The sequence below is a fragment of the Stenotrophomonas sp. TEPEL genome (assembly GCF_004348785.1).
Classification (GTDB): domain Bacteria; phylum Pseudomonadota; class Gammaproteobacteria; order Xanthomonadales; family Xanthomonadaceae; genus Stenotrophomonas; species Stenotrophomonas indicatrix.
The window spans coordinates 3,796,044-3,836,451 of sequence record NZ_QQXJ01000001.1; the positions used below are offsets into that span (position 1 = coordinate 3,796,044).

The 40,408-nt window shown below is 60.6% G+C and carries 31 protein-coding genes and 1 pseudogene; 12 read left to right on the forward strand and 20 right to left on the reverse strand.

All coding sequences use genetic code 11. The annotated features are described in order from the left end of the window. Positions 1–281 precede the first annotated feature (281 nt). From TEP_RS17395 to TEP_RS17405, 3 genes are read right to left on the reverse strand one after another with little or no spacing between them, the layout of a single operon-like run. Positions 282–1,292, reverse strand: coding sequence for an XVIPCD domain-containing protein (locus TEP_RS17395; protein ID WP_132826106.1), 1,011 nt, complete (start codon positions 1,290–1,292; stop codon positions 282–284). Between the two features lie 2 nt (positions 1,293–1,294). After that, entirely contained in the window at positions 1,295–1,930 is a 636-nt protein-coding gene (locus tag TEP_RS17400) for a hypothetical protein (protein WP_132826107.1), read from the reverse strand. Next, positions 1,927–2,853 (reverse strand): XVIPCD domain-containing protein, encoded by a 927-nt coding sequence (locus TEP_RS17405; RefSeq protein ID WP_132826108.1) that lies wholly within the window; start codon positions 2,851–2,853, stop codon positions 1,927–1,929. The genes TEP_RS17400 and TEP_RS17405 overlap by 4 nt, the downstream gene beginning before the upstream one ends. Before the next feature lie 512 nt (positions 2,854–3,365). Here TEP_RS17405 and TEP_RS17410 point away from each other — a divergent pair. From TEP_RS17410 to TEP_RS17420, 3 genes are all read left to right on the forward strand, one after another. Next, complete coding sequence (locus TEP_RS17410; protein ID WP_088101275.1) at positions 3,366–3,866, forward strand: hypothetical protein; 501 nt, start codon at positions 3,366–3,368, stop codon at positions 3,864–3,866. Positions 3,867–4,020: 154 nt separating this feature from the next. Further along, on the forward strand, positions 4,021–4,521 hold the full coding sequence (locus TEP_RS17415) for a hypothetical protein (protein ID WP_132826109.1): 501 nt from the start codon (positions 4,021–4,023) through the stop codon (positions 4,519–4,521). Positions 4,522–4,532: 11 nt separating this feature from the next. After that, positions 4,533–8,354: an XVIPCD domain-containing protein gene (locus TEP_RS17420; protein WP_132826110.1), complete on the forward strand. Its 3,822-nt coding sequence runs from the start codon at positions 4,533–4,535 to the stop codon at positions 8,352–8,354. A 244-nt stretch (positions 8,355–8,598) separates the two neighbouring features. Here TEP_RS17420 and TEP_RS17425 read toward each other — a convergent pair whose 3' ends face one another. From TEP_RS17425 to TEP_RS17470, 10 genes are all read right to left on the reverse strand, one after another. Beyond that, positions 8,599–11,229, reverse strand: a complete 2,631-nt coding sequence (locus tag TEP_RS17425) for a helicase-related protein (protein ID WP_165933937.1) — start codon at positions 11,227–11,229, stop codon at positions 8,599–8,601. Next, positions 11,226–13,265, reverse strand: coding sequence for a hypothetical protein (locus TEP_RS17430; protein ID WP_132826112.1), 2,040 nt, complete (start codon positions 13,263–13,265; stop codon positions 11,226–11,228). The genes TEP_RS17425 and TEP_RS17430 overlap by 4 nt, the downstream gene beginning before the upstream one ends. After that, the gene (locus tag TEP_RS17435; protein ID WP_132826113.1) at positions 13,262–14,578 is read right to left on the reverse strand and encodes a hypothetical protein; all 1,317 of its coding nucleotides are present in this window, start codon (positions 14,576–14,578) and stop codon (positions 13,262–13,264) included. Before TEP_RS17435 ends, TEP_RS17430 begins: the two co-directional genes overlap by 4 nt. Before the next feature lie 36 nt (positions 14,579–14,614). Then, positions 14,615–15,682 carry a WYL domain-containing protein gene (locus TEP_RS17440; RefSeq protein WP_132826114.1) on the reverse strand — a complete coding sequence of 356 codons (1,068 nt, stop codon included), beginning with the start codon at positions 15,680–15,682 and terminating at the stop codon, positions 14,615–14,617. A gap of 137 nt (positions 15,683–15,819) precedes the next feature. Beyond that, a complete protein-coding gene (locus TEP_RS17445; RefSeq protein WP_132826115.1) occupies positions 15,820–16,680 on the reverse strand; it encodes an IS3 family transposase in 861 nt (286 codons plus the stop codon). After that, entirely contained in the window at positions 16,677–16,970 is a 294-nt protein-coding gene (locus tag TEP_RS17450; protein ID WP_093818797.1) for a transposase, read from the reverse strand. The genes TEP_RS17445 and TEP_RS17450 overlap by 4 nt, the downstream gene beginning before the upstream one ends. Before the next feature lie 575 nt (positions 16,971–17,545). Then, positions 17,546–18,193, reverse strand: a complete 648-nt coding sequence (locus TEP_RS17455) for an OmpA family protein (RefSeq protein WP_132826116.1) — start codon at positions 18,191–18,193, stop codon at positions 17,546–17,548. Beyond that, positions 18,190–19,899 (reverse strand): hypothetical protein, encoded by a 1,710-nt coding sequence (locus TEP_RS17460; RefSeq protein WP_132826117.1) that lies wholly within the window; start codon positions 19,897–19,899, stop codon positions 18,190–18,192. The genes TEP_RS17455 and TEP_RS17460 overlap by 4 nt, the downstream gene beginning before the upstream one ends. Next, positions 19,899–21,176 carry a hypothetical protein gene (locus TEP_RS17465; protein WP_132826118.1) on the reverse strand — a complete coding sequence of 426 codons (1,278 nt, stop codon included), beginning with the start codon at positions 21,174–21,176 and terminating at the stop codon, positions 19,899–19,901. Before TEP_RS17465 ends, TEP_RS17460 begins: the two co-directional genes overlap by 1 nt. Before the next feature lie 35 nt (positions 21,177–21,211). Then, positions 21,212–22,129, reverse strand: coding sequence for an ATP-binding protein (locus tag TEP_RS17470; RefSeq protein WP_132826119.1), 918 nt, complete (start codon positions 22,127–22,129; stop codon positions 21,212–21,214). A gap of 387 nt (positions 22,130–22,516) precedes the next feature. On the opposite strand from TEP_RS17470, the gene TEP_RS17475 reads away from it, so the two are divergent. The 3 genes from TEP_RS17475 (at position 22,517) to TEP_RS17485 (ending at position 24,065) form a co-directional block, all read left to right on the forward strand. Then, the gene (locus TEP_RS17475; protein ID WP_206140246.1) at positions 22,517–22,726 is read left to right on the forward strand and encodes a hypothetical protein; all 210 of its coding nucleotides are present in this window, start codon (positions 22,517–22,519) and stop codon (positions 22,724–22,726) included. A 91-nt stretch (positions 22,727–22,817) separates the two neighbouring features. Next, on the forward strand, positions 22,818–23,243 hold the full coding sequence (locus TEP_RS17480) for an energy transducer TonB (RefSeq protein ID WP_132826121.1): 426 nt from the start codon (positions 22,818–22,820) through the stop codon (positions 23,241–23,243). Positions 23,244–23,696: 453 nt separating this feature from the next. Beyond that, on the forward strand, positions 23,697–24,065 hold the full coding sequence (locus TEP_RS17485; RefSeq protein ID WP_132826122.1) for a hypothetical protein: 369 nt from the start codon (positions 23,697–23,699) through the stop codon (positions 24,063–24,065). A gap of 111 nt (positions 24,066–24,176) precedes the next feature. Here TEP_RS17485 and TEP_RS17490 read toward each other — a convergent pair. Beyond that, positions 24,177–24,272, reverse strand: a pseudogene (locus TEP_RS17490) (transposase); the annotation flags it as partial. Between the two features lie 136 nt (positions 24,273–24,408). On the opposite strand from TEP_RS17490, the gene TEP_RS17495 reads away from it, so the two are divergent. The 4 genes from TEP_RS17495 (at position 24,409) to TEP_RS17510 (ending at position 28,745) form a co-directional block, all read left to right on the forward strand. Beyond that, positions 24,409–25,503 (forward strand): hypothetical protein, encoded by a 1,095-nt coding sequence (locus TEP_RS17495; protein WP_132826123.1) that lies wholly within the window; start codon positions 24,409–24,411, stop codon positions 25,501–25,503. Positions 25,504–25,704: 201 nt separating this feature from the next. Next, positions 25,705–26,955, forward strand: coding sequence for a DNA (cytosine-5-)-methyltransferase (dcm, locus tag TEP_RS17500; protein ID WP_132826124.1), 1,251 nt, complete (start codon positions 25,705–25,707; stop codon positions 26,953–26,955). Between the two features lie 2 nt (positions 26,956–26,957). Then, positions 26,958–27,389, forward strand: a complete 432-nt coding sequence (locus TEP_RS17505) for a very short patch repair endonuclease (RefSeq protein ID WP_132826125.1) — start codon at positions 26,958–26,960, stop codon at positions 27,387–27,389. Between the two features lie 12 nt (positions 27,390–27,401). Further along, on the forward strand, positions 27,402–28,745 hold the full coding sequence (locus TEP_RS17510; protein WP_132826126.1) for a type II restriction endonuclease: 1,344 nt from the start codon (positions 27,402–27,404) through the stop codon (positions 28,743–28,745). 207 nt (positions 28,746–28,952) lie between these two features. On the opposite strand, the gene TEP_RS17515 is transcribed toward TEP_RS17510, so the two are convergent. From TEP_RS17515 to aceE, 6 genes are all read right to left on the reverse strand, one after another. Next, complete coding sequence (locus TEP_RS17515; RefSeq protein WP_132826127.1) at positions 28,953–29,687, reverse strand: DUF6339 family protein; 735 nt, start codon at positions 29,685–29,687, stop codon at positions 28,953–28,955. Further along, positions 29,684–30,529, reverse strand: a complete 846-nt coding sequence (locus TEP_RS17520) for a hypothetical protein (RefSeq protein ID WP_132826128.1) — start codon at positions 30,527–30,529, stop codon at positions 29,684–29,686. The genes TEP_RS17515 and TEP_RS17520 overlap by 4 nt, the downstream gene beginning before the upstream one ends. Next, complete coding sequence (locus TEP_RS17525; protein WP_132826129.1) at positions 30,526–32,400, reverse strand: hypothetical protein; 1,875 nt, start codon at positions 32,398–32,400, stop codon at positions 30,526–30,528. Before TEP_RS17525 ends, TEP_RS17520 begins: the two co-directional genes overlap by 4 nt. Positions 32,401–32,451: 51 nt before the next feature. After that, entirely contained in the window at positions 32,452–34,683 is a 2,232-nt protein-coding gene (locus tag TEP_RS17530; RefSeq protein ID WP_132826130.1) for a DEAD/DEAH box helicase, read from the reverse strand. 40 nt (positions 34,684–34,723) lie between these two features. Beyond that, positions 34,724–35,293, reverse strand: a complete 570-nt coding sequence (locus TEP_RS17535; RefSeq protein ID WP_132826131.1) for a hypothetical protein — start codon at positions 35,291–35,293, stop codon at positions 34,724–34,726. Between the two features lie 289 nt (positions 35,294–35,582). Then, the gene (gene aceE / locus TEP_RS17540; protein WP_132826132.1) at positions 35,583–38,270 is read right to left on the reverse strand and encodes a pyruvate dehydrogenase (acetyl-transferring), homodimeric type; all 2,688 of its coding nucleotides are present in this window, start codon (positions 38,268–38,270) and stop codon (positions 35,583–35,585) included. Between the two features lie 648 nt (positions 38,271–38,918). On the opposite strand from aceE, the gene TEP_RS17545 reads away from it, so the two are divergent. Then, entirely contained in the window at positions 38,919–39,479 is a 561-nt protein-coding gene (locus TEP_RS17545) for a PadR family transcriptional regulator (protein WP_132826133.1), read from the forward strand. Between the two features lie 59 nt (positions 39,480–39,538). Further along, complete coding sequence (locus TEP_RS17550; RefSeq protein ID WP_025878209.1) at positions 39,539–40,336, forward strand: siderophore-interacting protein; 798 nt, start codon at positions 39,539–39,541, stop codon at positions 40,334–40,336. The last annotated feature ends 72 nt before the right edge of the window (positions 40,337–40,408 follow it).

The window sequence follows — 40,408 nt, forward strand, 5'->3', positions numbered from 1 at the left end:
GCCTCCTCCGGCGGCTTCAGCGGCGAAGGCGGTCGGAGCACCGAGGCTCAGCGACACGGCGACGGCCAGCGCGGCCGAACGGAAGAGGGAATTGCGAATCATGCGAGCGTCCTTGAATGGGCACGGAGGGTGTCCTGGCTCGCGGGGCCGTTCTTCGACGGCCCGGCCCTGCATCTGTCTGCGCGGGGTAGGCTGGCTGGGTAGCGCGGGAATGGTAGCAGGTAGGGGCCGTGGCGTCCGCCTGCGGATGCAGGGCGGACGCGCTGTTCGGCGCTGGACGCCTAGACCATGCGCGGGGCGTGCACCTGGGCCAGCTGCTGCTCTTCCTGTTGACGCTGGGCATCACGCTGCGGCTGTGCCTGCGCCAGTTGCTCGATGCGCTCGAACGAGGCTGCCACCGGCGTCTGCGCTGCGACATCTGCCGGCAGACTGGCGCGCTGATGCGCCGGGTCGCTGCGGTCGCCCTGCACGATGAAGAGGTTCGGGGCGGCATCGCCACGGCGCTCGCCGAGCAGCACATCGTCTACGCGCGTGAACTGCTGCTCTTTGGAGAGCACCAGGAGGCTGGCGCTGACGTTGCCGTTCTGGGCGCCGAAGTCTCCGAGGTCGGCCACCTGCTGGTGAAGCTGATTGAGGCGAGTGTGATCGGCGTGGGATGGATCGGCGGGGGTTCCGGCCGCGGCGATGGAGCTATTGCGAAGATGCTCGCCATTCTCAGTGAACATCCACTCCCGGAACGTCTGTTTCGGCATCGGGTTCCACTGCACCTTGTCCAGCTCGCTGCCCTTTACCTGCTGAGGAATGGCGTTGACGGCGCGGATGTTGTCCAGAACCTTGGTGGCACCCTCGTAGTTGTTGATCTCCCCCGCAAGCCCCACTGGCCGCAAGCCTGCGTGGTTCAGCGCACCCCACGCGAAATCGGTACAGGCGTTGGAGAAGAAGTCGTAGTTCATATCGAAGCCGTGCTTCTTCGGATCAGCCGAGAACTCGAGGATGCGGTCGTACTGCTCCTTGCTGATCTCGATCGTTCGCTCAAAGCGAGAGTTGTCGTAGACCCATACATCCATGTCATCGACCTTGCCCCTGTTCGGGTTCTCCTTCGTCCCCGCCGAGGTGAAACCAACGCTCTCCGGCAAAGGCTCGCCCGAGCGACGCAGCGACAAGAACATGTGCCCCGCGAACGATGGCTCCAGCAGCAACCTGTTCCCTTCAGCGTCACGTCCGTAACGGGGTGTACCGGGAGCCGCCAGATGGATGGTCACGCTGTAGCGCTCGGCGCCGTCCTTGTGCATATCTACTTTACTAGTGATTGGTAGCCAACGATCAATTCTGCTTTCAAGCCTTCCAGCTCGGGTCGATCCTCAACAAGATCTACCACCAGAACGTAGCGCCCCGGTGCAATTCCCCCGACCTGCGCCAACTGCAGCGTGCGATAGAGCACCTCTTCAGAGTACAACCCCGCCTCGGCAAGACTGTTGATATCAACGCTCCCGGTCGTCAAGTCCGTCACCACGCCATCATCGGGGATCTTCTGCGAGTCATGCCCATCGCGGGTGCGCTGCCAGAGCTGTACAGGGCCAGGCGTGCTGGCATCGATCCGTTCCAAGCGCAGCCGCGTTGGCAGCCTTCCCAGCGTGATCTTCTCCGACGCATCCAGCAGGCGGCGCGCGTCGGTTTCCTGCAGCCGCAGCCCGACGTTCAGGATCGGAATGGCCGGCTTTTGAGGCGCGGGCAGGTCGAAAGTAACCTCAGCAATTCGCCCGGCCTTCTGCAACTGCACTGCGCGCGTGAACGGGACCACGGTCCGGGCCGCAGCCTGCGCTGGTGTCAGAAGCGTGGGCGCTACCTCAGGTGCTGATGATGCACGGCACGCCACCAGCACGCCCAGCACAACCAAGGTCACCAGCACCCGCTGCAGTTGCACGATCACTGCTCCTTCAACCGCAGCGAATCCGCCACATCCGTCTGTGCCGCTACTTCAGTAGCGATGCTCGCGCGGCGATGCCCGGGGTCATCGCGGTCGCCCTGCACGATGAAGATGCTCTCGGCCTCGTGGCTGCGCTTGGTAGGCCGGCTGAGCAGCACGTGGTCCACGCGCGACAGGTTGTTCTGCTTGGCCAGCACCAGCAGGCTGGCGCTGATGCGCTGGCTGGTGTCGTCGAAGGTGCGCCCGTGTGCGGCGTCCAGCTCGGCCACCTTCTGGATCAGCTGCGCGAACAGCCGGTGATCCGGGTGCGAGGGGTCCAGCAGCGTGCCGGCCACTTCCATCGGGCTGGGCGGCGGCTCGTCGCTCGGGCGACCGCCTTCGCGGTGCAGCTCGGCCTCGCGTTCGGGCATCGGGTGGTGCTGTTCGCGATTCAGCTCACTGGCCGGGAATGGCGCCGCAATACACTGGATTTCCGGCAGGTTGAACAGCACCGCAAACTCGCCCAGGTTGCTACCGCCGTCCAGCGGTGCCGGCTGCGAATGCAGGCCAGCATAGTGCAGCGCGGCCCAGACGAAATCGCTGCAGCGGTTGATGGTGGCCGGGCGATCGACATCGAAGCCGAACTCGGCCGGCTCCTCGGCGAAATCGCGCAGGCAGCCGTAGTGCTCCTCGCTGATTTCCAGGGTGCGGCTGTAATACGGGTCGCGGTGCTCGTCGGCGTCGTCGTGTACGACCTCGGCGTACTGCACACCGGCAGCGGCCTCATCGGGTGGCAGGCGCGGCGGTGCGAAGCCGTAGCTCTGTGCTTCTTCGCCTGTCGCGGTCTGGAAATACATGTGCCCGCGCGGTGAGCTGCCGCCGCTGTTCAGCGGGGTGCCGGGCGCGGCCAGAAAGAGGGTTACCGTGTAGCGTGTTGCTTGCTCCATGCCTGCTCAGCCTTGTTGGGTACTGCGGTCCTGGCCGGATGATCGCATAGGTGGGTTCACGGGCAGGTGGACAGCCCGGGCCGGGGTGGCGGTGGCTTGCTGAATGTGTGAACCAGGGACCAGTACTTGGCTTTTAGGACACATGTAGGACACATGCGTCTGGAGAGGCGAAGGACGAAACCGTATAGTCGAAGCCCAATGAGCAATGGAATTGCCGATGAATACCAAGCTGGCTTGGATCCTCCGCGCTCACTTTGCGGTCCCATCCGCTTTGAGCCGCCACATGGCCCACGCTTACTGGCGCGTTCTGCTCACGCCTTGCCAAGCGGTGAAGCAGGGTGACTCCCATGTCGTATTGCGCTCCCCCTGTCCGCCCGCCGTGCGGCAATTCGACGTAACGGGCGAATGGCCATGCAGTTGGAGATGCTTGCTCCATACTCCTGACGCTCCTCCATGCAATGCCGCCGGCTGATCTGCCGTCAAAGAGCTCACCGAATGTCCTAGGATCAACCATGCGTCTCTGCTTCGAACCCAGGCCGTACTCCTCCTTTGATCCCGTCAGCGGAATCACGATTCCCAGACCACGTGTTCTCCCGGGCGAATTGGCGGATGGAACAGTCGTAACGGAGTACCAGTACGCGTTCTATCATTGTGACAAGCGAGTTGGCGGCCTGGGTTTCCACGGAACGGACCAGCTCGCAGAGGTCAACGGCCATACAGAGCGAGTCTTCACCTTTGACCTCGGCCACGATTGGTTGATCACCTACATGCTCGAATTCAAGACGATGGTTGGCAACGCCGACAATGACTTCTCGTTCTTGCGAGACCTTGCTCAAGGGCTGGCAATGGCATATGCCGGCCAGACCGACAACGTCGAGAACCTCCGATACGTCGTGATCACCACCGTAAGTGCACTGGCGATTGCCGGCGTGCTGACCCCGGACCGGGGTCTAGTCGCTTCCGATGGCCATGTTGTGCTTGCCGAAGCCTATGTACCCGTCAATGCTCACTGAGGGGTGACATCCTGAGGGATGGCGGGTTGGTCGAGCACCGCCAGGCCAGACGAATGGCGGGCAATACAAGGCTCACTCCCTCATACAGAAGATGCTACGCCATCATTCACTGACAGGCCCCAACGACTTCATCATCGGAAAGCAGGACAAGATCGTGCCCATTGAGTTCAATCCCCAAGCAAGAACCGCTATCGACGCGTTCAGCGGACTAGTCATCTCGTTCCCAAGAATCGTCGCCTCAGACATGCCAGATGGAGACGAAGTCACGGAATATCAGTACACCTTCCGACGAGGGGGGCGGATCCTTGCAGCCATGTCTGTACTTGGAACCGAGGAACGAACTGAGAAGGGTGATCACTGGGGTTGGAAGTACACCCTGGACCTGAGCTCCACCCACGCCTTGGAGCTGATAGCGAGGCTCAAAGCCGACCTCGGCAATACCGATGACCCAATGGATTTTCTACGGGCTGTTGCGAAGGGTCTGCTGGCTGTTTTCGCCAATCAGACCGACAACTCGCGGGATGTCCGTTACTTCGTTCTCACGCGAGCAGGCGCACTGAGACAAGTTGGTATCGAAGTCCCTGAAGGTATTCCGTTGGCAGCTGATGGCCGAATCATCCTGGCCGAGCTCTCTGTCCCCGCTCACGTGTTCTGAGGTCAGATGACATGGGGCAGTTCGCATTCAAAGAATTTGCACTAGCCACATTGAAACCAGCAACCAACGTGGCTGATGGTAGTCGGCTTTCCGACCAGCAGAAGGCTCTCGTTGTTGAGTATCTGACTTCTCCCGGCTCGGGCCCAGATGGATCAACGAGCTACGAGGACTTCGTCAGGGAAAAGATGCGCGTCCATCCGCCTCTCCTTCCGAAAGACGTCGAGTACATTGCGTTCTCGGGGATCGACGGAGGAAAGATCCCAAATTTCGATAACGCAACCGAGTATCAAAGGAACCTTGAGGGTAGAGCGGCGATCATCGGTGATACGCCTTGGGGACATTACATTGATTCGCTGAATGAATATCCTGAAATTCATCAGGACTTCCATGCCGTCAAGGACAAGTTCCGAGACTTCATGAGTGCTCGTGGATTCGTTCCCAAAGGGGAGCCCATCAGCGCGCTCCAAGACATGATGTGGAACGCAGGCAGTCCCAAGTTCTTCGAGAACGCCATCGCCACAGGCAAGCCCTTGCTGGCATTTGTCGAGAATGCCCAGCCCGGACGTGGCTTCGACAAATTTGAACTAGCCACCGCCCTCGATCACCCCACTGTCCGTATCAACGGCTACCCGATAAGCGCATTCGGCCCCGAGCCACTGGCCTTCGCAAGCCAGTCTGCCGCCGAGTACCAGGCACTTGAGCGCAATCTCGCGCAGCATGCCACCACCAACAGCACACAACCCGTCGACGTCGCACAGGTGCGCCTGCATCTCAAACCCATCGAGGGCTATGACGCTGTCGGCAAGACGCTCTTCGAACGACCGCTGCACGATTACAGCGCGTTGAACCTGAGCGAGATGTCGACCACGCGCGCGAACTGGGTCGCCGCGCATGCCAATCTGGGCACAGGACCGCACCTGTTCGCAGACCTGCCCGAACCACCATCGCACGCACCCTTCCAGCCAGGTGCACCGCGCGGCCCTCCCCATGCGGCAGCCGCTGCCGAAGCAGTCGCCGACGTTGCACCGCATGGCGTACATGCCGGAATGAACCCCGCCATCAAGGTTGCCGGCGTTGCGGGTGTCGCCCTGCTTGCGCACGACTTCGCCACCTCCGGGCACAAGTGGATTGAGCTGAACTCGCAGGGTAATGCAGCAGGTGCAGATTCCACCGCTGCGCATTTCGTGGGCCGCAATGTCGGTGGTGCAATAGGCGGCTTTCTCGGCGGCGCCGGTGTCGGCCTTGCGTCGGGCTCGTGGACAGGCCCTGGCGCCATTGCAACCGGCATCGGCGGCGGCGTCCTGGGGGCGTACCTCGGCGAACGCTGGGCCGAGCAGAAAGACATCGAACGCGTCTACTCCCAGATTGACCCGATGGGGCGCACCTGGACACGCAATCCGGCCGACCCCAATGCGCGATGGCTGCGAGCCGGCGAACAACAGCAGGTTCAGAGCAGCGACCTCGGTACCGGCGTGGAAGTCCGCCCGCTGCAGACGGCACAGGGTGACGACGTCACCTTCCGCACCAGCTACGTAGCCACCGGCACATTGGAGCGCCAGTTGAACTGGCAGGCGGCTCGAGCCTCCTATGAGCTGGGCCTGTCGAACCCGCCACCACCACAGAATCCCTACCGGCTGAACGCCAATGGCTTGGCCGAGCCCGCGCGAGGTGCCTTCGAAACCGATCGCGCCTTTGTACGCGACACCGGCTCGGGACAATGGGAGCTGGAGATCAAGGAAATGGTGGATGGGCGAGTGCCCAGCAGCCGCCATCTGCCAGTCTCGGCGGAGCAGGCACAGGCGCTGGATGAACAATCACGCACGGTCATCGCCCAGAACGCGTCAAACACCAAAGCCGCGATGGCTGCGCGCTATATGGTTGCTCACGAGCAAGGGCGTTGGAACGACTTCGGCGACGCGAACAATCCATCCATTCCCCGTGCCGTTCAAGACGCGCAAGCCAGCGCCGACACGTTGAAGGCAAGTGATGGCAATGCCTACACACGGCAAGCGGACGGCCAATGGGTCAGCAAGGGCGTGATCTTCGACAGCACCGCCAACCGAAACCTAAGCGACGAGCTGGAGATCACCTGGAAAAGCCTGAATGACGGCATCGCCGGGCTGCACGACATCGCCCGGCATCTCAAAGACAGCGCCCAGGTTGCACCCGAGGGTATTCGCGGCCAGGTGGATGCGCTGTACGCGCGCCATGGAATCGAGCGCACCGAGCAGCAGCTTGCGGCTACAGCCGTCGCTGTGGAGCAGACGCTGGATCTGCAGGGCAGGACGGGCGATGTGGTTCTGGAACTGATGCCAGACCCACGCACCCACGCGCCCAGCGCAAATAGTGCCATCGCCACGTTTGGTGACGCGGGCGGCAACCGGATGGTGCTCACCGGCACTACCACTATTGAGGACATTGCGCGGGCTAAATTGCAGCTTCGGCCTGAAGCTTCGCTGGCTGCCCAAGGCGCTGCGTCTGCAGATCAGGCGACGACGCCCGACGTGCCCGAGCTACGCATTGCTGCGTTGACTGCAAAGGAGCAGGACGCACACCGGCAAGCCCTGCAGGAGGCCAATCGCCTAGGCAGCGCGGTGGTGGATGCGCAGCAGGCAGCGTCTGCGGCAGTGCTGGAGGCGCGAGGGGTGCAGGTTGACCTGGTTGAGGTACTGAGGGTCGACAGTGACCTCCAACGAGGTGCGGCACCCAGCGCTGCCATTGAACCCTCTCGCAAGCCAGCTCCGGCGCCTGCTCCTGTCATCGCGGTGCTCTCGACGGCGGTTGTTGAGCCAGAGCACACACCTCCGTCGCGTGAGAGTGAGCAGAGAGTAGATAGTCGCTCTGAACGGCAAGCCGACTCGGCGCAGCGTGCAGAGGATGCCGCCCGGCAGAGCGCTCGGAAGGAGGAACCGGTACCCGCTGCACTAGTAGTGGGCGCTCAAAGTGCCTCGCAGCATGAACCGAATGTAGAGCAGGCGCGACAGACTCAGAGTACCCAGGGGGTAATTGCTGCGGCCATTGCAGGATCAACCCAGCCAGTTCAGATGCAAGAGCCCAAGGCTGAGCCTCCTGCGCATCAGGCCGGTGTTGAGCCGCAGATGCTTACGGACGCACTGCCGGTACAGGGTGCCGCCGCTGCAGCTCAAGACGAAGCAGAGAAGCCACTGCCGCGACCTTTTGAGAACGAGCAGGCGCCAAGGACCGCGCAGGACGTCCCGCTGGAACACCCAGTCTCGCCGCCACCGGCCCGGGACAATCCGGAGCTGGAGGCTGCAGGACCCAGAACCGCTGAGGTTGGCGGAGACGCTACCCATCAGGCGGCGCTCCCCTCCTCGCCCTCAGGTGAGAAACGCAACCTCGCAGAACATGCACACCCGCAGCCCACCGCTCTGGCGGAGAGCAACCCAATGCAGCCCGGCCATCCCGATCACGCGCTCTATCTGCAGATCCGCGAGGGCGTGGAGGAGCTGGACGCCAAACATGGCCGAAGCTTCGATGCGACGAGCGAGAGAATGACCGCCAGCCTGCTGGTTCTGGCCAAGGACAATGATCTGTCCCACGTCGATCATGTGCTCGTAAGCAACGCCACGGCAGCGCATCCCGCCGGCCATACCCTCTTCGTGGTGCAGGGCGAGGCGGACGATCCCGCCCATTTGCGGGCATCTATGCCCACCGCAGAGGCCGCGCAGACACCTGTGGAGCAATCACTGCTGCAGTTCGATTCGGTCAGCAGGGAGGCGCAGCAGCGCGAACTGGCCAATCAGCAGGAGCAGCAACTGCAGGACGAGCGAGCACAGCAGGACATCCAGGTGCGCGCGGCCAGCATGGGCTGAGCGCCGGGTTCAGATGGAGGTCACGATCAGCTGGCGCTGAGAACCTCAGCAGCGGTTCTTCATTCCAATCCATCACTCAGGTGCCAATCCGCCACCGGGTCGGCCAGCGGGTTGCCGGTATAGATGCTCTTGTTGGCCGCATCCAGCACCACGTTGAACACCTTGCGCTCCAATGAGATGCAGATTTCCGATGCTGGCAGAATGGAGAGGAGGGACGCGCCGCCAGCGCGCGCCCCTCCACAAGCTACCTCCGTGACTGTGCTGGTGAGAAGCATGGCGCGGCCTCGGCAACGCGATTGCGCAGCTGCGCGCCGATCACATCCGCGGCATCGCACTCCGGCAGAATCTCGCCATGCAACTGCGATCGCAGTGTCTGCCAGCGATACTGGAGCACTCGCCACTGCCGCTCGTCATAGGTGCCTTCAAATACCACCGGACGCACTTGGATGCGCGGCATCGGCACGGTATCGTCGGGACATTCAATCGCTCTCTCCAGCAACTGCTGCCACAGGCTGCCCATCCGGTCCACCCGTCCAATCTGCTGCTCCACTACGGCCGGGTTCCATTCCAGGTGCAGCAACACCACGGTACGGCACGCCAGATGCAGGTTAAGCCCCTCACGTCCCACCTGCGACTGGGCGATCAGAACCCTGGGATTCGCATTGGCCCGGTTGAATGCCAGCTGCAGCAAGCGGCGGGTGCCCGGCGCAGTGTCGCCATTCAGTTGGCGCGCGAACCCGCCTTGCTGATGCGAGTAGTCCTGCCTAAGCCGCTCAAGTGTTGCAGTCCACGTATTCTCGCCGCAGGACCCATCGTCAACCTCCCCGCCAGCATCATCGGTCAACGGATCCAGGTTGGCAGCCGCCTGCATAAGCTCAACGAATGCAGTGGCCAACTGCACTGGCGTCGGGTCTTCGGCTTCACCCTCCAGATGATCGGCCAAAGCACGCGCCACCACTGCCAGTGCGCCGACTACGGATGAGGCACCACTGCGGGGTTGGCGCTCATCCTCGAGCATCTGCAACGGCACGGCAAAACGCGCCCCAAGCAGCGGATCCAAGGAGGTGAAGCCGACCTTCAATTTGCGCAGCAAGCCGGTACGGAAACGTTGCCGACTGTTCTCGAGTTCACGGTAGCCGGACTGCAGCTTCTGTTCGATCGCCTCCAGGTCGACTTCGCGGTGGAAAAGCTGCCGATGCGCCACCTGCAGTGCCACACGGTCATCATCACTATGGAGGCCACTCTGCGGCCACACCTTTCCTTCGTCCAGAGCGCGGAGCATCGCCCGTGCGTTGAGAAGGTGTTGAAGAGCGTTCATCGGCGCACGGTAGTGGCCGAACACAAGCACCTTTTCATTCGCGGCAACGCTCTCGATGGCGTCCACCGCTGCCAGCAACGCGGGGTGGGTGTAGGCCGCTCCATTTCCCGGCGCGGCTTCGCGCACGGCACGTTGCATTGCCCTGTGCCACCACTCGGCACGTGCCTTGCGCTTGCTGAAGGCCGCCGCATCATCCAGCACCGAGGAGCTGAGCTCCGGCTGCAACGAGGTTTCCTCCGTTACCGCGTCGATCAACCCACTGATGCCGTGGCCGTTGCCTACAGTCAGCCGGTGCCGCTTGGCGCGATTGTCCAGCACGCGCGTTGAGGTGAACGACAGCGCCTCAGCCGCACACACCGCACGCATCCAGGGCTCGGACATCGTGGACGGATCCATCCTCACCTTGATTGGACGGACTTCACGATAATCCTGCCCAGCTGGCGTTGCATGCCTTGAGAACTGCTGCACCGTAGGATCCTCACGCTTGTCCCGACGCAGCAGATAGGGATCCAGCGCATTGCGGTAAGCCGCCGCTGCTGCCAGGTAGGCCTGCTCGTGCCCCTCATTCATGGGCGCACGGCGCAAGTCATCCACACTGGCAACATACTTTTTGATTACATCCACCGGCGGCTTGGCGACACCTATACGCCGCAGGCTCTGCTCCCACTGCGATGCGTCCAGCTCAACCGGCGTTGCACTCATTGCAAGGCAGCGTGCAGAACTGCTGCGCAGTAGAACATCATCCAGCAGAGTGGAAAGCAGGCTCTCCTCGTTCCGGCTCTTGTGCGCCTCATCGATGATCACAAGATCGAAGGCTCCAAGCCCCAACCCCGTCACCTGATCCACGGCACGACGCAGCGCGCTTCGAGCGGCATGGTTTTCGCCGTTCGCAGTTTCGCTCCATGCTGGAAGCTCTTCATGGATGTCCTGCAACAGCAACCCCGAAGGCGAGGCAGAGCCGACTATCGACAGATTTTCGATGAGCGCCCCTGCGGCGCGCGACACGCAACCCATCAGACCCTGCTCGAATTCCCCGTAGCCGTTCGGCCACCGCTTGCCAAGTATTTCCTTGCGGTAGCGTGCGAGCGTGGCCGGCAGCAGACTCCAGCGATAGTCAGCCAGCTTCCCCGGTGCCCATCGATTGAAACTGTGCGATACCAGTACCAGCTTCTCCTGCAGCCAGGGCCGCTCGGTGCCAGCCCCGTCCCAGGCCTGCAGGAACTGCCGGTAGCTGCGCAGCAGGGCCGGAGGTTGCTGGCCCACCAGCGCGAACTCGCGCCGCCATTGCTCGTCCAGGCCAGGCGGAGCAACGACGACCACCCGTCCGCCCGCAGCAATCACGCACTGCGCCAGTGCCACTGCGATACGTGTCTTGCCCATACCGACCTCGTCGGCAAGGATCACGCCATTACGCCGAAGGCGCGTGCATAGGGCGCGCAGGGATTCCCGCTGACCTTCGATCAGCGCCAACCGCCTTTCCACGTCCGACCCGCCATCGCCGAGCAGCACTTCGGCCTGCATCGCGACGTCATCCCAGCTGACCATCATCTGCTTCATTCCAAGCCCTCCAGCGATGCCAACCCCGTTGTTCCCCATGTGTCCGAGATCACCTGCAGGGCAGCCTCGTAGCGTTGGCCGTGCTCGCTGTGCATGTCTTCAGCAAAGGCAGGGCGGAAAGGTTTTGCGTGCAGTGGCGAGAGGGGATCCAGCCCCAAGGTGACGAACTGCCCAACTGCGGCGCTATGACGTGTCTGGCACAGGGTCTGCTGCAGCCGCTGGCACCAACGCGGCCAGTCAGTCACTGGTACCCGTACCTGGCGGTCGGCAATGCGCTCCAGCAACCCCATCATCTGGCGGATGGCGGTGTCGTCGCCCGCCGCACCATCGGACACCGGACGGGGGGGGCTGCTCTTCGTCGCCGGATCACGCGGAAGTGGATCTCCCAATCCCTCCTCTTCTTCGTCTCCTTCAGGATCAGGCATGCCCGGGAAGGCCAGCAGCTGGCTTTCTGCATGATCCAGGTCCAGTGCGCCCAAGGGGGTTGCGGCGACACGCCCATCGGCATCCACTACGGGAATCACCGCCTCACAGAAGACACCGCTCCCGGTCCAGCGCACACGCACCATGCGCGGCACCTCACCTGGCCATGCAAAACCTCCATCCACACGCCTGCAGGGAACGCATGCGTCGTCCAGCACCTCGAACGGCGTAGCCAGATCGTCATCCTGCGGCGGCAGCTGCAGCAGCCCATCTGCCTCCCTCCATTGGAGGAAGGCCACCGGTGCAGCGTAGTACTCGCTCGCTGGTGGCTGCCATGCCTCTCCAGCCGACAGCCCTGGTGCATCTGGCACCAGCAGGTCACCGGCGATGGGCAGCGCATCCTGCAGATCCAGTGCCAGCTTCGCGCGCAACCGTGCACCCCAACTGGCCTTCGTCTCGAACAACAGCATCCCGGCTTCAGCATTGCCGCCCTCCGGCGACATCGGCAGCATCATGCCGGCCGGCGTCAGATTGCCTGAGCCCAGGTACACCCATACATGGGCCCAGTTGGAGCCGTTGCGTTCCGCCCGCGCCGCCACCATGAACTTGGCATGCAGCGCTCGACCGCTGTAGACATCTCCGATGACGTCGGCCACCTTTGCGGCATGCACGTGGATGGGATGCTCGGGATGCTGCGCGAGCTCGGCAATTGAATGCGCGATGGCCTGGCAGGCGGCAGGGTTTACGTGCAGTTCCAGCTCTGCGCGTTTATCCAGCAGCCCTCGTGCCTTGAGCTTCTTTACGATCTGCAGTGGCACGCTGGCACAAGGCAGCGCGCCGCTTTTGTCCGGCAGCCCTGCCGATTCGAAGAATCCCGACCCCATCGCCAGCCGTGTGGCCTTTGGTCTTTCATGCCTCTCAACCGCATTGAGCACACCATCAAACAGGCTGCGCGAGCGGTTATGGACGAAGCGGGGCCTGCGCTCGCGTAGGGCCGGCTGGTACTTGGAGCACACAGCAAGCCAGGCAGCAAGGTTGGCTGCGGCTGCACCAGCACCCATAGGTGCCGGTGCTTCCAGCAGACGGGTATCGTGCAGGTCGATCAGCCATCGCAGCCAATCGCGGGCGGCGATGATGTCCACGCATTCCTGGGACAAGGCATCCCCCAGCGTCGCACTGTCCACCTTGACCTGGCAGGACAGGTCCAGGCTGTCTTCCACGGTCTGGCGCGTCCAGTTGCCTGTGGATACCACCAACCGCACGTACCACCTGTCAGGTTCGCTCTGATGGCGGAATCCCAACAAGGCCACCTTCGCGTGCAGGAGACGGAATGGAAAGGGGTTCCGGCTCTCGTTCCGCAGCGGCAGATGCGCCAACCCGGGTACGGCCGTCGGCAGCAGTGCGGGGTGGCGCGGGTCCAGCATGAGCGCCAGACGCACCTCTCCACCGGCCTCGCGTTGCGACTTGCTCTGGCCTGTGAAGCGATACGCAGCCTCGTTGAGGAAACTGGCGTCGGCAGAGAAACCACAGATCCAGCCGAACTCACCAGTGTGATCGGCAGGGGCCTCGAAATGCTTCAACAAGGAAGGACGGGGCGTAACGTTGCCGCTCATGCCGTCACCTCCGTGGCGGCATTCCGGGTCGTGATCGCCACGTCCAGTTCGCCGGCAAGATCGAGATAAAGCAAGTACATATTCTCCACGCGATAGGAGATGCCAGCCGGAAGCGGTAGGCCATTGCGCCCCGTTTCAGCAACCTCCTCATCGGCTCCTTGCTCGCCTTTTTCCACCGCAGGGGGACGACCGCTATAGGCCGGTCCGGGGCGCGCGCAGTCGTCGACCAGGCACAGCACCTGATCATCACGTCGCAACAACGCGCGCAGCACGTCGGCCTCTGTACCCACGCACCCACTACAGAATCGGTTGGCATCCTCGTCGTAGTGGTTGAGCGCCAGGAAGCTCTGCGCATGCACGGTCAATGCCCGCAATGCCTGATGCACCGGGAGTGGCAGTGTCCCATCCACCTGCAGGGAACGGCGCTGCCGCGTGTCCAGTTCGCCTTCGACACTGTCCAGCACCGCCACTGCGGCGTTGCGGACTTCGATAAGCTTCGTACCCGCACGCAGGTCGTGCCAGTGCGCGGCATCCAGCTGAGTCGGTCCCTGCACGTCATCCAACGACGCGACGCTGCCCGGCTCTGCGTGCAGGCAAGCCATCCAGTCCCATGCTGCTTTCCGCCGCTGGCATTGTTGTTCCGTGAGGGTCGCACCCTTCAGGAGCGCTTGCTGCAGCCAGTGCCGGGCATCCTCATCCAATCCTTCCAAGGGATTCAGCGCTGCAACAACCCCGTGGCTCTTCCAGTTGAGTGGGCTGCCCATGACCCAGTAGCACAGGTGGTCGACCAGGGTGTTTTTGCCCACCAGAAGGTGGCCAATGCTGGAACCAAGGAACACATCCGCCTCTTCGCCGCACTCGAACGCGTTGAACCGAACGCTGGGGGCCAACGCCAGGCCAAGCGACGGCAGTGCCTGCGCGGTGGACATGCGCATCGGCTGCGATACGTAATAGCTGGACCGGCATGCGTGCTTGAACGAGGGAGCCGTCGTATCACGGGAAAGCTTGTTGCGGCCACGCATCCGCCAGTCCGGGCTCCATCCGTTGTGACGGTAACCGATGGTACAGGCCACCGCCTCGATGGCATTGGCGACCTGGATATGCGACTGGCGGATGTTCCACGTCCTGAGCCGCTTGGCCACTGCCATTGCCAAAACGGTGTACAGCGCCTGACGCCCATACCAGAGTCCGCCCAGGCCCGGAACCGCCAGTTCGTTGAAACGGCGTACCGCCCGGCCCAGCCCGAGCGTGCGGGTGCGCCGGTTGCTGGGTACCCGGTCTGGGCCGAGCAACCCCCAATCACTTCCTGCCATCATTCTTCCTTTCATGAACCCAGTGAATTGACCGCATTACGCGACGCTGTTTGACGAACGTGCCGCTGGCAGCGCCGGGTTTGCGTACGTAGCAGCCAGCAACCGCACATCAGCCTGCATCTCCGCCCGCAGCGTCGCAGGCTCCAGCACCTCCACCTGGCTACCAAAACCGCGTAGCCACCAGCGCAGCGGCTGGTCCAGCGATACCGTGGCCACCACGTCCACCTGCGCGCCGTCAGCCAGCTCGTGCAAGGCCTGGTCTGCAGACAATGGGGTTTCGCGCAGGTGCTCTGCGGCGGCGCTGGTAAAACGGGCCATCAGTCGCACTGTGCCCTGGTCTTCGTAGCGCCCCGCTCTATCGGCGTACACGGCGAAGTCGAAATCCTGCGGCACTACGCAGGCAGCAGCCTGCACCTGAGTTTCCGAAAGGCGGTGCAGCGCCAGCTGGCGGATGTCCTGGTAGCCATCGAAGGTGCAGGCCAGGTAGTGCACCTGTCCACGAATGATCAGACCCAGCGGATGGATCAACGCATGGCGCCCCTCGCGCGCCCCCTTGGAGCGGTAGATCGCTGATAGTTGGCGGCGCAGTGCCAATGCCTCATGCACATCATCCAGCACTTCGGCGTCCAGTTCAGGAGCCAGAAGGGTCTTCACCGAGGGCTGCACAGCGGTGCGCTGGTGCCAATCCTTCCAGATACCTGCCGCCAGCTCCCTGCGTGCCATCTGGAACAGAGGCTGCAGTTCACGCTGTGTCGCGGCGGGAAGCAGGGTTTTCAGGTGCTGCTGCGCCAGAAGCAGGGCCATGCCCTGCGGTACGCTCAGGCGCGGCATGAAGTCGAAGTTGGCGTCCTTGTGCCAGCTCCAGAGGAAGGGACGCGCGGTTTCATCCACCTCCAGCGGGAACATCCCCAGCAGATTCTGCAGGTCGCGCTCGATGGTGCGCTTGCCTGCCGTGATACCACGCTGCGCCAGCCCCTCGCACAACTCTCCCGCAGTGATGTGGCGCGGAGCGCGCGGAATCATGCGCAGCATGTGCCATTGCCGCTGCAGGGTATCGGTACTGTTGCGTGACACGCGGTTCTCCTTGTCGATGGCGTACGTCATAGGATCGTTCGTGCTGCGACGCCGGCTGTCGCAGCCCCGCGCAGAATGGAAGACCACGGAACGACAGGGGGGCACGGATGCCCCAAGGCTGCACGCAACTGATCTGGCTCCCTGAAAACGGACGCCATGAAGCCATTTCAGGCGGCAGCCCTGAGCTGCCGGGCGTATGCATTGGGCGATTGATAGCCCAGTGCCGAGTGTAGCCGGGCGGGATTGTAGAAGCCGTGGATGTAGGTGGCGAGGGACTGGCTGGCCTGCTCCCGGCTTGAGTAAGGANCAGCGGCCTCTTCGACCTTGAGCGTGGCAAAAAAGCTCTCGGCTACTGCGTTGTCCCAGCAATTGCCAGGCCGGCTCATGCTTTGGACCACCCCGNGGGATTGCAGGAGCTGGCGAAACTCATTGCCCCAGTATTGCCCGCCTCGATCCGAATGGAAGATCAGGCCAGGCCGTTGCGGATGCAGGGCCCAAGCGTTGGCAAAGGCTTTCACCACCAGGTCCTCGGTCATCCGGTCGGAAGTGCTGTAGCCCAGCACCTGTCGGGTCTGGACGCTGATGACCACCGCCAGATGCAGCCAGCCCTGACGGGTGGCGACATAGGTGATGTCTCCGACCCACGCCGTCGGCCCGGCACCAGGAGCGAATTTTCGATCCAGCAGATTCGGGGCGAGGGTCGAACTTCCGCCGGAAGCGTTGCGCCGCCAGCGCCCCTTGGTCTTACCCTGGATGCGCTCCTCGGCCATCAGCCGCGCCACGCGCTTATGGCCGATGTGATGATTCCGGTCGCGCAGGGCCCTGACCAGCCGATGTCGTCCATAGCTGCGCTTGCTAGCCGCATGGATAGCCCGAAGCTCGGCACGGAGTGCTGCATCGGGGTCGGCGGCTGCGCCGGACTGTCGGCGCAGATAGTCATGGAATCCAGAGACGGATACTCCGAGAACACGGCACAGCACCCGAGTCGGGTAGCGAGTCCTATGACTGGCGANGAAGGCGTACCTCACTTGGACTCTTTGGCAAAGAACGCCGCCGCTTTTTTTAGGATTTCCCGCTCCATCCTCAGGTTGGCGTTCTCGGCCCGCAGGCGGCTGATCTCGCTTTCCAGGTCGGTGGCCGGTCTACGGGCCTCCGAGGTCAGCGACCGGCCGGCCCGAACAGCGTCGACCCAATTGGCCAGCGTTTTGACCGACATCTCCAGTTGTCGGGCCGCTGCGGCTGGGCCGAGTGACTCGGCCAGCGCCACAGCCTGGTGCTTGAACTCATCGGTGTAGCTACGGCGGGTGATACGGGACATAAAAGAACCTCCAAGTGCGATCAAAGTATCGCTTCTTGGCGTCCGCTCACGGGGAGCCAGATCACTGCGGCTGGGCCGAGTGACTCGGCCAGCGCCACAGCCTGGTGCTTGAACTCATCGGTGTAGCTACGGCGGGTGATACGGGACATAAAAGAACCTCCAAGTGCGATCAAAGTATCGCTTCTTGGCGTCCGCTCACGGGGAGCCAGATCAAACGACCCCACGAGGAAGATCATGTTCAGGATCATCGGAGCAACTGTTGTATACGGATGGGCGCTGTACGGACTGGGTCGCTGGCTGAGCGAGCAGTACAACAACGCTGAAGAAGAGTGAGTGCGGCTGCCATGTGGGGCCGCACGCAGCACTGGACCTACAGCTGCAGCCATTGCAGCTGGAAACGCACGACCCCACCTTGCGGAGACGTGCGCATCAAGGGCTTCACCCATTTCACCCACTGCCCCCACTGTCAGTCGGCACCGGTGGCGTGCCGCCCGGCCTCCACGCTGGACAGCCTGTTTGAAGGCTTGCCCGAAGCCTGGCTGCGGGCAGGCAAGCGCTGAGAGTTGCGACATGGCTCAGCTGCGGCTGCCGTCCAGGGTGAAGAACACTTCCACCCGGCGATTGCGCGGATCAGATGGTGGCACCTCGGCCAACGGTCGCGAGTCGCCATAACCGGCCACCACGATCCGCCGGGCAGAAGTGGCGTCCAGTGTCCCCAGCAGGGTCTTGCGCGCCTCGCGGGCGCGCGCGGCCGACAGCGTGAAGTTGTCGTCGTAGACGGTGCAGAAACGCGCGAAGTCGGTGACAGGACGCTTTACCGGTGCGTCGTCGGTATAGCCTTCCACGAAGATCCGCCCCGCAGGGTGGTCGCGCAGGAAGGTTCCCACCTGTGCTTCCACCGCCTGCATGGCTGCACCGGCGGCAGGTGTTACACAGGCACTTCCCTGCGCGAATACACCGTCACGCAGAGTGATGCGTCGACTGGCAACGTCAACACTGATCAAATGCCCTGCCACCTGTGTACCCAAGGTTCCCTGCACCTGCTGCAGCAGCTCGGCCACCGGGTTGCCAGTGGTCGCATCCAACGCGGCCAGGTCCCGCTGGTGCTGGGCCTCGGCGAACTGCCGCTGCAGGACGACCACGGCCAGCATCAGCATCACCACCGCCAGCACGCCGGCCATCAGGTCGGAGATGGCCACCCATTCGTTGGGCTTATCCTTCATCCGCCCAGCACCGCCTCATCCTCCACCCTGGGTGGGACCAGACGACGGAGTTCCGCATGGAACGCTTCCAGATTGTCGGCCTGGCGCCTCAGCAGGTCATAGGTACTTTGGTGCGCATCTACCAGGCGCTTGGTGCCTTGGGACACCACCTCGCGCAGCTGTTGGCCTTCATTGCCATCGCGCTGCATCGCGGCCTGAACCTTGTGCAGAGTCACTCCGACCAGTTCCAGACTGGCATGCGCAACTTTCAACTGGCCACCCACCTCAGCCGCGCTTCGGGCAGCAGTTGAAACCGCCTTGAGCCCGGTCTTGATCTTGATGCTGTTGGCCTTGATGTAGTTCGTCGACTTCACGATGCTCTCCTGGGCCGCATCAGTCACGAGCTTGAGCGATTCGAGACCCTCCTGCTGCCTGTGCGAAGACGTTTCGATGCTCCTCGAAACCTGGCCCAAGGTCTGCTTTGACTCCGTCGTGAACATCTCGATTGAGCTGCTCAAGCCACTCGCGATCGTCCCCAGATTGCTGGCCATTGCGCTGACGCTGTCCCGCAGCGAGGTATCCATGCGTTCGATGGTGCCTCCCAATTCCTCCTTGATTGTTCCCAGCGTGTTGCGTACACCGACGTCGAATGCAGCGATGACACCAGACACGTGCTCGGCAGCACCGTTCATGTTCGAAGCCGCGGCCGACATGGTGTCGGCGCTGCGCTGGATGGAGCCGCTGAAGGCCTCCTGCGAGGCGGTGAACGCCACCAGCACCTGCTGGGTATCCAGTGCAATCTCGTTGCCCTGCTCCTGCATGGCGAGCAGCGCCTCCAGTGCCTGTGCAGCCTGCTCGGCGACACCGCGTTGCGCGGCTTGATCGGCCTGCATGCGTTGCTGCAGCTGCGCGAACGCATCGCCAAGCAGCACCCGCAGCTGCTCGGCGGCAGCACGGTCAGCCTGCAGCCGCAGGCTGCGATCCTGCTCCAGTGCAGCCATGAACTGCTGGCCCAGGGCCAGCACGGCCTGCTGCATCATTTCGGCCGTGCCGTCATGATGTGCCAGGCGCAGGCCACGGTCCTGCTGCAGCCTCTGGTCCAGAGAGCCATCCATGTTCACGGCCACTTCTGCCAACGCATTCTGCATGCGCTGGCTGCGCTGCTCTTCCAGGTGCTCGCCCGCCTGCCTGGCCTTGTCCATCTCCAGCGTCATGCGGGCGATCACCCACTGCTGGCGCTGGGTCTCCCGCCCCATGCCCGCCAGTACCAGCTTCACCAGCAGGAAACCGAGGATGCCCCAGGTGGAGGTCCTGAACTTGGTGCCCAAGCCCCCCATCATTTCCAGCAGGTCGTTCATCCCGCCATCAAGCGCGTTCTGGGCGTTGGCATTGCTCAGGATGGAAGAGGCACTGTCCAAGGCAATGCCCAGGCCCACAAAGGTACCCAGCAGGCCGAAGATCAGGAGCAGGCCCGGCACGATCTCCGCATACTTCTCCGGCTTGGTGGCAACGGCGTCGCACACATCGTTGAACGAGCCGTGGTCCACATCCAGCCCGGTATTGCCGCGCTCCTTGCCTTCCCAGTTGGCCTTCCAGTTGTCAGGCCGCGCAGTGCGCCACACCCCCACAACGGTCGCCACTGCGGCGCCGAGGATGATCGCGAAGAAGGCCAGCTGGAACGGCTCACTGAAATCCGGCCAGATGAAGTCAGCGACGTGTACAAGCATCAGGCCGCAACCTCAACCAGGCGCTGCACGCGCTCCAGGCACTCATCCTCGAAGATGTTGGCGAAATCGATGATCAGTTCCTGCTGCCTGGGCGTGAACTCGTTCCACTGCTTGCCCTGCTCGGCACCCTGGATGATGAGCTCGCCAACCTGCTGCCCGGCATCGATCAGGTAGCCCATTCCAGCAGCCTCAAGCTCCTCGGCGGGGCGCTCAAGGACCTGCAGGAAGCCTTCAGCCGCATGCAGGTACTGGGAGAGCGCCAGCTTTTCGTCCGCCAGGTCGTCGAATGCTTTCTGCTCAAGCGGTACGGAGAGACGAAGAACATCCAGTTCAGCCTGGTCGGCTTCGTCAAGGCGCCCATCTGCCGAGATGGAGAGCTCCGCCTCCAACCGGCGCAGCTTCACCTGCCTGGCGGGCAGCGTATCGTTCATTGCCTCCCACTGCGCTTCCAGTGCCTGGTTGCGCATGTGCCATGCCGGCAGCATTTCCTCGAAGGCGAACGGCAGCAGGCCACGACCATGTCGACGCTGCAGCAGGTCGTCCAACGCCTGCGCATCCTCGCTCGACAGAGAGGGATCCGCATTGAGCAGATCGGACGCCACGCGCACCAGGAAGATGTCGTCCGTATCAATGCGGCTCTCCGTCGCCGCCGCAAGCCGTGCATTCGCTTCCTTCAACAGCTTCTGCGTGGCGCGCAGGCGAAGGAAGTGGTCGACGTCGGCCACTTCGCCGGTCTCCACCAGTGCATTGATCCTGTCCTGTGCAAGCACCAGATCATTGACCATCGCCACCACCGATACCGCATGGGCCTGCTCGCCGCTGAAGCTGCCGGCAGCATCGCGGAACTTCTGCTGATACTGCTCGGCCTGTGCGCGCTCCGCGGCATCCAGCTCCACCTGCACGCCCTGCTCCATCGCCGCGTTCAGACGCTTGGCGAGCTCGATGGTCCAGCTCACCGCCTTGTCAATCCACTGCAGCACTGGAGAGTTCTCCAGCGCCAACAGCGCATCAATGGCCAGAGCAACGTTCTTGATCAGCGGATGCGGGGCACCCGTGCGCAGCCACGCCGTAGCCTGTTTCACATACGGGCGAGCGGTCTTCCACAGATCCTTTGCCTTGGCGACGGTCTTCTCGCCGTCGGTGGCTACCAGGGTCACGACCTTGACCGCGGTTTTCTTGACTACTTCCCAGGTCTTCTGTGCGGCACTGGCAACCTTCTGTGCCGCCGAGCTGACGAAGCGTGCGGTTGCCGCAACTGCATTGGTGAACCATCCCATGGCTGTGTTCCTTTGGTGGTAGAGGAAGGGCGTGCTTACACGCCAAGAAGATCGCGGGCGGCCTGCGCGCCACTGGGCGAAGACGCAGTTCGCCCGACGTGCTGCTGTGCGCGCTGTATGTCACTGATCGCCTGTTGCAGGTGTGGCCAGCTCAGCTTCGCCAGTGCGGGCTGGCAGTCGGCGTCCAGCAGGGCCTTGGGCAACGCCAGTCGCAGGCAAGTGCGTATGTCCCGCCCCGAGAGACCGCGCGAGGCGTCGACGGCCTGCCCCAGCAGCGCAGCCCGCTCGTCAGCCAGCGGAATGCCGGGCACCAGCATGCGGTCCCAGAGCGCGTGGCGGGCGAGCCTGTCGGGCAGGTCGAAGTGGATGTGATAGCTGATACGGCTGCGGAAGGCTTCGTCGTAGTTGCGCGCGAAGTTGCTGGCGAACACCACGATGCCTTCAAAGCGCTCCAGCTCGATCAGCAGGGTCGAGCGCATCGCGTTGACCTCGTTGTCCACGCCCTGTGTCACATTGGAAAGTCGGGCGCCCAGCAGCGTATCGGCCTCGTCGAAGAACAGCAGCGAGGCACTGTCGTGGGCCATCCTGAAAGCGGCCTGGATGTTGCGTGCGGTTTCGCCCATGTAGCGGCTTTCCAGCTCGGCAATGCCGATGTGGTGGAAGCCCAGCCCCAAGGTTCCGGCCAGCGCCTCGGCGGCCATGGTCTTGCCCGTGCCCGGCGGCCCATGGAAGTTGATGACGCTGCTGCGGCCGAGCGGATCAACCGCCTCGAACCCCCACTCGCGATAGATGGTGCGATGGTGGCGGATGCGCGCCAGGCACTCCTGCAGCTGCACGCGCGTCTGCGCGGCCAGAACCACGTCCTTCTCCAGCGAGAAGCGCGGCTGCCGCGCAGCGGGTAGCGCGTGATCTGCCGGCACAACCGGCGGCGTGCGGTGACCAGCCCGGCTCATACCCGGACCGTCCAGCGGTGACTTCCCGTCATCAACATCTTCCTGTGTCCTGCTGGCCGGCAACAGCGCCGGCCCAGAGCGTGCGACAACCCTGCGACATTGCACGTCGCAGGGCGAACCTGAGGTCGGTATCGGCATCCGCGCGGGGGACTTGAGCCCCATCGGAGCGCTCGCCCTGTATGGGCTACGTGCTACCGCCAGCGGGCTGGCAGCTGCCTGGATCTCGCCACATGTGACACCCATCAATAGAAGAACGACGACACTGTTCTAACGCTGCCTGCGTTGGCGGGCAATCAGACCACTATGAAATGCAGAACCACGACGTGGACACCTCCCATCCTGTGAGACCCACTGCGGTCATCCTCCCCACCTCACCGGAGGATGACCATGACCAGAATCGCCCCCACATGGCTCGAAGCCTTCGACAAAGAGCTCCTCCACCTGTTCGCCATCGACCATAGGGATGCCGGCGTGGATGAGTACCTGCTGGGCTGCTACGCAGACCTTCCACCACGCCAGGCGGCGCTGGCATTCGGCAGCGACTACGACCTGGAGCGCGACGATGCGCTGTGGCCACGGCCGGGCGTGTCTTTGTGATCCGCGTAGCAGTCCGACACGCCGGCATTCAAGGCAAGCGATGCCTGAGGATGGCCGCTATGCTGATGGTGCACCGGAATGGAAACCACGTATGCCTCGTTTGAACACCGCCCTGGCACTGAACCTCGTTCTGATGCTGCTGGGCGCTCCACCTGCCATGGCCATGGCGGCAGACCCGCAGATTTCCACTGAAGTGTTTGTAGAGCGCGGTGACAACCCCACCTTCGAGCTGAAGCAGACGCCTGCCGTTGTCTATTCAACGGCCCCTGCCACGCCGCCCGATGCGGGGCTGCAGGTTCCCATGGAGGTGCTGTTGGTTGCTCAACTGGATGAGCTGGGCCACGTTTCCAACGTGATGGTGGCGCGGTCCAGCGGGCTGCGGGAGATTGATCGTGCGGCCTTTACCGCAGTGGACCGGTGGCGCTTCGAACCGATCGTGGTTGAGGGAGTCGCGCTGCATGCGCGGGTTCGGGTGCGTATGACCTTCGTGCCCACGGCCGAGGCACCGCCCGGCTGAACCGCTGCTCCAATCTGTCGTAATTGGTCCTAAGCCATGGCCCTGGCTGCGGGCATCCCTGTGCTTGGGCCCAATAGCGCCAAGCGCTTCAAGAACGTTGCGGCGCAATCGCTTGCCGGCTTAACACCGTGTGCGACAATGCCGAAAGCGTCAGGACTGGCAATCGTCAGTTCTGCAGTTTCTTGGCATTTGGCAGCTGCGCGGGTATCTCTTGGCGTGCCACCGAAAGAGGGTGGCGCGGGCGTCGAAAACCCGTTTTTCAGAGTCAAGTGTTTACGCTTGTCAGCCGGCGTCACCTCTGCGTGGCGCCGGCTGGCAATCCGTTCGCGTTCCATGGCGGGCGGTGCGTGGGGACCTTCGGGTCCGCCGACTGACTCTGATCGGTTTTCGAGCCACGCATCGTCCGCCGCCTTTATTGGTGGCGCTGCTATCTGTCCTGTACGGAGCATTGCCATGAACACGTCGGACTTCCGTTCCCTGCACGCGCAGTACGATCCGGACAACGCCGAAGCCGAAAGCGAACCGTCCGTCGATCCCAACACCTTCGTCGCCACGCTGCACCGCATCGGCACTGGTGCGGCTGCGGATGGTCAGCCTTGGCCGGAGAGGCATCAACTGCCTGGGCGTTGCCTTCAGCTGGCGGATGCGGATTGCGCGCTGGCCGGGCTGCGCGTGGTGGCGGAGCTGATGTTGGCTGCGGAACGGACCCGGCAGAACGGTGCGCCTGAGGAGTATTTGGGGGACCGGGTGATGGAAGGGTTGAAGATGGCTTGCGTGGCGCTAACGGCGCAGGCCAGTGCGTGCCTGCAGGTGCGCGGGTAGCGCCTACTACGCTGCGGGTCTGGTGCGCTGCGGCGGTGCTGCCGCAGCGCTGCCCATGAGGGTGCCGCCCGTAGTTATCACCACCACGCTCATGTTGATGGGCCTGGTGATCTCCCGGGCCGCCTGAGCGCAGGTGACACCGGGCTGGCTCGCCTGCTCAACCGCACCGCGCTTGAACTCGGCACTGAACTTCCTACGCTTTGACATGAAAACTCCTTATGGCCTAGATCGGCCTTCTTGCAAGTGTCCGTGGAAACGGGGGTGAACCCCTTAGAACGGGCTAAGTGCCGTATGCGACAGCTTCTGGCGCTATCCTGTCGAAAAATGACAGGTACGTCGAAGCATGATGGACGAAACTCCTTGGGGACCCTTCAGTTCACTTGATCGCACTGATCGCGATCTGGCACACGAGATTTTGAAGTGGGACAAGCATCAGGTTCTCGAGGGCATGGTCGTTGAACGCGCCTTCGATCAGATGCTCGAACACGCGGCGAGTGAATCGAATGGTGGTCTGCAGCTTCTGGACCTGGAAACGTTCGTTGTTAATTCCCCCAAGGCCGGATCTCCTCCAGTCGCTTTCGTGTGGCTCCGGGGCACTCAGCCTGGACAACGACGTTACCTTGACGCTCTCGCAAAGGTGTTCACCGTGTATCACCTTGAGCTGATCAATGATGACTTCCATGCCAGTCTATGGGATTCGAAGCACTTGACGCCAAGACGGCCTCTGGCGGATCTGGTTCGGGATATCGGACGAAAGCCGAGGTACCAAGCCATCGCATCAGATGTCAAGAATGAAGTGCGCCAGAACACAGCCATCTGGGGATTCCTTGCCGAGGCGCTCAGCACTGAGCAGATCTGGACGCAGCTGGTGATTCCGCGGCTCCTTGTGAATTTCCTGCTGCAGCCATTCTTCATCGGCACGTGGAACCTGGACAGGATCTGTCTGTTCCGGGAGGAACTCTGGATGCTCGAACTCAAGCATAAGTTCCCTATGGGGTCAGGCGACAACTTCGGGTTGAACGATGGCGAATTACGCATGATGAGGTTCATGGCCGATGCCGGCCTGAGGCCTGCGCACATGATCATTGTCAAACCTGTCCGCGACATCACGGTCAAGCCTATGTATCTCTTCAACAACAGGCAGTTGCGCGAGCGCGCTGCCGTCATTGGGGTTGAGATGACACGTCAGAAGATCGATCTGATCGAGCGGAAGCCACTACGAAAATCCGCCAAACACACGACCATCACTGGGACTGGAACCGTTGGATTCCGGGAGCTGCCGGTATCGATCTTTTCCAGACTTGGCACTTATGGTGAGGAGGGTCAGAAGATCTCACCAGAGATCCTGAAGCTCCTGTCGGGCCAGAAGCTCGAGCAGGCATCGGGCGGGTGGTTGGCAGAGTTGGCCCAAGTAGCGCCGACCGCTCCTCGGAGATGATGGGTCTCAGCTTTTGAGATCGACCCGGGGGAAGATGCCCCCGGCTTCTCTAGCCGACATGCGTTTCGGACTGGACCGACGAGCCCCACCACCCTTCTGTGTAGGCGTTGCCCCGACAACGTGCCGAGGCAAGCCCTGATTGCCCCACTTCACCCACGGGAAGAAATTGGACATACTGTCCCCCGAATTCCCGGAGCACCCATGAACGCGTACGAACTGATCGACCTCTCCCTGCAACGCTTCAGCCCCAAGGAGGTCGCCCAGGCATTGGGAGTTGATCCGAAGACGGTCCGCCGCTGGCAGCTGCGTGAGACCGAACCAAAGCCCTACATCGCCGACGCAATCCGACAGCGCCTGCTTCCCTTTGGCGAGCCGCCGTCTGGCGAGGGCAAGTTCCGCTTCATCGATCTTTTCGCTGGCATCGGCGGAATCCGCACTGCATTTGAGAAGCTTGGCGGCCGTTGCGTATTCACGAGCGAATGGGACCCCTACGCGGTGAAGACCTACAAGGCCAACTTCCATGACGGCCCCGACCACGTTTTCGCTTCGGACATCACCAAGGTCCAGGAGAACGACGTGCCTGACCACGATGTGCTGTTGGCTGGCTTCCCTTGCCAGCCCTTCTCCATTGCCGGTGTGTCCAAGAAGAACTCCCTTGGACGTCCGCACGGCTTCTCCGACAAAACCCAGGGCACGCTGTTCTTCGACGTGGCCCGCATCATCGACGCCAAGCGTCCACGCGCTTTCCTTCTGGAAAACGTGAAGAACCTGATGAGCCACGACAAGGGCCGTACGTTCTCAACAATCATGGACGTGCTGAAGAACGAACTGGGCTATCACGTGCAAGCCAAGGTCATCAACGGCAAGCACTTCGGCCCTCAGCACCGCGAGCGAATCATCATCGTAGGCTTCCGTGAAGAGACCGCGTTCACTTTCGACGACCTCGAGCTGCCTGACTTTGGCATTTCCCCCCGCATGGCCTCCGTGCTACACAAGCAAGACGGTAGCGAAGACGAGGATCAACCCTACATTGCCGGCGCCAAAGGCAAGGTGCTGGACAAGTACACGTTGTCGGACAAGCTGTGGGAGTACTTGCAGAACTATGCCGCCAAGCATCGTGACAAGGGCAACGGTTTCGGTTTCGGCCTGGTAACCCCCGAAAGTACGTGCCGCACACTGTCTGCGCGCTACTACAAGGATGGTTCGGAGATCCTCATCTCCCAAGGCGCGAAGAAGAATCCGCGACGCCTGACACCGCGCGAGTGCGCCCGTCTGATGGGCTTTGATGACAATTTCCGCATACCGGTTTCCGATACCCGTGCCTACAAGCAGTTCGGAAACTCGGTGGTTGTGCCGGTGATCGCTGAAGTCGCCCGCATCATGGTTCCTCACCTGCTCCAGAAGGCTGATTCGGAGCCGGCAAAGCCGGCTAAGAAGAAGGCCAAGGCCTGACCTTGGTCGACAGCCTCACCCCGGAGCAGCGGTCCGCGCAGATGTCGCGGATACGTGGTTCGAATACGAAGCTGGAGGTCCTTGTGCGCAAGGGCCTCCACGCTCGGAGGCTGAGATATCGCTTGGGCGGTGCAAAGCTGCCAGGCAGGCCAGACATCGTGCTGCCGAAGTATCGGACCGTTGTGTTCGTGCACGGGTGCTTCTGGCACGGGCATGATTGCCCACTGTACCGACTGCCGAAGACGCGCCCGGAGTTCTGGGCAGATAAGATTGGCAAAAACAGGGGCCGGGATCTGCGCGTTACCGCCGAGCTTGAAGCCATGGGCTGGCGGGTACTAACCGTATGGGAGTGCTCGTTGCGCGGAAAGAGCGCCATTGAGCAGGCTTCATTTCTGGATCACTTGGCCGAAATCCTACGGCAGGATTCCCACTGAAGGAGAACGGGGATGGAGATGGATTTTCTGGAACGGAACTCAGACCAATGGTCGCTGATAGAGTCATTTGTCAGTCGCAGCGACAAGCTCTTCCTGAAGAAGCTATCGTTCAATGATGCATCGTGGGCAAATGAGGGTGGAGGTCATCAGTCGGGCTTCTACGTACCTCGCGACATACGCGAGTCAGGTTTTTTTCCAGAACTTCGTGCCCGAGAAGACAAGCCTCATATCCTTGAGGCCAACTGCCCCTCCTTCTGGCCCCAAACCGGGGAAGTAAGGACCGATTCCGGGATCAAGTACTTCAGCAACAAGCGGTCAGAATGCCACTTCACGAGGATTCCTGCAGAGCTCTTTGCTGATCTGAATCCCGCATCTTGGCTGTTGGGCGGGTCGCTCTTGCAGACCGAAGGGTGCGCACATCACTGGTTCATGGTGATCGACTCAGCTTCTACGGAAGCGGAATTGCTTGAAAGTCGCTTGGACATCCAATCGAACTTCCACTTCGAGCTCTTCAGTCCATCAAGATTCAAGCGGGCGTCGGCCATCGATTCCGACGAGGCTGCCGAACTGATCGGCGAAATCGATGCCGCGCTTCGTACTGGCTCCATTGAGGCACTTGCTACCAAGTACTCCAGAATGCCGGATCCGGACGTACTGGCTGAAGAGGCGAGAGCAGACTTCCTTGGATCAGTGGGATCACGGACGTTCAATCCATGGGAAATCAAGAAGCCTGGTGACGCTCTTATGCGCGTGAGCAGGGATATCGAGTTTGCAATCTACCGTAAGCATGAGCTTCGCATGAGAGCCGTCGAGGTCTCCAAAGTTCTGGCTGAGCATGATCGAACTGCGACGGCCGCTGTGCGCGGCTTTGCGGCGTTGAACACTCTTTTCTTATCCGCAAGCCAACAGAGAAAGAGCCGCGCCGGCAAGTCGTTTGAGTCGCACCTGGCAGCCATGTTGAAGGCAGGTGGAGTAAGATTCGAGGCGCAGGCAATTCTTGGTCAGCGACGTCCAGACTTCGTCCTACCTGACCAGGCAACGGTAGCCTTGGACACACAACGGCGATATGAAGACGCGGCCATTCTTTCGGCCAAGACGACTCTGCGCGAGCGCTGGAAGCAGATCACCCACGAACGCTTCAACTGTGCAATTTTCCTTGCAACAGTGGATGACCGGGTATCAAAGGAAGCGCTTGCAGATCTGCGGAAGGCAGAGATTACGTTGGTAGTTCCCGAGTCGCTGAAGACAAAGAACAATGAGTCTCTCTACTACAACGACGCAAACGTGATTTCCTTTCGGGAATTCTTCGACGAAGAACTGGAGCGCAAGCGAAAAAAACTAGTTATAAGGTCTTGATCTCTCCAGCAGTGCTCTGCGGGTGCAAGTAAAAGCTCATGACTCCAAATTCGGTACCTTGGCATGCAGTGGCAAGGGTGCATGGGGGCAGCCATTGCTCCCTGATTTAGATCACGGGAGTGGTTGTCATGCACTAGACATGGACATGGACCTGCACCTCACCTAGTCCAAGCGCAAGCACCCTCCAAAGCGCACGGGAAAGCCCTACTAGCGCGCACTGGCTAGCTCGGCGTCCTTGAGGCACTGTCTAATAGAGTCTCGAACAGCATCCTCAGGCAAATCTTCAAGAACAATTCCCCCGAATCGCCTATTCACATGCTTCATGAATGTCGCGATCGCCTTGTCGTTCTCGCTGATCCAAGCGCTCCCTTCAATCTCCCTCAAAAGCGGGCCAATCAGAGCAACTCTAAACGCACTATCGGCCCGATCGATTACTTGCTTTCTGATATTCGCTCTTTTCAGAAGCACAGAGAGGCCACGCCTAAGATCGGAGGGGAAAGCAAGCGAGGCCACGTGACCATTCCACCAAAGTCTGCCAATAGAGTTGTCATCCCGGCTGCCAACAACTCCTGAAGCGAAGAAATGCTTCGAAACCGCCGCCTCGCTAAGACCTGTTGACGTCATCCACCGTTTCTTCGCGTAGTCAAAAAGTTCAACGTGACATAGGCGGACCCAGATCCTCTCATCCCTTGCTATGGCAGGAGTCATTCCACTAAGAGCAGAGTAGACCACGTAGGAGTTTTCAACCTCTGACGTCTCATTATCATCAGGAGAGAGATACATTGGAATGCTGTCATCCCAAGAAACACCAGGAACTTCAATATTCCATCCTGCCGCTGAGCTTTCGTTTGAGAATCCACGCTCCCGGTACAGATCCATACTGGTGGAGACGGCTGAAGCCAAGGATTCAACCACTTCCGCTGAAACCATTGTGATATTCATGAAAGGAACGTCTCCTCGGCACTTTCGCCAGAGCCGATATTAAGCAAAGGCTTGTTTAGAATAAGCTGTGCCAAGGACATTTTGCATCCACCTTCCAATTCACGACCCAACGACTCGACAGTTGCGTAAAGGGCGCCACACCATCTGTATCCGAACAATTCAAGCTTACGAAGATCCGCCTCATGAAGAAGGTGCATAATGATCTGAGAATAGAATAGGTTCTGTACGCTACCAGCACCAGTAATAGCTCCGCTTCGCACAGAATGAATTACGCTGAAAGTCGCCTCAGACACGCCGATAGTCACTTTGTCAGAATTCAGGTCAATATCGAACAGGCCATCCTCTACATGAGATGCAACCCTCAGTTCAAACAGAGACTCGATCGAAGGTAACGGAGGGCGAGAGACATCAACAAGGTACTCCTCTGCGAGCGCCAGAATAGTGCCGGCGCCCAGTGCGTCGACATTATCGAACTCAACTCGCCTGCCCCGGGGCGAATAGTCCAAGAGACTGGAAGCTAACCAGATCATTGGTCTAAACTGAACACGCCCCAGCAAGGCGCCAGGAGCGAACTCATGAAGACCTCGGGGAAATCCCAGTTTGATGACCTTTCGATACCCTGTGTCCGTGCACCGCACGAGAATGCCGAAATTTGCGGCGCCTGAATCAATCAGCGTTCTGATATCCGGCTGGTCCATCACCACCTGACAGTCAATAAAGAGACTGTTGGTAGATTCATCTTCGGCAGTTCTAAGCTCAACATCGAACCTGTATCCGGCTATGTCACGCAGCCAAGGCGCCAACACCGGGTGTTGAAAATTAGTAGATTCTGCAATCTTCATTCCCTTCCCTCCGCGCCAGCTTCAGTGCCACCAGCGGCTGGGTAAGCTTGAACTTCGACACCTCCAAAGTATGGCTCATCGATCTCGACATCTATCGACACACGCTCACCTGCGTTAAGGTTGACGATGATTGCCCCACTCTCGATGACTCCCTGCGAGCTGGATGTCACTTCCAAAGGCTCCAATCCATACAGGCCTGAGACATGAAGCGAGATCTTCGCCGTCCCTGCTGCCAAGCTTGTGAAATGCAATCGCCTTGCGCGGGAACCCCGCTTTGGATCCATCGTAAATATGACATCTTCAAGAGGGACTGCACCGCGGCTACCTAGGCCTGGCCCCTTTCCCTTGTTCGACTGACGTCCGCCCAACTTGGCACGATCCCCGCCGCCTTTTTGAATGGAGTTACCGTTGGCTCCGATCCCTGGCTGCGGCTCTCTACTGATGGACTTCCTGGCCTCGGAATACTTCAGCGTCAGAGGATCAGGCTCATCAGAGGCCTCGACTTTCGAAGACCCTGCCCCACCGTTGCGCGCCAGCACTTCGGAAAGATCGTCAAGCTGTAGCGTCCCACCTTCATCGACCTTGGCAATTTCCTTCAAGAGCCCTCGAATCTTCTCTACCACTCGCTTTATTGCGAGACGGATCTGGTCACGCTTCGTCTCGTCAACTATGCGTTCAGGCTCAAATGCATCGTGCGCTGGATTCTCGAGTGACTTGAGAATTCGGCTCGCGTTCTCACCGCGTTCATCTGGGGAAGGGCAAAGAGTTGCGATAAAATCCGAAGTGCCATTGAAACTAGCCATCGGCTGAGCGAACTTCTTGAAGTTGTTCGCTATATAAATTCCATTTCTTATGATATGTACAGACTTCGGCATACCCTGTCGAGGGAGTACTCGAAGAATGAATGAACCCAAGAAGGCGTCGTCAATGCGTCGCTCTACCGAAGTGTCTGATCGCAAGTTGACGAGCAGATTTCGGGCAACCATGAGCTGAGGCTTCAAGTCGAAGTTGATGGCGGAGGATTCCAGCTCCGGTGAGAAAATGTGCGAATCCAGCGTCGATTTTGTGATCAGAGTGTTGTTTACATTAAACTCAACTGTGCCTGCGTCAATCGCGCTCACAAAGTTGCAAAGAACAGCAAGCTTTACACGATCCTCCCATCCGCTCTCTTGCCTGAAGCCAACTGAGAAGATCGAAGTTCCTACGACGGTCCTCCTCATCCAGCCCGGCACTTCTAGCGGGTCAGATATCGCACTGAAGTCCTTCCCGCCCCAGAAGCCTTCGGCGCCATAAAATTCGCCATTGCGCTGGTGGGAGATAGTGCGCAATCTTCCCTGTACCGCAGAAATCTGGCTTCCGTTGTCATCAAAAGCTGTCGAGTAGATAACGCACTGAAGCGATGAGACCGCAATTGCTGCGTTCTTACCTATCCCATACGATCCGGCGGAAGTAGGATCAAGTTTATTCGTTACCCCATCACCTTTGACAAGCACATTGAATACAGAGTGCATGTCACTAAGAGGACCGGTTAGCCCCGTTGTATTGCTGTCCGAAATCTCTAGAATTTTCCAAATATCTTCGGAAACGATCTTTTTAGCCGATTCAAAATGCTGCTGTGTACGCTCATCTGTATTCTCACGAAGACATGCATCGACCACCTCTGCCAGCTCGTCAGCAAAGGGAACGTCCTGCCGTTTGACGTCATGAAGAAAAATTTCGATCTTGACCGGACCGCCCCCCAGTCGGGCGTCCATGCTGTTCTGCCCAGTCTCGCGAACGCAGCTCGCATATGGGCTTCCCTTGAAGGTCTCCAAGCCAGAGTATCCAAGCCCTTCAACCTTCTTCGCTTGATTTTTCAAAAATTCGATCATATCCGCCTTTGCGACCAGCCCTGGATCAGTAAGAGTTATTCGAAAACCTGCTCATATATACCAATCGACCGCATCGCGAATCACCTGACGAGCACGCCTGACTTCTGGTTTGAAGGTGATCCCAGCCTCATCGATTCGCTTTACCAACAACTTCAGCTCATCCACTATTTCAGGCTGAAATCCATATCGCATCAACAAGATAGAGACATGATCATTTGTTCCGAACCTAAACATATCAATTAACTTGAGAGCACGTCGATCACCTTTCTTTTCATAGAAAATTTCTGCTGCAGCCGAGAATGTGTCTGCCAGACAGAACGACACTACTTTGTCCAAGTAGTCATAGGTATCGAACACAATCGTATCGTAGGGAAGCTTCTCCTTTGACCCTTTAAATACCGGAAAAGGCTTCTCCATCTCCACATTTGGCAAAGTCGCAGCCATCTGCGAGAACTGCGCATCGGTTCGATCAAGTTCATCACGACGACTGATCCTAGAAAATCTTGTGCCGGCAATCTCCTTGAAGGATCGTCCAGCAAATACCTGAGAAAGTATCGATATCGCCTCATGAAATACTGCGGATTCGCCTGCTTTGAGCGGGCGACCTAGATAGATCTCGTAGATGATTCTAAGATCCGTCTTGAGACCCTCGCGCGCTCGCCTTCCGGCGATGCCTCGCAGGTGCTCAAGACCACTGACGCCGCTGGGATAGATGGTATCGAGCACGCTTGCCAGCGCCACTAATGCGCTATCAGATTCCAGCCTGCACTTCCTGCTTTCAGGCATGTGCATCTCATCGTCATATGTTTCGTCCTTAACCGCCTTTACAATTTCCCAATCATCCGCGGATACATCTGCTTCGTCCGCGTCCAGCACCGAGACAGGGGACAGCTCATAAGTGTCCAGCAGTCGTTCGCTTAGCAAGATCGGTCTTTTCGTATAGACGTAGCCATAGTCAAACTTTTTCTCTCGTGTAAGCCTTCCCGCGCGTCCAATAAGATTTTTGAATGACAACGATCTCTTCTCCGAGGTCGCATCAGAGAGTCGCATGGTTTCAAGCCACACGACATCGAAGGGCATATTTATCCCTTGCGCGAGCGTACTCGTGGCAAAGCATATCCTGGCGTACTTCAATCTAATGAATTTCTCTATCAGAAACCTGACTTCCAGGGGAACTGACCCATGGTGGATCACAACACCAATTTTCATCAGCTCTACCATGCTCGACCGTTGACCGCCACCATCAGCGCCAATCAGGCGCCTGACATCTTCGATGATCGCTTTGGCCTTTGGATCAATTAAAGGCGTGAAATTCCTTATCGTGGCACGAAAGCTGTCGAGGAACGTCCCATTATAAATCGAGGCCTTCGAAACATAAGCGAGCAAGGTCCTCTTCGAATCAAGAGCAAACTCTGCGAAGTCACCATTAAACTTCACAGCATTCTTTTGCAGGTAACCCTTTTCCTCAAATGGAGAGAAGTAGTAGTCGCACCCATTATCATGCCGATATACGAACACCTTACCCACAGCCCCCTGACTGTAGGCCCTTGAATATGATGATTCCGTGGAGATTCCATGCTTATCCAACTGCGCAGATGGATTTTCAACAAAGGGATGCGCAAATACCAGTTTTGCAGCTGGAAACTCCCTGACAACCCTTCGGACCAAGATGTCAAAAACCACACCGCGCCCCTCTTCCTCTGAAACATGCGCCTCATCGAAGAAGAACAGATTTACGTCCAAGCTTTTCTTTAGCGAGGCGATCTGTCGTGCCCGCTCAGGAGTGAGTATGAACACCCTTCGTCGGACGCGATCAGTAAAAACTCTGTCTACAAACGGCATGATCATAACGTCTCGCCGATCTGCGAATTGTGACCTTAAAGAGGATACATACTCTGCTATCAGTGCCCTAGAAGGTACAACAATGACCGCATCCCCCTTGGTCTCGATCAAGTAGTCGCGTATTGCATATGACTTGCCCGCACTCGTTGGCGCTGATATTGAGATGTACTGATTGGCGATTATTGCGTTACGGACGCTAGCCTGAACAGGTGTCAGTATGTCCCCTGAGGCTGTCGTGTTTGCCCCGCCAACGGACTTCATAATTAGAGAATAGATGGATTCCGCATCCCCAACCTTGTAGAACAACCCCATTGCGGAAATAAGGTATTCCTCACCCTCCGCAAAGCTGCCGGGGCTGAACTCCTTGTACAGACTAATCTGCTGCAGAAGCTCATTTGAGTCGGGGCCATTTCTGTGAATATAATCAATTATTTCATCCATCTTTACTTTCGGATTATTATCCGCATGGATGGCCCGGAGGCTATTTAGCATCATATGCCACCCCGACAAGAAGCACCTGCTCGACCTTATGGGATATTGCAAGTTTCTTCGCCGCGCTAGCGGCATTGCCAAGGATCATCCCATGGTCGATACCATTTAGAGAGAACGCGGCAACAACTCCATATTCATCCAGGTCAAGCCGACCCATTGACGCTGGCGAACAGAGCGTGCCCAAGTAGTGCACGTCCATCAGGTGTTTCTTGCTTTTCAGAAAGCGGGAAATTTGAGCTATGGCTACTCCATGGGGACTAGAGGATCCGGAGTACTTTGCCTCTCCAAAATTCACAAGCTCCATTGGACAGACCGTATGAAAGTCAAATCCTTCGTTGTTTCTTTTCTTTGGCTTCCACAGCTCGGAAATAGGAAGAGCCACGTGCCCGTAAATGGTTGACAAAGCTCTGGACGAACCCGTCGAAACCATTATTTCGCCAAACTCCTCAGTTAATGATCCCGAGGTCGCTACGCTACTTATCAGAGAAACGAGTAGCGGCGTCGTTAATGAAACAGCCGCTTCGTATCCTTTTCGCGTCAAGCTATCGAGGTCGGCCATCCATGACTTATCAACCACGGTTGAAACGATAGATGTCGCCAAGGCTTCAACGTTTCCGACGCTTACTTGGCAAACTCGGAGGCTACCCTCTCCGAGATTGGAAACCTCCCAATACTCACACCCCCAATCGGGATCTGAGAGTACTTTCCCCGGAGCAGACATCCTAGTCCCCCTTCCCAAACAACGCTGGCTGACGGTTGAAGTTTATACAAGGCGTGACGTCCGTCAACTTCGCAAAAAAAAAGGGCGGCCAATGGCCGCCCTTTTTCGAGTCAATTAATTGACTCGATCAAACCCCAACAGGGTTAGCCTTCTCCGGATCAATCTTGTACTGCTTGATCGCCCGGGCCACATCCTTCGCGGTCATCTTTCCGTCCTTCGCCAGCGCCGCAATCGCGGCATGTGCGATGTAGTACCGGTCCACTTCAAAGAACCGACGCAGGTTCGCACGCGTATCCGAGCGGCCGAAGCCATCGGTACCCAGCACGGTGTACGACATCGGCACGAACGCGCGGATCTGGTCCGCATACGCACGCACGTAGTCGGTGGCGGCAATCGCCGGGCCCTGGCGGCCTTCCAGCAGCTCGGTCACGTAGGCCTTGCGCTGCTCACCTTCCGGATGCAGGCGGTTGGCACGCTCCACGTCGAAACCATCGCGACGCAGTTCGTTGAAGCTCGGGCAGCTCCAGATGTCGGCGGTCACGCCGAAGTCCTTGTCCAGCAGCTCGGCCGCGGCAATGGCTTCGCGCAGGATGGTGCCCGAACCCAGCAGCTGCACGCGCAGCTCGCCCTTCTTCGGCTTGCCAGCATCGGTCAGCAGGTACATGCCCTTGACGATGCCTTCGGCCGCGCCTTCCGGCATTTCCGGGTGGGTGTAGTTCTCGTTCATCAGGGTGACGTAGTAGTACTCGTCAATCTGATCTTCCATCATCGCCTTGGTGCCGTGCTGCAGGATCACCGTCACTTCGAAGCCGAAGGTCGGGTCGTAGCTGCGCACGTTCGGGATGCCACCGGCCACCAGATGGCTGAAGCCATCTTCGTGCTGCAGGCCTTCACCGTTCAGCGTGGTGCGGCCGGCGGTACCACCCAGCAGGAAGCCGCGGGTACGCATGTCTGCTGCCTGCCAGGCGATGTCGCCCACGCGCTGGAAGCCGAACATCGAGTAGTAGATGTAGAACGGCAGCATCGGCACGTTGCTGACCGAGTAGCTGGTACCGGCGGCCATCCACGAGCTGATCGCACCCGGCTCGCTGATGCCCTGCTGCAGCACCTGGCCGCTCTGGTCTTCGCGGTAGAACATCAGCTGGTCGGCGTCGACCGGCTTGTACTTCTGGCCGAACGGCGCGTAGATGCCGATCTGGCGGAACAGGCCTTCCATACCGAAGGTACGGGCTTCGTCGGCCACGATCGGCACGATGTGCGGGCCCAGTTCCTTGTCGCGCAGGGTGATGTTCAGGCTCTGCACGAACGCCATGGTGGTGGAGTAGCTGCGCTCGCCGCTGCTCTTCAGCAGGCGCTCGTAGGCTTCCAGCTTCGGTGCCACGAAGGTCTTGTCGGCCTTGCGGCGGCGCTGCGGCAGGTAGCCACCCAGCGCGGCACGGCGTTCCTGCAGGTACTGCACTTCCGGCGAATCCGGGCCCGGGTGGTAGAACGGCACCTGGCCATCAGCCAGCTGCGCGTCGGTCACTGGAATGTTGAAGCGGTCGCGGAAGTGGCGCACCGCTTCGTCGTCCAGCTTCTTGGTCTGGTGGGTCGGGTTCAGCGCTTCACCGGCGCTGCCCATGCCGTAACCCTTCACGGTCTTGGCCAGGATGACGGTCGGCATGCCCTTGGTGTTCACGGCCTGGTGGTAGGCGGCGTACACCTTGTGCGGGTCGTGGCCGCCACGGTTCAGGCGCCAGATGTCGTCGTCGGAAAGACCGGCCACCATCGCAGCGGTTTCCGGGTACTTGCCGAAGAAATGCTCGCGGGTGTAGGCGCCGCCGAAGGCCTTGCAGTTCTGGTATTCGCCGTCGACGGTTTCCATCATCAGCTTCTTCAGGACGCCATTGGTGTCCTTGGCCAGCAGGGCATCCCAGTAACCGCCCCACAGCAGCTTGATGACATTCCAGCCGCCGCCACGGAACACGCCTTCCAGTTCCTGGATGATCTTGCCGTTGCCGCGCACCGGGCCGTCCAGGCGCTGCAGGTTGCAGTTCACCACGAAGATCAGGTTGTCCAGGCCTTCACGGCCGGCCAGCGCGATGGCACCCAGGGTTTCCGGCTCGTCGCTCTCGCCGTCGCCGATGAAGCACCACACCTTGCGGTCGGACTTCTCGATCAGGCCACGGTTTTCCAGGTAGCGCATGAACTGCGCCTGGTAGATGGCGGCCAGCGGGCCCAGGCCCATCGACACGGTCGGGGTCTGCCAGTACTCGGGCATCAGCCACGGGTGCGGGTACGACGACAGGCCGCCGCCGTCCACTTCCATGCGGAACTTGTCCAGCTGCTCTTCGCTGATGCGGCCTTCCAGGAAGGAACGCGCGTAGATGCCCGGGGCGCTGTGGCCCTGGATGAACAGCAGGTCGCCCGGGTGGTTTTCGCTGGGGGCGCGCCAGAAGTGGTTGAAGCCCACGTCGTACAGCGTTGCGCCGGAGGCGAACGAGGCGATGTGGCCGCCCAGGTCACCCGGCTTGCGGTTGGCGCGCACCACGGTGGCCATCGCGTTCCAGCGGATGATCGAACGGATGCGCCATTCCAGTTCGGCGTTGCCCGGGCTCTTGGCCTCCAGCTGCGGCGCGATGGTGTTGACGTATTCGGTAGTGGGAGAGAACGGCAGATAGGCACCCGAACGACGGGTCAGTTCCACCATGCCTTCCAGCAGCTGATGCGCGCGCTCGGAGCCCTCGACATCAATAACGGCCTTCAACGACTCGATCCACTCCTGGGTTTCCACAGGATTCGGGTCGTTGTTCAGCACCTCGTTCAACCAGTTCATTAGCGCTCCCATTACCGCACGCACGCGCGCGACTGTTGATAGATTTCTAGACCGCAAAGTGTAGCGCACCAAGGGCTTTCGTCACTTGGCTACGCTGGCGTATGGATGCAGGCCACCCATGTCTGCAAGGCCTGTCCCGGGACGTCCACCGGCGGGACAAAGCGCTGACAACGCACTGCGGCAGGCCGCTGTGGCTGCCTGCAAGGGCCGCGCCAGCTGTCGCTATTGGCCCGCTGCGCCCATGCGCAGGACGCAGTGTTACCGCCATGGATGACCGTTGTGGGGCAAGGCCGGCGCCATGTCGGCGTTGTCTGACGGGCTGCCGCTGAACCCGCGACAACGTGTCGCGCGTGCCTCTCGACGCGGACGAGGCAGCTGCGCACGGTTGGCCGCGAGCAGGCCCCTTCCCGCGGTTCGCCGCTCGTCTGCTGCGCCCCTGCCCGGGGCGGAAACCCGCAGTGCCGTTGCGCGGCCCGATACGGATGTCAGGCCGCGCAACGGTGGCTTGCGCAGCGCGCATCCTCCCCCTCCATCCCTTGCGCCACCTGGCTGCGTGGCCCGATCCGGCAAGCGTTGTGGCCGGAATCCTGCTTGCCGGGTCCGGCGTATCGATATATCGTTTTCGGCACACGTTACCGATATATCGAAATGGGCCGATCCGCTTCCCCCAGGAGCCGCACTGACGATGCTGCGGTACCCCGCCGCAACGGCCAGCCGCGCGTGCTCAGCCGTGGCGACCTGCGCCTGTTGGTGCTGGCGCTGATCGGCGAGCAGCCGCGCCACGGCTACGAGTTGATGCAGCACATCAGCACCATGTTCATGCAGGCCTATACCCCCAGCGCCGGCACCATGTACCCGCTGTTGGCCAGCTTCGAGCAGGCCGGCTGGGTGGCGTCGGAAGAGGTGGACGGCCGCCGTGTATTCCGCATCACCACCGCTGGCGAGTTCGAGCTGAAGGTGCAGCGCAGCCAGGTGCGATTGGCACAACGGCGCGCGTTCGACCGCGCCCGCGAGATCACCAAGGCCTCGCTGCCGGCGCCGCTGGCCGCTGCGCTGCGCGAGTTCAAGCGGGCGCTGGTGCACCACCACGGGCGCTGGGCCGACGGCGAAGCCGAGCAGGTGGCGGCCCTGCTGTCGCGTGCCTCGGCGCTGATCAACGGCCAGGGCGACAACGCGCCTGCTCCCTTTTCAACGACCCAGCCAGACTGATTCCAGCCAGGTCTCCCCCATGCCGCGCGCCCCCGCGCGACCTTCCAACAGGTACCCCCATGACCGAACATCACAACTCGCGCCTGCGCCTGGATGTGCGCTTCCGTGAACTGACGGTGCTGCGCACCGAGACTGTCACCCCGCACATGCGTCGCATCGTGCTGGGCGGCGACGACCTGGCCGGCTTCGATTCGCCCGGCGCCGACGACCACATCAAGCTGTTCTTCCCCAACGCCAGCGGCGAGATGGTGCTGCCGGTGCTGACTGCCGAGGGCCGCAGCTACCCCGAAGGCAAGCAGCCTTCGCCGGCACGCGACTACACCCCGCGCTGGTGGGACCACGAAACCGGTGAGCTGGCCATCGACTTCGTGCTGCACGACCAAGGCATTGCCGGGCCGTGGGCCGAGCGCGCACAGGCCGGCGACACGCTGGTGATCGGCGGCCCACGCGGCTCGTTCGTGGTGGCCGACAGCTATGACGCCTACGTGCTGATTGGCGATGAGACCGCGCTGCCGGCCATCGCCCGCTGGCTGGACGTGCTGCCCGAAGGCGCGCAGGTGCAGGCGTACATCGAGGTGGCCGACGAGGACGAGCGCCAGGATCTGCCGCAGTACGAGAACGTGCGCATCCACTGGCTGGAGCGCAACGGCTTCCCGGCCGCCAGCAGCACGCTGCTGGAAGACATGCTGACCGACTTCGAGGTGCCCGAGGGCGATACGTTCTACTGGATCGCCACCGAATCGCGCCGCGCGCGGATGATGCGCAAGTTCATTGAAGGCCATCTGGGCGTGCCGCGCGACTGGATCCGCTCGACCGGTTACTGGAAGGCGCACCCGGACGAACAGGACGGCGATTGATCGCAAAACGGTAGGTGCGGACCGTTGGTCCGCACGCTCTTCTACGGGTAGTGCCGGCCGCTGGCCGGCAAC

Coding starts and splice junctions, on each gene's coding strand:
- TEP_RS17395 (WP_132826106.1), bottom strand. CDS start 1,292: ATGCACAAGGACGGCGCCGAGCGCTACAGCGTGACCATCCATCTGGCG.
- TEP_RS17405 (WP_132826108.1), bottom strand. CDS start 2,853: ATGGAGCAAGCAACACGCTACACGGTAACCCTCTTTCTGGCCGCGCCC.
- TEP_RS17410 (WP_088101275.1), top strand. CDS start 3,366: ATGCGTCTCTGCTTCGAACCCAGGCCGTACTCCTCCTTTGATCCCGTC.
- TEP_RS17420 (WP_132826110.1), top strand. CDS start 4,533: ATGGGGCAGTTCGCATTCAAAGAATTTGCACTAGCCACATTGAAACCA.
- TEP_RS17425 (WP_165933937.1), bottom strand. CDS start 11,229: ATGAAGCAGATGATGGTCAGCTGGGATGACGTCGCGATGCAGGCCGAA.
- TEP_RS17430 (WP_132826112.1), bottom strand. CDS start 13,265: ATGAGCGGCAACGTTACGCCCCGTCCTTCCTTGTTGAAGCATTTCGAG.
- TEP_RS17435 (WP_132826113.1), bottom strand. CDS start 14,578: ATGGCAGGAAGTGATTGGGGGTTGCTCGGCCCAGACCGGGTACCCAGC.
- TEP_RS17440 (WP_132826114.1), bottom strand. CDS start 15,682: ATGACGTACGCCATCGACAAGGAGAACCGCGTGTCACGCAACAGTACC.
- TEP_RS17450 (WP_093818797.1), bottom strand. CDS start 16,970: ATGTCCCGTATCACCCGCCGTAGCTACACCGATGAGTTCAAGCACCAG.
- TEP_RS17455 (WP_132826116.1), bottom strand. CDS start 18,193: ATGAAGGATAAGCCCAACGAATGGGTGGCCATCTCCGACCTGATGGCC.
- TEP_RS17460 (WP_132826117.1), bottom strand. CDS start 19,899: ATGCTTGTACACGTCGCTGACTTCATCTGGCCGGATTTCAGTGAGCCG.
- TEP_RS17465 (WP_132826118.1), bottom strand. CDS start 21,176: ATGGGATGGTTCACCAATGCAGTTGCGGCAACCGCACGCTTCGTCAGC.
- TEP_RS17470 (WP_132826119.1), bottom strand. CDS start 22,129: ATGAGCCGGGCTGGTCACCGCACGCCGCCGGTTGTGCCGGCAGATCAC.
- TEP_RS17475 (WP_206140246.1), top strand. CDS start 22,517: ATGACCAGAATCGCCCCCACATGGCTCGAAGCCTTCGACAAAGAGCTC.
- TEP_RS17480 (WP_132826121.1), top strand. CDS start 22,818: ATGCCTCGTTTGAACACCGCCCTGGCACTGAACCTCGTTCTGATGCTG.
- TEP_RS17485 (WP_132826122.1), top strand. CDS start 23,697: ATGAACACGTCGGACTTCCGTTCCCTGCACGCGCAGTACGATCCGGAC.
- TEP_RS17495 (WP_132826123.1), top strand. CDS start 24,409: ATGATGGACGAAACTCCTTGGGGACCCTTCAGTTCACTTGATCGCACT.
- dcm (WP_132826124.1), top strand. CDS start 25,705: ATGAACGCGTACGAACTGATCGACCTCTCCCTGCAACGCTTCAGCCCC.
- TEP_RS17510 (WP_132826126.1), top strand. CDS start 27,402: ATGGAGATGGATTTTCTGGAACGGAACTCAGACCAATGGTCGCTGATA.
- TEP_RS17515 (WP_132826127.1), bottom strand. CDS start 29,687: ATGAATATCACAATGGTTTCAGCGGAAGTGGTTGAATCCTTGGCTTCA.
- TEP_RS17520 (WP_132826128.1), bottom strand. CDS start 30,529: ATGAAGATTGCAGAATCTACTAATTTTCAACACCCGGTGTTGGCGCCT.
- TEP_RS17525 (WP_132826129.1), bottom strand. CDS start 32,400: ATGATCGAATTTTTGAAAAATCAAGCGAAGAAGGTTGAAGGGCTTGGA.
- TEP_RS17530 (WP_132826130.1), bottom strand. CDS start 34,683: ATGGATGAAATAATTGATTATATTCACAGAAATGGCCCCGACTCAAAT.
- TEP_RS17535 (WP_132826131.1), bottom strand. CDS start 35,293: ATGGCCGACCTCGATAGCTTGACGCGAAAAGGATACGAAGCGGCTGTT.
- aceE (WP_132826132.1), bottom strand. CDS start 38,270: ATGAACTGGTTGAACGAGGTGCTGAACAACGACCCGAATCCTGTGGAA.
- TEP_RS17545 (WP_132826133.1), top strand. CDS start 38,919: ATGGGCCGATCCGCTTCCCCCAGGAGCCGCACTGACGATGCTGCGGTA.
- TEP_RS17550 (WP_025878209.1), top strand. CDS start 39,539: ATGACCGAACATCACAACTCGCGCCTGCGCCTGGATGTGCGCTTCCGT.